Origin of the sequence: Algoriphagus locisalis (assembly GCF_900116615.1) — a bacterium.
Taxonomy (GTDB): Bacteria; Bacteroidota; Bacteroidia; order Cytophagales; family Cyclobacteriaceae; genus Algoriphagus; species Algoriphagus locisalis.
Map to the genome: position 1 here is coordinate 230686 of NZ_FPBF01000004.1, position 57671 is coordinate 288356.

The window sequence follows — 57671 nt, forward strand, 5'->3', positions numbered from 1 at the left end:
TGATCTGTCAAAATAAAAGTATAGCGTGTAAAGCTTTTACGTTTGGCCAATAAAAACACTCCCTCTACGTAAGCAGAGAACATTTGAGCTTCTGCATTCTATTCAGCGTTCTTCTGCGGGAACTTATTTAGTTTCATCATAAAAAATGCCCCCTCAAGCTCTAGACTTTTGGGGGCATTTACACTTTAACCAATTTACTATTTTTACCAAGTAGTCTGTCTCAAGGTAGGAAATGTACGAATCACGTCACTCAGGCTGATTTGCCCTAGTAGTCTGCCATCCTTCATGACAGGAAATCTGCGGTAGCCGTGCTCCAAAAATTTTGAAGCAGCATCAAAAATCGATAAGTCCGGAGAAAGTGTCAACACATTAACAGACATATGCTCACTTACTTTTGCCGGGAATTTAGGGGTGTTGGTGTATTTCCCTTTGATGATCTCCTTGAGGCAATCCACCTCCGAAATAATTCCGACTAAAGCGCCAGAAGCATCGATAACCGGCGCTCCTGAGATTTTTCGTTTGGTGAGTACTTCCATCACTTGATCAATCGTATCATCAGGTTTGAATGTGATCAAATTTGTACTCATGCACTCTTTGACGAGAATCTGTGGAATTGGGGACTTTTTGGGCTCTGCCACTCTAACCCCTTGATAACTTTTTACCATAGCTTAAAAATTAAGGATGAAAGAATAAATTACCGAATTAATACTACACTTAAAAATAATAATTTAAAAAAATAGATTAAAACAGTACTATATTTTTAAATACATTGCCCATCCCAAATCCAAACAACATCATAAATTAAAAAAAATCATTTTTGATTCCGTGACTCTTTCCTTACCAATTAAACTAATGTAGCCATCCAGCTTATTCCGATAGTACTTCCAAAAACTGATTGACTACGTCCCTATCAATTCTAAGATGATGCGTAAAAGACTTGGGATCTTCAGAAAATGACACATCGGGATTTACGAATTGATTCGAAGAAGGCACCCAAGTTTTACATGAAGCATGAATTTCTTTCAAGAAGCCTGTTTTCCCCAGCTCACTCACATGCTCCGGCTTAGTACCTCCACCTGGCATGATGCAGATGCTGTCTTGAGCTTTAAGGAGTAATTCCTTCAGCATATCCATTCCTTCAGTCACAGAGTTTTTTCCTCCAGAAGTCAAAATTCTATCGAACCCACAGGATATTATTTTCTCCAATGAATCAAAATAATCCGCTGAAGCATCAAATGCCCGGTGAAAGGTACAAGGCTTTCCCGAGGCGGCACGAAGCAGCGATTTACAAGAATCCATATCCACATAACCCTGGCTATCGAGCACTCCAAACACAAATCCATCCGCACCTAGATCTCCAAGCAATTCTATATCCCGCTTCATCACCATCAATTCCTTTTGGGAATAGGCAAAATCCCCACCTCTTGGACGAATCATCACGAATACAGGAATATCAATCTCTGTTTTCAGAAACTTGAGCATGCCTGCACTGGGAGTTTCTCCGCCTTCAGGAAAATTAGAGCAAAGCTCCAAACGATCTATTCCAAATTGTGCAGCATCCATGGCTGCCTCCACATTGAAAACCGGAGATTCTAAGATTACTTTACTCATCCTTATTTGAAGTGAGAACCCGAGTCTATCATCACATTATTTTGTAGGGTTGCTTGCGCAAAGTTGAAGCCTGGACGTACCGCAAATGCGCCAACTTCACCCTCTTTATTCATAGCAAGAAAACCCGCCTGAATGTCATTTATGTCTTTACTGTTTTTGGCAATCAATCGCTTCACAGCCTCTTCGCATGCTTCCTGAGGAGTTCTGCCCTGTCGCATCAATTCCACAATCAAGAAACTTCCACAGATCCGAATAATTGATTCCCCAAGTCCTGTCGCCGTAGCTGCTCCCACTTCATTATCTACAAACAATCCCGCTCCGATGATAGGACTGTCTCCTACTCTACCGTGCATTTTATAGGAGAGCCCGCTGGTCGTACAGCTTCCCGCCAGATTACCTTTCGCATCCATCCCGATCATCCCGATGGTATCGTGATTTTCAATATTGATTACCGGCTTGTATTGACTCGTAACTTTCCATTTTTCATAAGCTTCTTTAGCTTTTGGGCTGAGCTCCTCCTTTTCAATTGGAAAGCCTTCGGAAATTGCTAATTGCCTGGCTCCTTCGCCTACGATCATCACATGAGGCGTTTTTTCCATTACCACTCTAGCTAAAGAAATTGGATGCTTCACTTGCCTTACAAAAGCAACTGCTCCACAAGAACCGTCTCCAGACATGATGGAAGCATCAAGCGTAGTGATACCCTCCCTATCAGGAAGCCCTTGTAAACCCACAGAAAGGTTACTCAAATCAAGTTCTGTATCCTTAACACCGGTTTCCACTGCATCTATTATACTTCCTCCAGACTTCAGTTTTTCCACCGCAGCAGCATTTGCAGGCAAGCCATGATTCCAGGTAGAAAGAATCAGTGGTTTTTCTCTTTTGAAAAGAGCCGGTGCCTTGGATTCAGCTAGGGTAGATACTCCAGGTATAAATAAGGCAGACCCCATTAGGGATTGCTTGATAAATTTTCTTCTTTGTGACATTAGACTTAATTTAGAATCAGGTGTCAAATTATTAAAAATGGTGCTATTTCGGCCTACCATCCTTCATTTCCTTTTAAAAATCAATTTATGAAACCCTACATCCTCGCTGAATCCAACTGGAAAACGCTCAAAGATCATCGTTTTGAATTAGCAGTTTTGCCATGGGGGGCTACAGAGGCACACAACTATCATATGCCATATGGCACGGATGTCTATGAGGCGGATGCAGTTGCAAGCGAGGCCGGAAGAAAAGCTTGGGAAAAAGGAGCTAATGTGACTATCATGCCCACTATTCCATTCGGAGTAAATACAGGACAGTCAGACATTTATTTAGATATCAATTTGAATCCCAGTACACAGCTGATGATTCTAAAAGACATCCTAACTGTACTTGATCGCCAAGGCACCAAAAAACTTTTGATTGTTAATAGCCACGGCGGAAATGACTTCAAAACTATGCTTCGTGAGTTAGGATTGATGTTTCCAGAGTTGATGCTTTTCACCTGTAACTGGTTTCAGGCACTGGACAAAACCAAATACTTTGAGGAAGCCGGTGATCATGCAGATGAAATGGAAACTTCTATAATGATGCATCTACATCCAGAATTGGTTTTGCCACTGGAGGATGCTGGTGATGGTACTGAGAAAAAGTCAGTAATAAGAGGTATCCGGGAAAAATGGGCATGGGCTGAGCGAAAATGGTCGGAAGTATCAGCAGATACAGGGATCGGAAATCCAAATAAATCCTCCCCTGAAAAAGGGAAGAAATATTTTGAAGATGTGACTGATAAAGTAGCCCAGCTGATGGTAGATATTTGTGAAGTTAAGCAGGGATAAATGTATAAGTAATCAATCTAGTGAATCCATATCCACTTCCTTGACATTCCCTTTATAATCCTGCAATTGAATTCCCTTCACTCCTTTTGGCAGAAGAATTTCTCTTCCAGACTGTGACAAAAATCCAGAACCCAAGCTGGTTTCAATTCGCTGCTTTTTTCCATTATCCAGTTCTAAGATCATAGCCATTATTTCTTGGCCTGGGGTAATTGTTCGATTAGCGCGAGAGGCTTTTTGCTGGAAAGCAAGAAGCTTTCCACGGTTTTGAGAAGCTACTAGAAGTGGATCACCTTGCGCTGCCGCTATTTTTACTAAGGCTTTTCCATCTCCAGGCACTACAAAACCACTTTCCTGAGGACTCATCGGTTCAAAAGATCCCTTGCCATCTCCTAACAAAACCAATCCTAGATGTGCGTCAAGTCTTCCGATAAATATCTCATTGCCGTAATCATTCCCTATCATTACGATATCCAAGTACCCATCCCCATTGACATCCTCAGCTATAAGCCCATTTACCGGCGCAATCTGAGCTGAAGTTGGCAACCTGCTTACTTTGAATTTCCCATTACCTAGATTCTCGATGTAGGCAGTTTTATCATAATTCCCGGTAAGAATAAGTGCATCTTCCTTTTCTTTTTCTGTAAAAAGAGACTGCTCTGTGCTCAAGGCATAGAGTTTGTACCGCTCAAACTTCCTTCTGAACATCGGACTTTGTCCATACAAATCTCCCCAAAAATGGCTTGGGAATGAGTTGTAATTGCCTTCGCGGTCTTTATAATAAGCAAATGTAACTGGGTCAACACTGCCATTATTATCAAAATCCTTAGCATAAATTTTCACTGGTCTCTCCGCTGTTGGGTGGTGCGGATTATTCTCACCCAAATTCCCAACCACAAAATCAGAATCTCCATCCTGATCAAAATCACCAGAAGTGATGGAATTCCACCAACCTAAATAGTTTTCCAGACCCGTATCCTCAAGTTTCCTGAGTTTATTCCCGTCGTTTTTGAACACAGAAATCTCCATTAATTCACCAACTACGACCAGGTCAACCAACCCATCAGAATCCACATCTGACCAGATTGCATCAGTCACCATGCCGATAGTTCTCAAGCCAGGAGCCATTTCATCAGTGACATCCTGAAGCTGTCCATTGACGTTTTTCAAGAGAAAGCTATTTTCCGGAACCGGATATTGCGCAATTGGCGTTCGCCCGCCTACAAACAAATCAATAAATCCATCCCCATCAAAGTCAGCACCCCGAACAGCTGAGCCACTGGCTTTTACTGAAGAGAAATTTTTGTCGAGAGTGAAATTCCCTTGCCCATCGTTTAGAAACAATCGATCTAAATACTCTGTAGCTCCTGCTCCAAATTCATTGCTTCCACCAACCAGATACATATCCAGATCTGAGTCGTTATCAATATCAAAGAGCAAAATCCCCATTTCTTCAAAGAAATTTCCCTCTTCAGAGATCAAGTCTTTTTCGGTGAACATTCCATTCATATCCTGAACAAAAAGGCGGGGAGCAAAGCCAGATGCTGACCCAACCACCAAGTCTTCCAATCCGTCACCATTCACATCGCCTGCAGCCAAACTCGGCCCGTATTGACTCAATTTGTGAGGAATAATCCGCTGAATGTTGTAATCGACTTTATCTTCTTCCTCGTGCATGTATTCTAACCCCTTTGCTGACGATATTTCTTTGAAAAGTGCGTTTGGAGTTTCAAATGGAATAATTGCAAGCTTGTTTTTGCCTTGCTTCGCTTCTGAATAAGCAAGTTCAATCAATTGATTTGGCTTCACATTTGACTGATAGCTTTCTTTCCCATCTGGCCAAATCACTTCAATAGCGGAAATCTCGGATGCTGCTCCTATCCCAAAATGCATCACTTCATCGACCGATGACATATAGCCTCTCACAACTTGCTGTTCCTGGTAAAGTTGGCTTCCCTCAGAAAAAGTCAGCAGAACTTTAGCTCCCAAGCCTTGTGGATTAAGCTTTGGCCCCAAAAGCTTAATCCTAACATAATTATTCTTTAGCTCGGGATTTTTGAGTGTATTTTCAAAGACAAATGCATGGTCATTTATATTATTTACTACATAGTCCAAATCTCCATCTCCATCCAAATCCGCGAAAGCCGCTCCATTTGAGAAAGAAGGTTTATTTAACCCCCAAGCATTCCCTTCATCAGTGAAGGTCAAATCGCCCTTATTCTTGTAAGCGTAATTTGGGATTTTTACAATAGGAATGGAATCTAGCAACTGACGCTTGGTGGCAATATTTCCCACATCCGCCCTATAGTTTGCAAAATCCTTATCCGTAATATCCCTAGGAAACCCGTTGGTGATTAACAAATCCCGGTAACCGTCATTGTCCACATCACCAAATAAGGGAGCCCAACTCCAATCTGTCTGATAAATCCCTGACATCATTCCTATCTCGCTAAATGGAACGCCTTCGCCATTATTCACATGCAACATATTGCGGACATATTGGTATTCATACCCCCAGTGTTCGTTGCTTATATAGACTTGGTAGGAATTATTTCCGATGGTCGTTTTTTTGCGGTAATTATCTTCCCCCAGCATATCCAGCGTGATGATATCTGGCCTTGTGTCATTGTTAAAATCAGCAATATCAGCTCCCATAGAAAACTGACTCTGATGTCTGAGCAGCTCCTTTGATTGATTGGAAAATGTGCCGTCTTGATTATTGATATATACTATATCATTGGTCACATAATCATTACTGACATGAATATCAGGCCAGCCATCATTGTTCAAATCAGAAACCAACACGCCTAATCCATAGCCTTCTATCGTAATCCTTGCTTCTAGGGTCACATCAGTGAAAGTACCGTCTCCATTATTCCTATAAAAAGCATCGTTGTTAATGGCAGATCCGTCAGTGACTTTCAAACGGTAATTGCTTGGAACAATCTTGCTTTGCTGATTATTCAAGACATATAAATCCAAGTCCCCATCCAAATCATAGTCTATAAAGGAAGCCCACATGGTATTTCCAGGGTCAGCAATCCCGTATTCAGATGCCAATTCTTTAAATGAAATAGTACCGTTAGCGTCTTTTCCCTGGTTGACAAAAAGTAGATTATTCCGCTCTCCAAGGCCGGTCTTCATGGCAGTTGCCACATAGATATCCATCCAACCATCTCCATTGATATCCACAACAACTGCACCTGTACACCAATTATTTGGCGCTGCAATTCCCGCGGATTCGGTCACATCTGTGAATTTGAAATCCCCTGAATTCAGGTATAATTTATTTGAAACCTGATTACCCGTAAAAAACAAATCGGGTAACCCATTATTATCAAAATCTGCTACAGCTACTCCTCCTCCATTGAAAATATATTCGTCTGTTAGGATATTTAAGGTATCAGTCTCGACGATTAGATTATTAAAGTCAATTCCTGTCTTGCTAGCAGGAAGTAATTCGAATAAGGTCGATTCTTTTTGGCAAGCTGAAAAAACTAAAAGAACCAAAAAGAATGAAAAGTTACTGGAAAACTTCATAGTGAATTAATAGGTTAATAGGGCTTGGTCAAATTAGCATATTTAGGACACAAGGGAAATAATAACTGCAATTATTGTAGGATAAAAGACAATATGTACTCAAACTGATGCTATCTGGACTATTACCTATTCAAGTTTCTGCTAAATGCCTAAAAGTATCTCTAGCAGCGAGAAAGATAGAGTTACGCTATTCCAAACTAGCTATAGAGCTACAAAGGTGATGGCGTTTAGTACAAGCTTTTGTTTTGAAAAAACAAGATTTCGCTAATCCTTTGATGAACTCTCTGACGGCCTGAAAATCTGAAAAAACTCATCAGTAGAACGAATTTCTTCAAAAATCGGATCTACCAGTGCTTTCTGATAAAGTAGTTCGCTGGCGTGAATGGCACGATCTAATTGCAACAATGCGACTTCAGCTTGACCGCTTTCTGCAGCAATCATAGCCAAGCCATAAAACCCGTACCCATAATTCCTCCCTGCCATCACCGACTCTTCAAAAGATAAACTAGCATTGGCAAAGTCTTTTGAGAGGTAATATGCCAAGCCTTTATTGAAAAAATCCTTGGCCTCAGTATAATCGTAATCAAACCGCAAAGTAGCCAACTTGTAATCCCCCCTCATGATATCCAATGCTCCTCTTAGGCTTTCATTGTATTTTAGAAAATCCTCATTTCTTGTAAGCACAGAAGCATCAGATAGTTTTTTGTAGGCATCCCAAGTTTTGCCTTGCAGCACCATGATCTGTCCTTGATTATGGAGCACATAGGGATTAGTATCGATTTTAGCAGCTTGATAAAGTAAATTGTTTGCTTCTTTCCATAACAGCTCTTTTGTCTCTTGGTCAAGTGTACGCTGAGCCATTCTCATTTTTACCACTGCCAAATTATTGTAAGGAATCACGGAACGAAATAATTCAGTCATCTTGCTGTAGATCTTAGCCTTATCCTCCAATCTGGGAGTGGTTTCTCCGGCAATTGCCCAATCTGCCATATCCAGTTCAGAATTAGCAGAACTTTGCTCTAAAGCTTTCTGAAGAATTAATGATTGAGATTGATTGAGTCCGGGAAGTGGTTTGGCTACTACCTCTATTTTGGCGACTCTAAGACTTGGGAATAAATCACTTGCCACCTGATTGAAACCAGAAATCTTCCTTAACGCTAGCGTTTGTGACTGATAATCAGACTCATTTAGTAGGACAGCGTAGTATTGATCTTTTCGCTGGGTGGAAAGCTTCTCATATTCCCGCAGGAGCAAGCGGAAATCAAACCAATCATTCCATCTGGAATTTACTTCCAATAGGCTATCCCGCACCGAAATATTAGATTGCTTGAGCAGGTCTTTTACTGCCTCAGCTCTATCCATCCCAAGTTTGCTACTGCTTCCTTCTGCATTTTCGGGAGATTGAACTCCAGTGATCTTAAAGGATAAAACAGCCGAGTTCTCCGTAAGAAATGACTTCAGATCAGCAATGACCTGAGAATTCCCACTAGTCATTTTGATTGCGGAAGATCCCGCGTCAAATTTGATCAGGAACTCTCGCGAACGGGATAGATCAACATCTGTTGCTCCAGTTGGAATAAAAAGGCCTACTTGGGGAATTGGTTCGTCAGGATTGACCTTCCCCACTTTTGCTAGGAGTGGTGTGGTAATAATTCCCCGAGCTAAAATCTTCCTCTGGTAGGGTTCGACCTGAGCTTTTTTCCCCTGAAAAAACTGAACCTCCAAAAAAGCCCCTTCCATCCATGGCTCATAGGCTAATACAATAGATTCATTATACGAATAATCAGCGACATTTTTGGTCAGTTCAATGTCATCGAAAAACATGGAATTTTCAGATGATTTCAGCAAAATAGCTACCTTAGGATTTCTCGGACTGAGCGCAGATTCAATTGGAATAGTACCTGTCACCTCAAAGCGCACAGAATCCCTGACGAATTCAAGTTTACCCGGAGTCACTTTGGAATCCTTCAAAAAGTCAGTTTCAGGCACCATTATTGAGCCGCAAAGCAGCGGGAACAAAATAAATAGCAATAAAATAGGCTTCTTCTTAAACAATTGATCTATCATTCTTATTTATTAATTCACCAGACTTTTTTCTTAAATTTACCGCAACGAATCCACCAAATTACCATGGAAAAGCTGAAAATATTCTTCGAAGAAAGAGCATTTGGGGTTTGCTCACGCTTAGGTGAAAAACTCAATTTCCCGATTGACAGCATTCGTTTATTCTTCATTTACGCTTCATTTGTCACTATGGGCTCACCAGTGATACTATATGTGAGCATGGCAATGACAATGAAAATCAGAAAGTTTTTCCGCAAAAAGAACAACCCAGTTCTCTTCGATTAAAGCTGATCAAAGCGCTTTTTCCCTAATACTTTCCAGTTCCAAAAGACCAGTTCCACTTTCCCTTTTCTTGATATTTCTTCTCTTCCTTCCAATTGAGGACGAAATTTTTCTATAGTTTTCTTTTTTACTTTAAAGTCACGGTAAGCATCTAACACTGCATTGGAAAACTCCTTTTTGCCCTGTGTCACAAAGCTCATTGCCGCCAAGTGCTCTAACAAAGACTTTACCACAAAAATCCTGAAAAACCGGGAAGACGCCTCATTCTTGTAAATCATGCTGAGGCTATTTCGGATATTCAAATACATTTTCTTGGGGCTTGCTCTATCCAAGGTTGCTCCGCCTAAATGAAATACCTCCACCGAGCCAATGTACCCAATCTTCCAGCCAGATCTTCGCATTCTCCAGCAAAGATCAATCTCCTCCATGTGTGCAAAAAAATCTGGGTCAAAGCCGGACAATTGGTGGAATACTGACGCATTCACAACCATACAGGCTCCTGAAGCCCAATCGACGTCAATTGTATCGTCATATTTCCCGGAATCCTTTTCTATGGTATCCCATATTCTCCCTCTGCAATAAGGATAACCATAGGCATCCAAAAATCCGCCGCCTGCTCCAGCATAATCAAAAGTATCCTTTTCCTTCCATGATAAAATCTTCGGCTGAAGGGCAGCATAATCAGGATGAGTCTTCATCCAAGTGATCAGATTTAAATCCCAATCGGAAGTTACTTCTACGTCAGAATTCAATAGAATGTAATAGTCATATTGACCTTGGATCTCAGCCAACCCTGCATTATATCCACCAGCATACCCAAAATTCTCTTCCAGTTTGATTTGTTGAATCTGAGGATAGTTTGCATTCAAAAAATCTATTGAGCCATCAGTACTAGCATTGTCTATCACCCAAACGTCATACCTACTGTGCATACAAACTGAAGGAAGAAATGTCTTTAGCATTTCTTCCCCATTGTAATTCAGTATGACGATGGCGCAGCTGCTCATCCAAACATTCCGCCTAGATCCATTCCTGGGATATTAGGAATCATCCCCTCTGTGGCAGCTTTCATTTCTGCTTTGATTTTCACCTCGATTGCCGTCATCGCAATGTTAGTCGCCGCTACAATCAAATCGCTCAGCATCTCCTTGTCTTTTGGAGAGAGAAGGGAATCATCAAACTCGATGCTAACCACTTTTCTATCCCCATTGACGGTGACTTTCACCATACCGGCCCCAGACTCACCTGTTGAAGTAAGGTGAACAAGCTTTGCCTGTGTTTCTTTGATTTTTGCTTGGGCTTCTTTCACTTTGCCCATCATGCCCATTATATCAAACATATTTTCTTTATTAAGATCTTCTTAGAAATAGTTATTTCAATTTACTTCAATCGTGCGATTGCTTCCTCTAAACTTACGGATTCCTGCTCTCCGGTTTCCAGATTTTTCAAGGCGATTTCATTTGCTTCAATTTCTGAATCTCCGCAAATTCCTACGTATGGAATTGCTTTTTTATCAGCAAAATCCAGTTGCTTTTTCATTTTCGATATGTCAGGATAAAGCTCAGCTTTGATTCCTGCCTCTCTAAACTTCTTCAAAAGGCCCAAGGCATAAACAAAGGCTTTTTGGTCAAAGTGAGTAAGTAGAATCTTCGTACTCTGAACGCTGTCTTCTGGAAATAAATCCAACTCCTCAAGTACATCATATAGGCGATCTACTCCAAACGAAAATCCAACTCCAGACATTCCCGAAAGCCCAAAAACTCCCGTCAGGTTATCGTATCGACCACCACCACTGACAGATCCAATGGAAACATGGTTCACTTTTACTTCGAAAATCGCTCCCGTATAGTACGAAAGTCCACGGGCAAGCATGATATCCAGCTCCACGAAATCTAAGTTCTCACCCATACTTTCTAAGATCTGAAACACCTCTTCCAACTCACTTACACCTTGAAGTCCAATCTCGCTTGAACTCAGAAACTCTTTTAGGAATGCCAACTTACCAGGCTGATCCGCTTCCAACTTCACCAGCGGAGTCAGCTTCTCTATAGAATCAGCCGCAAAACCTCGCTCAATCAACTCTTCTTTGACTTTTTCCCAGCCGATTTTATCCAGTTTATCTATCGCTACGCAAAGTGGCCCTTCCTTTCCGGCTTCTCCGATTGCTTCAGAGATACCGGTAAGGATTTTTCTATTATTCAGCTTGATGCTGTAATCATTCAACTTCAATTTTTCAAATACAGAGCGGATCATCAGAATGATTTCTGCTTCGCAAAGCAAACTATCCGTACCCACCACATCTGCATCGCATTGATAAAACTCACGATACCTCCCTTTCTGTGGCCTATCTGCACGCCAGACCGGCTGAATCTGAAAGCGCTTGAAAGGAAAAGTCAGGTCATTTCTATTCATTACCACAAAGCGGGCAAAAGGAACAGTCAGATCATAGCGCAACCCTTTTTCAGATACCTTGGCCAGCGTTTGCTTATAGCCATTTTGCAAATCCTCAGCAGCCACATTTTTTAGGTAATCCCCACTATTCAAGATTTTGAACAGCAACTGATCTCCCTCATCTCCATATTTTCCAGTGAGTGTACTGAGATTTTCCATCGCTGGAGTCTCGATCTGATTGTAGCCAAAAAGTTGAAAAGTACCTTTGATTGTGTCTAGGATATAATTTCTTCTGGCCATCTGGATGGTTCCAAAATCCCGGGTTCCTTTTGGCAGACTTGGCTTTTGCATAGCTTGTTTTTTGGTGATTAGCTGCCAAATTTATTCAAAAAAAAGGAAACGCTCCCTGATATCGTGAAAGTCAAAGAATTAAATCCCAAATTAATTTAGGCTAGAAAGAAATCTTTATTTACTTTTGCGACTCGTTTCGAAACAATACTATTAAAAATATACGACCATGGCAGTTACTACACTGAAGAGAAAACTTAAAAGAAAAAGACAATCTCAGACCACACGTGTGATTAAGATCAAGCAATTGTCTGCTCAGCCTGTAATCAGAAACGTGGACGTTGAAGAGCTTAAGAAGTCTTTCGCGAAATAATATTTATTTCAGCAAAAAAATTTAAGGCGGTCATTAGATCGCCTTTTTTCGTTTATTTTCTTTTTACCGCGCAGGCCGCAGAGAATTTCGCAGAGGGCGCTGTTTGTTACTAGTAAAGTTATTTTTAAACTAGGGCAGTTCCCCCTTTTTTAAAGGGGGCAAGGGGGATTTTGGTTTTTTAGAAAAGGAAAAGTAATCAGTAAAACTGAAGTCTTTACAAAAAGAAATCCTTCTTGTTGTCCTGCTTCTCCAAAAGATGGACTTTAATTTATTCCTTGATCTGCCACTCTCCTACTTTTCACTTCTTACCACTTACAAACTTCACAAAACCTTCCCTCTTTTCCCCAGCTCCACTACTCGGAGATTTTTTACCTGCCCAGCTTCCAAATCAAACAATAACATCGTTCGCATCACATGAAATCCATGCTGCCCGATCGCTCCTGGATTCATATAAAGACAATTCACAGTCTTATCAAATTCCACTTTGCAGATATGCGAGTGCCCACAAATAAATAAATTGGGGGAAGACTCCTTAATTTTGGCTTTTATACCTTTTGCGTAGCGGGGCGGTTTGCCCCCGATATGTGTCATCAGCACCTTCACACCTTCTAGCGTGAATTCCTGCCACTCTGGATAAGCCCGCTGCATATCTTGATCATCTATATTCCCAAAAACCGCCCGCACAGGCTTCTCCTTGGGTAATTCATTCATCACACTAAAACTTCCGATATCTCCCGCATGCCAAATTTCATCCACCTCTTCCAGATAGGCGAGGGTTTTGTGATCAATGTAACTGTGTGAATCGGATATGAGGGCTATCTTGGTGGACATTTGGATTTAATCTTGCTAAATTTTCAATTCAATATTGAATCTCAATTTTTCACATCAAACTCAAAACCATGAAACTTCAAAAAATCCTCGTATTAGTAATTGCCTTTGCATTAGTCAACGTCAGCTTTGCACAAGCGCAATCCTCAAAAGTGAAGGCACTTAACCCTTCTGAATTTGAAGGACTAATGAAAAATAAAGGCGCAGTAAGAGTTTTAGATGTTCGCACAGCTGACGAGATGTCTGAAGGTTATTTGCCAGGAGCAATAAACATTGACTTTAAAAACGAGAATTTCAAAAGTGAGATTGCCAAATTGGACAAGAGAAGAACGTATTTGATCTACTGCAAAGTGGGAGGAAGGTCTGGTGAGGCTGCCAAGATGATGCGCGAAGCTGGATTTACACACCTTTATTCATTAGACGGCGGTATTGATGCTTGGCAAGAAGCCGGAAAACCCATAGAAAAATGACATTAATTAAATCTATCAATCCCTACACCGGGGAATTATTAGCAGAGTTTCATCCCTTATCAGAAAAAGAAATTGAAGAAAAGCTTAGTGCTGGATCAGTCGCATTTTCTACTTGGAAAGAGACTGGTTTTCTCAGAAGAGCTGAATTGATGAACAATGCAGCTAAAGTTTTGAAGGATAGACGGGAAAAATACGCGAAGATCATTTCCTTGGAAATGGGGAAAGTCATCAAAGAATCTTTGGCCGAAGTGGACAAATGTGCTCTAGTATGTGAATACTACGGTGAGAAGTCAGCTGAATTTCTCCAAGCTGAAGACATTAATTTACCAGAAGGTAAAAAAGCAAAAGTAATCCACCAGCCACTTGGAGCTATACTAGCTGTGATGCCCTGGAACTTTCCTTTTTGGCAAGTTTTCCGTTTTGCCGCCCCTACCTTGATGGCTGGCAATGTGGGCGTTTTGAAACACGCTTCAAATGTCCCTCAATGTTCTTTAGCCATACAGGAGGTTTTTACAGAAGCAGGCTTCCCAGCTGGAGTTTTCCAAAGTCTATTAATTGATTCGGAAGCAACGACAAAACTTATTGAAGATGACAGGATCAAAGCTGTTACGCTCACAGGAAGTGAAAAAGCTGGCGCTTCGGTTGCCTCCGCTGCTGGAAAGCAAATCAAAAAGTCGCTACTAGAACTTGGCGGAAGTGATCCTTTCATTGTGCTAAAAGATTCAGATCTAAAAAAAGCTGCGGAAACTGCCGTGAAAGCCAGAATGATCAATTTTGGCCAAAGCTGCATTGCTGCTAAGCGATTTATTATTGAAGAAGATATCTACGATGATTTCCTCACGATTTTCGTTGATCAGCTAAGCAAGTTAAAAGAAGGAGACCCAATGGATGAAAGTTCTGATTTTGCCTGCATGGCCAGACCTGATCTAGCTGAAGAGCTATATAGTCAGGTGGACAAATCCGTAAAAGCAGGCGCAACACTGCTGTTTGGAGGAGAGAAACCTGAAAAGGACTCAGCAAGATTTCAGCCCACTATATTAACAGACATCCCTACTGCAGCTCCAGCCTATTCTGAAGAACTATTTGGCCCCGTGGCCACAATCTTCAAAGTAAAAAATGAGGCAGATGCCATAGCGATGGCCAATGATTCTGAGTTTGGCTTGGGCGCTTCAATTTGGTCTGAAGACAAAGAAAAAGCGGAGCAATTAGCCTCAAAAATTGAAAGTGGAGCAGTCTTCATCAACTCCATGGTAGCGTCAAATCCACACTTGCCGTTTGGCGGGGTAAAAAAATCAGGTTACGGGCGAGAACTGAGTAGATATGGGATTTTAGAGTTCGTTAATTCGAAAACGGTGTATTTGGGCTAATCTATTAGGGATAAAGCAGGGTTTATTTTTGGTTTTGGCCAATTCCTTTCTATTTTTACGAGCCAAAATTTTGTCATAAACTAATGAGAGAAATACAGTTTCGAGAAGCCTTAAGAGAGGCAATGTCCGAAGAAATGAGACGTGATAAAGACGTTTTTCTGATGGGCGAAGAAGTTGCTGAATACAACGGAGCTTACAAGGTGTCCCAAGGAATGCTGGAAGAATTCGGCCCGGAACGTATCTATGATACGCCGATCGCCGAGCTTGGCTTTTCCGGACTCGCTGTAGGTGCTGCGATGAATGGTCTTAAACCAATCGTCGAGTTCATGACTTTCAACTTCTCTCTGGTTGCTATAGATCAGATTATCAATTCCGCTGCTAAAATGCTAGCCATGTCTGGTGGAGCATACAGTGTACCGGTTGTATTTAGAGGTCCTACCGGAAACGCTGGACAATTGGGTGCCACTCACTCTTCTAACTTTGAAAATTGGTTTGCCAATACTCCAGGTCTGAAAGTGATCGTTCCTTCTAATCCTTACGACGCTAAAGGCTTGATGAAAGCCGCCATCCGTGACCCAGATCCAGTGATCTTCATGGAGTCTGAAGTGATGTATTCGGACAAAGGTGAAGTACCTGAGGGAGAATACCTACTGCCTATCGGAGTAGCAGATGTGAAGAGAAAAGGTAAAGATGTCACCGTTATTTCCTTCGGGAAAATGATGAAAGTGGCATTGGAAGCAGCAGAAGAAATGGCCAAAGAAGGCATTGAAGCTGAGGTTATTGATCTTCGTACTGTGAGACCAATAGATTATGCTACCTGTATGGAGTCTGTGAAGAAAACCAACCGTGTAGTAATCGTAGAAGAAGCCAACCCTATCGCAGGTATTTCATCGGAATTGACTTATCACTTCCAGAGATACGCATTCGATTACCTGGATTCACCGGTTATTCGTGTGAACTCTATGGACATTCCATTGAGCTACTCTCCTACTTACATTGAAGCTACTTTGCCAAATGTGAAGAGAACTGTAGCTGCAATTAAGAAAGTTTGTTATAAAGACTAGTCCAACTAGCTCAACATATAAAAGCCCGACTTCATTAATTTGAAGTCGGGCTTTTTGATTATAAATCTGGTTGTTCTGTTTCACAAATAGAATGTCAGCTGCAGTAAGGAGACTGCATTGGATTAGGCCCAAGCCTTGAACCAAGTAAGCATTTGCGTTCTCTGCGTAGCCTCTGTGTCCTTAGTGGTTTAAAAATCACCAAGCATAAAAAAGCCCGTCCTCATCTGAGGACGGGTTTTTCTCTTGTAACCCAATCTACTATTTACGGTCTTTAATTACTTGTTTTGCTGCATCTCAGCTCCGCCGCCTTCACTTCCACCTTCTTTCAAGTCATCATTGGATATTGACTTCTTTCTTCTTGGCTTCTGATCCACGCTTAGCTTACCGATTCTGTAGCTGAAGTTGATCTTGAAGTTCATGTTACGCATGATGTTCGTACTGTTCTGAACGATTGTCGGAGTGATGATTTCATTTTCCATCTTAAACTCTCTGGTTAGGAAGTTATCTGCACCGAAGCCAATAGTACCTCTCTTCTCGTCAAACTGCTTATTAATCCCCATTCCATACATGTAAAATCCTCCAGAAGTACCTTGTAATTGAACCTGACGTCCTCTAGCAAAGGTGAATGCCTGGATCTGCCAATCGTTTGGAAGCGTATAGTTCCCAAAGAGTCTTCCGCTGATTACGAAGCCGCTATTTGTATCCGAGCTAAGTTCGTTTCCAAGATTAGCATAGTACGCATCCACACTACCATTTAATGAAAGCTTATTGCTAATACTGATATTCGTGAAAATGTTAGTTCCATAGGCTCTTTCATAACCTATATTATCATATCCTGTGTAGATAACGCCATCTTCAGCCACGGTTCTCACTGCCTGTATTGAGCCAGTAGTATTTCTAAAGAATCCTGAGAAACTAACCATTGTGCTCTTGAAGAAGGTACTATAACCTACTTCGTAATTGTCTGTGAATTCAGGGTCAAGTTCAGGGTTACCCTGAGAAATCTGTAACGGGTTTGAGGATTCTATATTAGGGTTCAAAAACCTTAGAGATGGACGAGAAATTCTTCTATTATAAGAAGCCTTGATCATGTTGCCATTCGCCAGATTCCTACTCAAGTTCAAACTTGGAACAAATGTACCGTAAGAAGGAATCTCAGTGGGAGTCGTTTCTGTTTTGAAATCTGCACTGATTGTAGTGTATTCATAGCGCAGGCCCGGCTTGATTGTGTAGTTCTTGAAGAGCGTAGTAGTGTAAGACACATATCCTGCAGTGACATTCTGATCGTAGTTGAATGCATTACTCAAGTTTGGATTTGGATCTTCTACATATGCCCCATCCGCTCCTTCAGCCTCAAAGTAAGCGAAATCAGAATATGCTTTTCTTAAGATGTTTTTAGCTCCGTATTCCAGAATTGATTTACCGTCTTTTCCAAGTGGCTCAACAAAGTCAAGCTGTACAGTAAACTCTTCATTTTTGCTTGGATTGTCATTTTTCAATCTAGAAATGATAGTCGCTAAGTCCTCTTCAAAAAGCGTATTTACAAAAGAATTTTCTCCATTATTTCGGCTATATAGCGTTAGCAAGGATATATCCTTTCCCTTTTTCTCAAAGGTTTTGGTATAGTTTAAACTCACATCAATAGAATTTGAGTTGTCTTTTGTCTCTGTCTCTCTTAGCGCATTTCTGACTAGATTGCCATCTAGGAAATTCTGAGTAAGGAAATCGTTTTGACTGGAGCTTCTATTTCTGATACCAAAATTCACAGCACCCGTCAGGAAGTTGTATTTATCAATCTCATAATCAACTCCGAAATTATATCTGCCAAAAAGGTTATTACTTTTAGTGTCAGCACTTTGGATAACAGAAGAGGTAGTCCCGTCTTCATTCATAGTCATCTGAGAATTTTCGAAGCTGCCATTGATATTGTAACCAGCCCTACCAAATCCACCTAGTGTAAATCCGAATTTCCCTTTTCTTGCACTTGCATTCAGTCCAAAATCAGAACCTCTCAAGCCTGTACCCGTACGGATATTCGCAGACATTCCCTGAAGGTTATTCTTTTTGGTAATGATGTTGATCACACCGGAAGTACCTTCCGCGTCGTATTTGGCAGAAGGTGAAGTAATCACTTCTACTTCTTTGATTTCGTCCGCTGGTATCTGCTTCAATGCATCTGTAATGCTACTTGCTGCAATGGCAGAAGGTCGGCCATCGATTAACACTGTGATATTGCTACTTCCTCTCATAGATACGTTACCATCCAGATCTACAGAAAGCATAGGCACTCGTCTTAGTACGTCTGTACCATCGCCACCTGCAGTGGTTTTATCATTTTCAGCTTTGTAGATCGTACGATCCACACGCTCTTCGATCAGATCCCGCTGACCTTGCACCGTCACTTCTTCCAGCGCTAAGCCTTCGTCACTGATTTCGATTTCACCGACATTGACATCTCCAGTCTTTGACAGTACTTGGATTCCGCTGACAGTTTTTGTTTCAAAACCCAAAAAACTGATTTTCAAATCGTATGTTCCAGGCTCCATGCCCGTAATGAAAAACTTCCCATCACCATCTGCTACAGCTCCTGCGACGTTTGTCTCACTACCAGCCGCATAAAGCGCAGCTGTAGCGTAGCCTACTGGCTCACCTGTACTTGCATCCTTGGCAACACCAATGATTTTGGCGGGAGTGTTGGATTTCTCCGATGCCTGATGAGCCATTACAGCACTGCTGGTCAGAAGAAAAAAAGCGATAATGTTAAATAAATTTTTCATTTGTAGTAGATAGTTGCTCTATAGTACCGGTGAGCTTTTAGTTGTATTCACAAAAGAGTCCATTCATGATCACCGGATATTCTCACTTCTTGGACCTCGTGCTTGTTGATACCTCAAAACAACAGGGTTTGTTTCGCAGTTTTTGGGCAAATAGACGGCTAGTGCAGTTTCATCGACAGACACCCACTTTCATCAGACAAAACCCTTAAAACAATCTGCGAGTCAGTTTATCTATTCGAATGGACTGTTGGCAGTCTTAATCAGCTTATTCGTAGATTAGATTTTATATAAAGGTGTCCTTTCTGTTAGTTTGGATACTGAAAATCAGATTTATGATCAACCTAAGTCCTAAAAGACGAGTTTCGATTCTAGTACATATTCTGGGCTGGTCCATGCTCAGCACAGTGCTTCTCTTACTGTCTCCGCTTTCTTGGCGGGTGGATATTCCCGTGGAGTTTTGGGTACGTCAAGTATTCATGGCACTGCTTCTAATGGGCATATTCTACATTAATATGCTTTGGTTTGTGCCAAGAGTATTGTTACAAGGAAAACAACTCGTTTTTCTCTTGACCACTATTCTTGGTTCCATCCTTTTTCTGGGCTTATTGATCTATGCAGATAGTTTTCTACATCTGCCAGAACTGATGCACAAAGCCTTCAATCCGGATGAACCCTATGTCCAAAAATCAAGGAGGATTTCAGGTGATATTTTCAATATCATGCTTTATCTATTGACCATCGGAATCAGCACTTCGGTAGCCTCAGTACAGAAATGGCAAAAAGATGAGTCGCTCAGAAGAGAGTTGGATCAGCAAAGAATCAACACGGAACTTTCGTACCTGAAAGCCCAAATCAATCCGCACTTCTTTTTCAATACACTGAATAATATTTACGCACTCACCAATCTGGATGTAAAAAAGGCACAAGAGGCACTTTTGAAACTCTCCCGGATGATGCGCTATGTATTGTACGAAAATCAGAAAAATGAAACCCTGCTGAGCAGAGAAGTAAGCTTTATCAATGACTACATAGAGCTGATGAAAATGAGACTCACCGAAAAGGTGACGCTCAATATTTCCATTGATGAACCCAAGGACGATTTAGTGATCGCTCCAATGCTATTACTTCCATTTATGGAAAACACCTTCAAACATGGAGTAAGCAGTCAGCAGCCAAGTGAGATCATGATCAAGCTGGAAATCATGGGAACTACGGTGTTTTTCGAGACGAAAAACCACATTTTCCCTGTCCACGCGGATAGTCCAGAAGCAAAGGAAAATGGCATAGGCATGGTAAATACCCAGCGAAGATTGAGTTTACTCTATCCAGATAAACACCGCCTGAAATTTGGTAAAGACGAGGCGAACCAAGAGTATTGGGTAAATTTAACGATCAATCTAGCATGAAGTTAAACTGCGTAGCCATAGATGACGAGCCCCTTGCACTGGAATTGCTTAGCAAGTTCATTGAGCAAACTTCTTTTTTGAACTTAATCGGTAAGTTTTCCAATGCGATAGAAGCTTTGGGATTTATCAATCAGAACGAAGTGCAATTGGCATTTATGGATATTCAGATGCCGGATTTGTCTGGCATGGAACTGGCCAGAGTGTTGGATGGGAAAAAGAATTCGGATAAGACCCGGATCATTTTTGCTACAGCATATCATCAGTTTGCCATCGAAGGGTATAAAGTAGAGGCGCTGGATTATTTGCTGAAACCCTACAGCTACGAGGACTTTTTGAATGCTGCTACGAAAGCATTTTCCTACTTCGAAAGACAGGCATCTTCTAAACCAGAATCCGGAACTATTGAGGCCTCTACACCCGAATACATTTTTCTCAAAGTAGAATATCAGCTAGTCAAAGTAATGCTGAAAGACATTGGATATGTAGAAGCATACAAGGACTATGTGAAAGTGCATTTGTTATCCAAGCCGAACCCCTTGCTTTCGTTGACCAGTCTGAAAAGCATGGAAGAATTGTTACCTGCTGACAAGTTTATGCGTGTTCACAGATCCTATATCGTAGCCTTGGACCACATAGACTCAGTTTCCAAAAATGTGATCCAAATCGGCAAAAACCACATCAGTGTCAGCGATAATTACAAGGAGGCTTTTTTGGAGTTTATGAGTAGATGGATGAATTGATGTGGAATTTGATCAAAAAAAGCTGTTTTCTAAATGAAAGCAGCTTTTTTTATACATAGACTCTTTTCATTCTACCCTCACATAAGATGAAGTGCCATTGCAGATTGAATAGATTGAACAAATGGTAACAAGTTCTGAATAGTCCTCCTCAATACCATATTCTGAAGTGAAATCTGTTGGTTCAGAAAGTACCAAATCCTCTTTGGGTAAATAATTAACATCCTCAATCCCAAGATGAAACAATTCTCCATAAGAGACAATGACCTTGCCTTCCTTGATAGAATAACTGCCTGAAAAATAGCCGCGATATCCCAAGATCTCATCAGAATTGAGCTCGGTAGTGTAGCTCTCTCCTGTCACTGTGCCATTTGAATTAAATTTCATCAAGTCTACAAAATTGAATTTTTTATTTATCCATGCGTTATTTCCTTCATAACTTGACAGGAATACACCCTCTATTTGGGAGTTTGGAGATGGTTCCTCTACATCTTTACAGCTAAATATGATTAGAGCTAAAGCGATTAATGGTAACAGTTTTATTTTCATAGTGGCATGTAATTTAAATAAAGATAAAATTTGCTTAGGATAAGTAAAAACGAAATTTTAACCTTTACGAAGAACCGTTTATAAACGCTACAGCTTAGTACCCAGCTTCTGGAGAAGCAGGATAACTCCGGAAGCTCAACTCCAGCGCTCTCCGCGTTTCCCTCCGCGCACACCGCGGTAAATAAAAACAAAAACCCGATCTCTCGACCGGGTTTCAAATTATTACCTTCTTCCAGCTTTGCCTGGGGGAAGCATCTTGCTCATAGCAGCCTTGGCACCGCCCATTTTGTTCATTTGCTTCATCATCTTCCGCATATCGGAGAACTGCTTCATGAGGTTATTTACCTCCACGATCGTTCTACCAGAACCCGCAGCAAGTCTTTTTCTCCTACTTCCATCAATCAGATCAGGATGCTCCCGCTCGGCTGGAGTCATTGATCGGATGATCGCTTCTATAGGCTTGAACGAATCATCATCGATATCCAGTCCTTTGATTGCCTTGCCCATGCCGGGAATCATGCCGAGCAAATCCTTTATATTACCCATTTTCTTCACCTGCTCCAGCTGAGAAAGGAAATCATCAAAGTTGAAATTATTAGATCGGATCTTGGAATTGATACGCTTGGCTTCATCTTCGTCAAAGGACTGCTGCGCTCTTTCCACCAAGGAAATCACATCACCCATACCCAGGATTCTTTGCGCCATACGATCTGGGTGGAATACATCCAGATCTTCCATTTTCTCACCTGTAGAGATAAATTTAATCGGCTTATTTACTACGTGACGAATGGAAATCGCAGCTCCACCTCGGGTATCTCCATCGAGTTTGGTCAGAACTACTCCGTCAAAATTCAAGCGCTCGTCAAAAGTCTTGGCCGTATTGACCGCATCCTGACCAGTCATGGAATCGACTACAAAAAGTGTCTCAGAAGGATTCAAAGCTTTTTTCAGCGCTTCAATCTCATTCATCATCATCTCATCCACTGCAAGACGACCCGCTGTATCGACTACCACCGTTTTCTTACCTGTCTTCTTAGCGTAAGCGATCGCATTGTTGGCTATTTCAAGGGCATTCTTATTCTCAGGCTCAGCATAAACCTCCACGCCGATCTGCTCGCCCAATACTTTCAATTGGTCAATCGCCGCAGGACGATAGATATCACACGCCACTAGCAATACCTGGCGTCCTTGCTTCTTCAAATGAGCACCAAGCTTTCCTGTGAACGTGGTTTTACCAGAACCCTGAAGACCTGAAATCAAGATAATAGATGGGTCTCCGGAGATTTTGATATCCTCCTTCTTTCCGCCCATGAGCTTGGTCAGCTCTTCCTGAGTGATTTTGATCAATAATTGACCTGGAGAAACAGCGATCAACACATCGCGACCCAGTGCCTCGGTCTTGATGGTATCTGTTACTTCTTTGGCTACTTTATAGTTGACATCGGCATCGATCAAAGCTCTTCTGATCTCTTTGACGGTCGTTGCGACGTTTATTTCGGTGATTGTCCCGGTTCCTTTCAGCGTTTTGAAAGCCCGGTCTAATTTTAAACTTAAATTATCAAACATTCCTTATCTGGCTATTTGCTGCAAAAGTAATGATTTTCATCAGTGATAGAAAGGAGTCTTGCATCTATTCCAGCCCAAGACTACCTATTTTTGTAAAGCAGTTTGCCTATAAATCCCTAATTTGCGCCAGCATCCATTTTCTAAAGAAAAACTCTTTTCATGCAGTTAAATTTCAAAAAAGACATACTTCCCCATTTGGTGGGAATCGCCATTTTCTATGCTATTGTAGTCGTTTATTTCGCTCCTGTAGTACTTCAGGATCAGGTGATCATGCAAGGGGATATTTTAAAATGGGAGGGTTCTGCCACAGAAGCCTTGGATTATAGAGAAGCCACAGGAGAAGAAGCGCTTTGGACAAATAGCGTATTCGGCGGAATGCCGGCATATTTTGTCAGTCTGGAATTTGCGGGTGACATCACTACCTCGCTCCTTTCTATCATTACTCTTGGACTTCCCCATCCTGTAAACAGCCTCTTTCTCGGCATGGTTGCCATGTATGTGCTAATGCTGACTTTCAGAGTCAGGCCGGCCTTTGCGATCATTGCCAGCGTAGCTTTTTCCATGAGCTCCTACAATCTTCTGAGTTTGGCGGCGGGCCACAATGCCAAAATATGGGCAGTGAATCTTATCCCGGTGATAATGCTGGGGATTCATCTGGCTTTCCAGAAGAAGCGATTGCTCGGTGTAGCTATTTTAGCACTTGGACTTCTTTTACAATTGAAGTTCAACCATGTCCAGATTACATACTATACGCTGATAATTTCTGTGATCTATGTGATCGTGAGAATTGTTTTTGACTGGAAAAAAGATGGGGTTGCTCAACTGTCCAAAACTATCGGATTCTTGGTTTTAGGTGCATTGTTGGCCGTAGGAGGAAATATAGGCAGACTCACAACTGCAATGGAATATGCTCCCTACTCTACCCGAGGCAAAGCTACTTTGGAATCTGCCTCAGCAGGATTGGATAAAGACTATGCATTTTCCTGGTCAAATGGCAAATTGGAGACGCTCACTTTTTTGGTTCCCAACTTCTACGGAGGAGGAAGCAGCACGCCACTAGGCGAAGGCACCGCATCCGAAAAAGCTTTGCGAAGCAATGGCCTTGATCCCTCACAAATCAACGGATTTCTCCAAGGTGCTCCGACTTATTGGGGAGATCAGCCTTTCACAGGCGGACCGATTTACGGAGGGGTTATTTTGGTTTTCTTAGCCTTTATAGGGATTTGGGCTGCGCCAAAAGAGAGTCTTTACACATTTGGAGCAGTCATCATCTTATCTCTAATGCTTTCTTGGGGAAAAAACCTGAGTTGGTTCAACTACCTACTTTTCGACATCCTTCCTGGCTACAATAAATTCAGAGCCGTCTCAATGGCTTTGGGAATGACGCTTTTTGCAATACCGGCCTTAGCTGCTATTTCCCTAGAAAGACTATACAGAAGCAAAGACTTCAAACCTCTTTACATAGCCGGAGCGGCAGTGGGAGGACTTTTACTTTTGCTTGCTATAGGCGCGGGCATATTCAGATTCGAAGGGGCTGCTGATGCAGGCCTGCCAGATTGGTTAGTCAACTCCCTACGACAAGATCGAAAAGCCATGCTTTCTGCAAGCGCATGGAGAAGTTTGGCTCTGGTAGCCGCTGCATTTGGCTTGATCTACTTTGCCATAAAGGGAAAAATATCTGATCTGGTCATGGGACTTGGGATTTTTGCCTTGGTGACTATAGATCTTTGGACAGTAAATAAGCATTACTTGAATGACAGTTCTTTTCAGGAAAGTCCGACCAAAGCCTATTTTGCTGAAACTCCTGCTGATAAAACTATCGCGGCGGACGATTCCTATTTCAGAGTATTGGACCTAACTGAAGGGCTAACCGCCACCGGAAAATCACCTTATAGATTCCATAGTCTTGGAGGATATCATGGCGCCAAAATGCGCAGGTATCAGGATTTGTTGGACAATCGACTGAACTTTGAATTGAATGACTTTGTAAAAAAAGCCCAAGAAGGGAACTTCGACTTCGAAGGAATTCAGACGATCAACATGATGAATACTAAGTATATCATCGCTGGAACAGCAGCAAATGCTGTTTTTGAAAATCCGGAAGCCAACGGACCGGCTTGGGTTCCCTCGCAAATCGTCTCCGTCCAGACCAACCAAGAAGAAATGGATGAGCTGGGCAGAATAGACACCAAAGCACAGGCAACAGTGAATACATCTGAATTTGGAGAGATCAATGCCGGATCAGGACAGATCACGCATATTTCTTACGCTCCGAATGAATTGAAATATCAAGCAGAAATGAGCAAGGAAGGCTTGGTCGTTTTCTCTGAAATCTACTATCCAGTGGGCTGGAAGGCAACAATCGACGGAGCTGAAACTGAGATTTTGCGAACCGATTACCTTCTTCGTGGATTGATCGTCCCTGCAGGAACTCATGAGATCGTTTTCAAGTTTAGCCCGACAAGCTACACTGCCACCAAGACGCCAATGATCATTTTTCAGTACTTGATCATTTTGTCACTGATAGCCGGAGTATTTTTCACAGTTAAAGAAAAAAACCAAGAGAGCACTAACAATTAAGCTTTCCTCTCAAAACATTACATAAAATCAGAAAAATGAAAATAGCAGAGAACACAGTCGTCGGACTCACCTACGAACTCAAAGTGAGTAAAGAAGCTGATGAGATAGAATCGGCACCTTTCAGTGTGGAAATCCGTGATACAGAAGATCCATTTTACTTCCTTTTTGGGGCAAGTGATCTGCCTGAAAAATTCGAAGCGTTACTTCTGGGGAAAGTGCAAGGAGAGGATTTTTCTTTTGTGATTCCGGTTGCGGAAGCTTACGGAGAAATCGACGAAGACTTAATTGTCAATTTACCTAAGTCGCAGTTTTCTGGAGAAAATGGCTTCAATCCTGAAATGCTTGAGGAAGGAAATTTCCTTCCATTGATGGACGAAGATGGCTATCCTATGCAGGCTAAGATACTGAAAGATCTGGGTGAAGAAATCCTGCTCGATTTCAATCATCCATTGGTAGGTTTTGACTTGCATTTTGATGGGAATATCCAAGAGGTTCGCGAAGCGACAAAAGACGAGCTTGCCCACGGGCATGTTCATGGAGCGCATGGAGCTCATGAGGAGGAATAGGGAATTGTAAACGGAAAATATTGTAAAAAGTAAGAAGAGGTAAGAAGTTTGGACTTTTTACCTCTTTTTTATGGGGAAAGTACCCATTTATTCCTCATCATTTTCAACTTCATCTTTCACTTTTTCCTGAGCTATATCGTCCATATCCTCTTCCAATATCCATCCTTTCGAAAGTGCAAACTGAGAGGCTTCAAGGGTGTTTTTCACAAGCATCATCTCTACTCCCAACTCTTTTAACTCCTCACTTATTTTCTTCACCGAATCATACTGTGAAGAATGAACATCCCGGATAAAGATCATCATTATTCTTCCCGGAAACTCCCGTACTATCTGTAGATAAATAGCCGGATCTTCCTGCCCGCTATCTCCTATGAGTATAAATGGAAGCTGAGAGTAAGTGGAAAGAATGTGCCGAATCTGCTCCAGCTTATGCTCAGAATGGCTTCCTGCGATCAACTGCGTCCTGGACAAACCAATATCCCGAAGCATCAATGGGCCTTTTGGAATGTGATGGATCTGAAGGAGCTCATGGAGGAAATCATACAGATTCCATGGACTGCTGGAAACGTAAAAAAATGGATTGCTCTCTATTCCGTCAAGACCTTTTTGAAGCGCCTTATAGAATGCTGAAACGCCCGGAAAGGGTACTCGGGTATGTGCATTTTTAACAAAAGTGGTCTTTAACATTTCCATCAAGCGCATGGCTCCGGTAGGAATAATCGTGTCATCCACGTCTGAAATTATACCATAATCTATATTTCCCACAGGCAGAAAAACATCTCCGCAAGCCTTTACTTCTCCTTGGTTTCTGATCACCTGATCTATTAATGTCAGCTCAATCTGCTGCCACCGGGAAGAGATTTGAATATCCTTTTTAGGATGAATTTTAAACTCAAAATATCCTTCTTCGTCTGTCTTTGCGAAGAATTCCTCGTCTTGAAACTCGGCTTTGACCTCCACTCGCGGAATTACCACACTCATGAACCTCCTACGCATCTTACCAATATTCAGCCAAACGCTATCATCGGGACTTGACACTCCCACTCGATTGTCGCGGATAACTCTACCGACCAAGAGAATTTCTTTTTCATTACCAAAACCCTCATAGGGAACAATGAGCAGTGATTTCACCAAACCCAGCTTGATCCAAATCCACAAAATCACCTGACTTACGGCAAGTTTGAATTCATATAGAATCGTGAGTAGAATATTTCTTTTTGTCAAGCTCAAAGACTCATCACTTTCATATCATCCCAGCTCAAATAAACCCGTTCGCCCACTGCATATTTTCGCTGAGAGTCATCCACTTCCCAAGTAAGTCCACTCTCTTTGAGCTTTACCTGTAGAGAATTATAATGAACCAAAAAGCGCGAATCAGTGACATGTCCCAACAGTCCTCCTTTGGTTCTTACCTTCACATCAGCTGGTCTGACAAAGCTGCTTTTTGTTTCTGGGATTTTATTTATTGGGCTAAAAAGCTGCGCAACATACTTGGTCTTAGGTTTTTCACACAGTTGCTGAGATGTGCCTTTTTGAGCGACTTTCCCTTTTTGCAAAATGATCAGATTATCAGTCAATCGCAGTGCATCATCAAGGTCGTGTGTTACAAAAATTACCGTAGTCCCGAAATCTCTAAAAATTTCCTTCAATTCCGCGATCAAATGGTGTGTCTGAATGGTATCCAAAGAGGAAAAAGGTTCATCTAGCAACAGAATATCCGGCTCCACAGCCATGGCTTTACCAATTGCAACTTTTTGCTTTTGTCCACCGGAAAGCTGACGTGGAAACCTGTCCTTAAAAGCAGTCAAACCTAGCAGTTGAAGAAGGTCATCTACCCGGCTTTTCGCATAGATTTTCTCATAATGCAGCAATTGCCTGGAGATATTTTCCTCCACCGTGGAATTGGGATAGAGATGGAAATTCTGGTGAATTAACCGGATCTCGTCGTAGCCAGAAACAATCTTCTGATTAGGATTTAAAATTGGCTGGCCTTCCAAGAAAACTTCCCCTTCATCCTGAACTTCCAGCCCTGCCATAATTTTTAGCAAAGTACTTTTGCCAGAGCCACTTTCACCCACTATAGCGAGGAATTGACCTTTTTCTAATTCAAGTGAAAAGGGCTGAAGCGCCAGTTGGGAATCGTAAGATTTTGAAATGTTGGAAATAGAAAAATAACTCATGGACGGATTTCAGCTTGTAGTTTTTTGGTCAAGCTGCCAAAGATAAGCTCGTAAGAATGATCCGCCAATTCCAAAATCAGGCGATCTGGCACATTTCCTATCGTGCTCACCGAATTCCACTGTTGCTTGTTCATATGATATCCCGGGGTAATTCCCTCAAATTGCTCGCGCAACTCAACCGCACGCTCAAGGTCACACTTCAGGTTGATGTATTGAAATTCTGAAATAGAGCAGATCGAAAAGATCTTATTCCCAACACGAAAGCATAGTGCATCCTTATCAAATGGCGTGTCTTCTGTCACTCCGGGCTTAGCGAGACAATAATCCCGAAAATATTCTAAGGTCATGGCAATTCTTATTTAAGCAAGGAAATTAAGGAAAAGACCTTGGAGAAAAAATGTTGTTGGTTTTTGCCAAGCCCCACAATTCACCTATTTTCCAACTTGAAACACCCTCACGCCTTTTCTAGCTCTTTATGAAAATAAATTTTCGCGCTTTTGCCTTGCTGCTAATACTTGCAAGTTGCCAATCATTAAACAAATCTAAAGTCACTAAAAGTGACCTTAAAAAAGACATAGCGCTAGTTACGACCGAAGGCACAATTGTGCTTCGCTTATACGATGACACTCCTTTAAGTCGCACTAATTTCCTCAGCTTGGTCAAAGAAGGGATGTACGACAGTATTCTCTTTCATCGAGTTATAGAAAAATTTATGATCCAGGCTGGAGAGAGGATTCATGAGGAAGCATTCCAGAAAAAGAAGAATGAACTGCAAATCCCTGAGACTATTCCCGCAGAAATTACTACTACCCACTTTCATAAAAGAGGGGCACTTGGAGCTGCCCGTGAAGGTGATGATGTGAATCCTGAGCAAAAAGGCAGCTTCATTCAATTCTACATAGTACAAGGCAGAACTTACACCGACAGCACACTAGACATAGCAGAAAATCGAATCAATAAAGGGCTTGCATATAATCAGGTCATCAATGATCCAGCAAACAGTGAAACCTTCACTAAGTATCAGGAATTGCTTAGAAATAGAGATTCCAGCCGTGGAGAGGAAGCTAAACAGTTAAAAGCTAAGCTTGATTCCTTGGCTGAAATCGAGCAAAAAAGAATGACTTCCTATCAGTATCCAGAGGCACACAGGGAAGTCTATAAAACGATAGGAGGAGCAGCTCATTTGGATCAGAACTACACAGTTTTTGGAGAAGTAGTATCTGGAATGGATGTCGTGGACAAGATCGCCGCGTCTGAAACAACTAATAGAGATAGACCTACCAGCGATATCTTGATTCTATCTACAAACTTGATCAAACGACAGAAGTAGCTATGCTTTCTCCTTCAAAACAGCTATCCGAGTTAATATTTTCGAGGTAATCGCCTACTCATAAAAGAGCAGAGAAGATGCGAACCAGAATACAGTGGATGAAGTTTCTAAAACAGTCCACAACATCGATTCAGTCTATGTAAAAAATTTCAAGTCCCTCGTAAAAGAAGATAAAGTCACTACCTTCGGCAGCGTATGTAAAGTTTCATTTCGAAAAGACCAATCCAAAAACGTCTAACATTTTAAGAGCGACAGTGCGCAGCTGACCGCTCTTTTTTTTTGGATTTAAAATTGGTTAGCTCCTGGAAGCAAGTTATGATTGGAAAATTTATCCAGATAAAAAAACTAACCTACGGAGAAATCATTTATCAAGAGACTTACTAAAATCTTGACTTACTTCCTTAGCGTAATCTTCAAAATAATCCCATTTGTTATCTGGATTTTCAGCCTTGTACTTCAAGAAGAATTTTTTCTCTTTAGCGCTCATCAGGAGCATCCTTCTATCTTCCTCGGATTTGTCTTTCAGATGTGACGAAGCTTCCTGAGACCTCTTATCCCAGACAGAAGCTTCCAATTCATCAACAATATTTTTCAACTCATCAATCACCACATTTGATCCAGTCATGTTCAGCACTTTGACCCTATTCTTATCTAAGGACTGAATGAAGGTTCTTATGGTTTCTAAATTCATGGTTGTTTGCGATTCTTTCAAGCTCATCTCTGTCGATTTTAATGGGAACAAACTCTACCTGCTTTCCTTCAAAGTTGGTGTGTTCAAAATTCCGGAAGCTGACTCTACTCTGAAATTTATCAGCCAACAATTTTTGTCTTCTATTTAACGTAGCCGCAACTTTTTCATAATGCGAAATTGGAACATATCGTTTCATGTCATCACCTCTTTCCAAGTTCCGTTCAAAAGCCACACTAGGCTCTACACTATAGACGAAAACCTCAACTTTATACCCTAAGGTTAATGCTTTTTCTATGTAATCTATAAATTTATCATCGTCATTTAAAGTTCCATCATAGACTAATTCATCTTTCATCATTTGAGCCAGATGAGTGGACTTTCCCGAACCAGGTAAACCTGCGGCAAATATTAATTTCTTGGATAACTTATTCCTAATTAACGCTTCAAAATAAATATCCTCTGTCAACAATTTGCAGATTTCCTGATATTCTGACACATTACTTCTGTCATACCCACTAGGAATAAATAAGTCCCTAACTGCATCCGGGTCCACTCTTTTCGGAAAATCCGCTAAATATTCATTGATTAATATCGAGCGGTTCTCATGATAGTAAGCAAATTGTTCTGGCGTTATAGTTGACATATCAAAAATCGAACAAATTAAATTAGCCAATTACAAGAACTTAGTCAACAAGACACCTGCAACTTATCATTAAATTAGCCACCCATCCTTTAATGTGTGCTTAAAATCACATTTGACATAGTTTAAAATCCCCATCTTTGATACATGGAAAAATACATCAAAGCGATTTTTGACGGCTATTATGGCTATTGGAATTACTTTATTGGAGAGATCCTGAATCCCAGTTGGCATAACTACTTCTACTGGCTAGTGGGTGCATCTTTGGTTATATATGGCTTGGAAATTCTTTTTCCATGGAGAAAAAATCAGCCGTTGATCCGTGAGCATTTCTGGTTGGATATCTTTTATCTTTTTTGGAATTACTTCCTCTTTGCCCTAGTCGCGTACAATGCCTTATCGATGGTTGCGGTAGAGGCTTTCAATGACTTTCTAGGCTTATTCGGCATCACCAATACCGTAGCAATCAAAGTGGATCAGCTGCCGGGGTGGCTGCAATTGGTGCTAATTTTCATCCTTCGCGATTTCATGCAGTGGGCGATTCACCGCATGTATCATCACGTCGGCTGGATGTGGGAGTTTCACAAAGTCCACCACAGCACGCGGGAAATGGGCTTTGCGGCTTTGCTTCGCTACCACTGGATGGAAAACATCCTTTATCGAACGCTGGAATACATTCCACTGGCCATGATAGGCTTTGGCATCACAGATTTCTTTATCGTCCACATCTTCACATTAGTGCTCGGTCAGCTTGGACATGCGAATCTGAACATTCCTCTTGGACCATTCCGATATATAATCAACGGACCGCAGATGCACCTTTGGCACCATGCGAAAGATCTCCCAGAAAGCCATCCAAATGGTTTCAATTATGGGATTTCGCTGAGCTTGTGGGATTTTCTTTTCCGCACAAATTATTGGCCTTCAGATGATGAAAACCTACCGGTAGGACTTCCTGATGAAGAGAAATTTCCAGAGGATTTTATAGGTCAAACTGTTGAGCCTTTCAAGCGGATTTTCAGAAAAAAGACATAAAAAAACCAGTGAGATCACTCCCACTGGCTAAAAACATCAAAATATCAAATCAATTAACTTCTACAAGTTTGGTGTGAACCGTCTCGTTGATAAAATAGACTTTTTTCCCGCCAAAGGTTTTTTCTTCAGTGTTATAGCTCGCTACCTGCACCAACCCAGTGGATGTGGCTCTCATGCCGCTTAGATCTGACGCAGAGAAGGTTACTGAAGTGGTTTTTGATTCTTTAGTGACAGTCGTACTGCCATCAGAAACCACCCAAAGGATGTTGTCTGTATTGGAAGTCACGGACTCGATGGTCAAGGTCAAATCTGAACCTTTGGAAAAACTATCTCCTACAGACGCGGTAAATTTTACCTGGGAAGGCATTCTCTTGGTAGTGGTATGTGAAAAAGCATCAAAGCCACTTCCTCCACTCACCTGCCAAGAATTGGACTGCCCGGCAGCAAGAGAATAGGACAACTCCATTGGATTGTTGATGTAGGCATTTCCTCTTGGAATTTGCAGCGCTTTTGAATTAAGCATCACATCTCCCACATTTACCAGAGCACTTCCAACTCCCCCGTTAAAAAAAGAGCCTGAAGCCACATCTATCGCAATCCCACCCACACCCGGAACACTCGGCACATTGCTGGGCAGGTCTGAGTAAGACATGATCGCCGCAAGAACAGCATTTGCATCATCAGGGGCAGTAGGAGTCGGATTGGTTTGCGTTGTGGTCTGAGGATTGATATCATCATCTGAGCTACATGCTGAAAAAGTAAGCACGGCTCCTAAAAGTAAAGTCCAAAGTGTAGCGTTATAAGTTTTCATAGTTTATAGATTTAAAATACATCTCAAATTTAAAACCACGCTTTCCTACACACCATACGGCAAATAGCGTATATTCTAGCAGCGCTCAGAAATCGGTATTGCTGCCCTTGTTTGCATTCAGAAAGAAGATTTTGATACCTTCGCCAATTCTAGCTCAAAAGAATATCAACGTCTATTTATGGATCACTACCTGGGTTTTACCTTATCTGTATTTACTGGTTTTTTCGCAATCATGAACCCGATTGCAAACGTGCCGATTTTCGCCTCGCTGACGGATGATTTGGATAAAGCCACCAAGCGAAGCGTCAGCAAAAGAGCAACGTTAACTGCTTTCGTGATTGTAGTAGTCTTTGTGGTGCTGGGGAAATTTATTTTCGAAATCTTCGGGATCACCATTCCTGCCTTCAAAATCACAGGCGGTATCCTGATTTTCTTTGTGGGTTTTGAAATGCTGCAGTCTAAAAAGTCCAGTGTAAAACACATCAAAGATCCGGTCACTGAAGAAAATATTGCGATTTCTCCATTAGCTATTCCTATCCTAGCAGGCCCAGGAACCATAGTAACTGCCATGAACTTTGCGTCACAAGGTAATTACGTTAATATTCTAATTGTAATTGGGGTATTTGCTGTGTTGTGCCTAATGACACATATTGCTTTTGAATTGGGGGATCAGATCGTAAAACGGTTGGGAAAAAACCTGATCGTGGTGATCGGCAAAATCATGGGTTTGATCATCGCCATTATCGGAACGAACATGATTATCTCAGGAATTAAGGCTGCTTTTTTTGAGTAAAAGCTAAAGTCCTACTTTTTCCCCAACACATAAAACAAATCTAACCCTACTGCTGGATCTTCCACTATCAGATAATCTTCATGGGAAATGTCCACCACGCTTTTTCCCTGCTGTTGGTGCAATTTGTTTCTGTTTCTACGATTTAGAATCTCATAAGGCATTCTCAGAATGGATGCTGGGAGCTTATGCTGCAGATCAAAAATATCAAAGCGCATGATTTTCTGCACTGACTTGCGATTGGCTTCATGATAATTCCAAACTTTTTCATTCCCTCCTACTCCTTTGGCCTCCACAGAATCAAAAATAGATGAGCACAAATCAATCAATTGCTGTGGGGTGTATTCCCGCTCATGCCAAGGATTGCGAGAAAGGGTATGGTTGATATTTGGGGTAGAAATCACCGCTTTGCCTCCAGGCTTCAACACGCGATAGATTTCTTCCAGAAACAATCGGTCATTGGGAATATGCTCAATCACCTGAAAACTCACCACCGTATCGAAGGAATTATCGGCGATTCCTGCAAAAGGAGGAATCACCGCTTGTTGAAACTCAATTTTCGGGAATTTAACTTTCAGCTCGTCGATCACTTCCTGAATTTTATCCAAACCCAGGTAGCTCTCTGCATAGGGCAAAAGGGTTTCCACTCCACGGCCTTCTCCACAGCCTACTTCCAGCAATTTGCCAGAAATCCACGGCTGAGCAGCAATGTATGCTTTCAGTAAGCGTTGATGAATAGGATTGTCACTGACCAACTTGTCAGAGGCGATTTCCGTTGTATAGGTAGCCATACAAAAATTTACTATTTTGGCAAAAGTAAGGTTAATTTCCCAAAACCGAGATCAACACCCGATGAACTGTAAAACAAGCCGACTCCTGATTTTTTTGATCCTCTTTGCAGGAAGTACATTTCCCACATTTGCACAAAAGACTTTAAGCAGTCTGAATCAGACACTTCGCTACTCCAGGTACTCAAGGTTGTCTTTAAAAGTCATTCCTATTAAGGTATCCGAGACGAGTTATAAACTTCAGTTGCAGGTAGAAAAAATCGAAGAAAACCCTGTCTTCAATACTTTTAGTTTCACCTATTCCATTCTGGATAGCTATGAAGAGGAGATTCTTTCTGACAACACAATTATTTTAACTTCAGATGACCTCAAGTATGATACGGACAGGCATTGGGTTTTTGAAAAGACAATAGATATACCTGAAACCACGGAAACTTCCATTGCGCTTTTCACGGCGCTGGACACCAGACAGGGTGATGAATATTATTATTCTACAGATATCAAAAGTAGTTTCGTCTTCGATACACCGAGTTTTGGAGCCTATTATGCGAATTATGTGGGTTTTGATCAAAACTACCTGAACGCAGGCGAGTCCTTGCTTTTCCAATCCAACGATGGACCAACGCTGCACGGCTTTTACTACCCGATCAACCTTGAGGTTCCTTACCCGCCGATGGAGACCAAGCCCGCAGCAGTTCCAAGAGAATTAGAAGTGATAGATGAGGGTGATTTCTTGGAAAATGTCCCAAAATCATTTGATAAAATCGGATATTATTTCATCCAAAGTGATACTTCAGCCAGCACAGGTTTGGTATTGAAAACTACCCATGAAGCTTTCCCAAAAGTGAAAGACTGGGACGAGATGGTGGATATGGTCACTTATATTTCCACCCGAAAAGAACACGAAGACTTGAAATCCGCCGAGGACAAAAAGAAGGCTCTAGATATGTACTGGCTCAGTTTGACCAAAAATGCAGACACTGCCAAAGAGCTGATCCGGGAGTATTTCCGGCAGGTGGAATTCGCCAATTTATTGTTCACTGACTTCAAAGAAGGCTGGAAAACGGATAAAGGAATGGTCTATATCGTGATGGGGCCACCAGAGGAAGTGAACTTTTATTTGGACAGGGAAGTGTGGAGTTATGGAGGAACTAACGAGAGTTCAAGAATTCGCTTTACCTTTGCGCGGGTTAAAAACATACTTAGCCCTCACTATTACACCTTGAATCGCTCACGAGCTTATCAGCCGGTTTGGTTCAAAAACATATCCATATGGAGAAGCGGAAAGATGGCTTTTTGATTGAAAAAGGCGAACACGAAAAAGACTTTATTTTTGGTACCCGAGCAGTGATGGAGTCCATCCACGCAGGAAAAGACATCGACAAAGTCTTGGTGCAAAAGGAGATCAACAACGACCTGATCAAGGAATTGCTGAAGCTTTGCAAAACAGAGAAAATCCCTGTTGTACGTGTACCAGAGGCAAAACTGAATAGAATCACGCGGAAAAACCATCAAGGTGTGGTAGCTCAGATGTCGTCCATAGAATACGCTTCGTTGGATCACGTGATCGAGAGTTGCTTCAATGTGGGAAAAGCTCCATTGATCTTGGTTTTGGATAGAATCACTGATGTAAGAAACTTTGGAGCCATCGCCAGAACGGCTGAATGTGCAGGGGTGGATGCCATCGTCATTCCTGAAAAAGGCAGTGCCCAAATCAACTCAGATGCGATCAAAACTTCTGTGGGAGCGTTAAATTTCCTTCCTGTAGTGCGGTCAAGAAATCTATTTTATACCTGTCGGGACCTTCAGAAATCCGGTTTGGTATTGGTAGCTATCACCGAAAAAACTGATAAAACCATGTATGACACCGATTTTTCTGTTCCTGTTGCGATGGTTATGGGTTCGGAAGAAGATGGAATTTCTACAGAATTGATGGGAATAGTGGATGAAAAAGTGAAAATCCCTATGGCTGGTAGAATCGAAAGTTTGAATGTATCCGTATCTGCAGGAGTTGCTATTTACGAGGCTATCAGGCAGCGGAATTGAGAATATAAAAAAGTGCAAAAGGGGAAGGGTTATATAAACTCTTCCCCTTTCTTTTTTGCATTGGACACAAATTCGCGGAATTTCTTCTCCGCATCGAGTTTGCAGATCAATAGGACGTTATCTGTTTCATTCACCAGGTAGTTTTCCAAACCTTGAACGACAACAAGCTTATCACCTTTTACCTTGATGTAACTGTTTTTAGTTTCGTACAAAACAGCATTTGCTTCTACCACATTGTTTTCCTTATCCTTGTCCTTTAAGTCATAAAGACTGCTCCAAGACCCCAAATCTGACCAACCAAAATCTCCCAGAATAACATAAACCTGACTCGATTTTTCCATGATTCCATAGTCAATGGAAATACTTTTCATTTGGGTATAGGCAGCGGACACAAACTCGGCTTCTCCGGCTTTACCATAGAATTCTTTTCCTTCTTCAAACACCTCAGCCAAATCCGGCATGTGCTCTTCGAATGCCTCAATCAAACTCTTTGCTTTCCAGATAAACATCCCCGAATTCCATACAAAATCCCCACTTTCAATTAAGGTCTTTACTAATTTGGAATTTGGCTTTTCGATGAAAGTCTTCACCCTGTACACATGTGTATTTGGCTTTTCGATGTATTGGATGTATCCATACGCTATTTCGGGTCTGTTCGGCTTGATGCCAAGTGTGATTAATTTCCCGTCATTTGCCGCTTCTACCGCCTTCTGTAGGGTACGTTCAAACTTCTTTTCATGCAAAACCAAATGATCTGCAGGAGTTACAATGATAGTAGCGTCTGGGTCTTTGGAATAAATGCTATAGGTAGCATAGGCTATACAGGTTGCCGTGTTTTTACGCAAAGGCTCAGTCAATATCTGATGATCCTTAAGCTCTGGCAGCTGCTCTTTCACAATGGAAAGGTATTTTCTGTAAGTTATGACCACAAACTGATCCGGTTCAGCTAGTTCAGCAAACCGATCAAAGGTCATTTGCAATAAGGTGCGCCCTGTCCCCAGTATATCCAAAAACTGCTTTGGTCGCTTTCTGCGGCTATAAGGCCAAAATCGCGACCCAATGCCGCCTGCCATAATTAAGATATAGGGTTTATTGTGCATGCTAAAAGTTAAACAATTCCTTCTTTCATCAATTCATGAATATGGACAAAACCTGCGATTTTCTCTCCATTCATAGCTACGAGTTGTGTGATATTATGATTTTTCATCATGTTCAACGCTCTGATAGCATATTCTTGTGTGGAAATGGATTTAGGATTTACCGTCATAATATCCGAGGCTTTAAGCGACTGGATATCAAGAGATTTCTGAAGCATTCTCCGCAAATCTCCGTCAGTAATAATCCCTTTCAAGTTGCCATCTTTATCTACTACTGAAGTAGCACCTAGTCTTTTCCCGGAAATCTCCATAATCACCTCCGCCAATCCGGCAGTCTCTGTGACTACAGGAATCTCATTGCTACCCAGTACATCTCCTACCCTAAGATACAGCTGCTTGCCCAAAGATCCTCCTGGATGATATCTCGCAAAGTCGTCGGAAGTAAAGCCTCTGGCTTCCAATAGACATACTGCCAAGGCATCTCCCAAAGCTAAATGTGCTGTGGTGCTGGTAGTCGGAGCCAGATTATGTGGACAGGCTTCCTCTCCAATGGTAGCATTCAAAATATAATCTGCCTGCTCGGCTAAAAAACTTTTGGTGTTGCTCACGAGAGCCACTAGTTTGGACCCCAACTTTTTCATCATGGGAACCAGCACTTTGATCTCAGGAGTATTACCACTTTTGGAGATACAAATGATGATATCATCTTCCTGAATCATTCCCAAGTCACCATGAATAGCATCAGCTGCATGCATGAAAATGGCAGGAGTGCCTGTAGAATTTAGGGTAGCCACTATCTTATTGGCAATAAGCGCACTTTTACCCACTCCGGTGATTACCACTCTACCTTTTGAGACCAAAATATACTCCACACAGGCTTCAAAATCGCCATCTAAAAAATCAACAAGATTTAACACGGCCTGAGCCTCGTTTTGCAACACCCTCGTGGCTGTATTTCTAATATTTTTAGCTAAATTCAATTTTACCTGCGTTTATAACTAATTTTGAACCTGGGTATAAATGTAATAAATCATTCCTGTTTACAGGCTTTAGTTACCCTTTTAGCCCCTCAACAAGTGGAAGAAAAAGTAAAAGCAGATCTTAAAAAAATCTTTGGATTCAGTCAATTCCGTGGAAATCAGGAATTGATCGTGGATAACTTGCTTAATAAGCGGAATACTTTCGTCATCATGCCTACGGGCGCTGGCAAATCTTTGTGCTACCAATTGCCCGCCGTTATCAAGGACGGGACAGCTATAGTCATTTCTCCTTTGATTGCTTTGATGAAAAATCAAGTCGATCAACTGCAAGCGCTAGGAATAAATGCCCATTTCCTTAATTCTACGCTGAATAAATCTGAGGCAACACGAGTCAAAAGTGAGGTTCGAAGTAAAAAGACCAAACTGCTCTATGTCGCTCCAGAATCGCTGACAAAGGAGGAAAATGTCGAGTTCCTCAAATCTGTGGAACTTAGTTTTGTAGCCATAGATGAAGCGCATTGTATCTCAGAATGGGGTCATGACTTCCGGCCTGAGTACCGGAGGATCAAGTCCATTATCGCGCAAATCGCTCCTGATTTACCAATAATCGCACTGACTGCCACTGCTACGCCAAAGGTGCAGCAGGACATCCAGCGTAACCTTCAGATGGAAGAGGCCGATTTATTCAAATCTTCATTCAACAGAACCAACCTTTTCTATGAGGTTCGTCCCAAGGTTAAGAATGATTCGAAGAGGGATCTGATCAAATTCATCAAAGGACACAAAGGAAAGTCAGGAATTATCTATTGCCTCAGCCGAAAGAAAGTTGAAGAAATAGCACAACTACTCCAGGTCAATCAAGTCAATGCAGCGCCCTATCACGCAGGGCTGGATTCCTCCGTTCGGATCAAAACCCAGGACGATTTCCTCAATGAAGAACTGGATGTAATCGTAGCAACTATTGCCTTTGGGATGGGAATCGACAAACCCGATGTGCGCTATGTTATCCACTATGATGTGCCCAAATCGCTAGAGGGATATTATCAGGAAACCGGCAGAGCTGGTCGCGACGGACTAGAAGGTCATTGCCTCATGTTCTACCGATACGAGGACATCATCAAGCTGGACAAATTCAATAAGGACAAACCGGTCACAGAGCGGGAAAACGCCAAACTTCTGTTGCAAGAAATGGCAGCTTACTCTGAGACGGGCGTATGTAGAAGAAAATTCATCCTTAATTACTTCGGAGAAACGATGGACGATGATTGTGGCTTTTGCGACAATTGTAAGCGCCATCGAGAGACATTCGAAGGAATGGATATGGTCACCACTGTACTGGAAGCGGCACAGCAAACGAATGAGCGCTTTGGCTTGGATCATTTGGTAAAAGTGATTGTGGGAGAATCGACAGATTACGTGTTAAGCTATTCGCACGACAAATTGCCTGTCTTCGCTAAAGGAAAGGAATCCTCGGAAAAAACCTGGATTGGAGTGATTCGTCAGGTGATGATTCTAAATATGCTTGAAAAAGATATCGAGAATTATGGTATCCTCAAATTAACGCCAAAAGGCAAAGATTTTCTCGATGCTCCCTTTGAACTAGAACTGCACCATGACCACGACTTCGCTGCAGAAGTAGAAACCGGGCAGGCAGAAATCGACATTAATATGGGGATTTCTTATGACGAAAAGTTATTTGAACTGTTAAAAGCAGAACGGAAAAAAGTCGCCCGTACCAAAGGACTTCCACCATATGTGATCTTTCAGGACCCTTCTTTGGAAGAAATGGCTACAGTCTATCCTACCACACGCGAGGAGCTTGCGCAAATCATTGGCGTAGGTATGGGAAAAGTCGTTAAATTCGGGTCTTCGTTCCTGAAACTCATAGCGAGCTATGTGGAGGAAAATGAGATTGAGACCGCATCAGATGTGGTAGTAAAATCATCCGGAACCAGATCCAAAGTAAAGATTTCAATTATCCAGCAGATCGACCGCAAGGTAGGCTTGGACGAGGTAGCAGAAAACCTCAACATGAGTATGAGTGACTTGCTCCATGAAATAGAGCAGATCATTTATAGCGGAACTAAACTAAATATAGATTACTACATAGAGGCCATCATGGACGAAGACCGGGAGGATATGCTCCACGATTACTTCATGAATGCCAGCAGTGATCAGATCAAAGCAGCCTTAGAGGAACTTGAAGATGAGGACTTTGCAGAAGATGAACTGCGGGTTTATCGTATCAAATTCATCTCAGAGCATGCGAATTAACTTGAATTGAGTCAATGAATATACTCTTATTAGGGAGCGGGGGCAGAGAACATGCTTTCGCCTGGAAGATCGTACAAAGCACCAACTGTACCCAATTATACGTAGCTCCGGGAAATGCCGGCACAGAAAGCATAGCTACTAACGTCGCGATCAGCATCACTGATTTTGACGCGATCCGGGATTTTATCACCTCTAAAGATATCGCACTTGTAGTTGTAGGCCCGGAAGAGCCTTTGGTGAAAGGCATTGTAGATTTCCTACAAAATCAACCTGAAACCGCAGCTATTCCGGTGGTAGGGCCTTCTCAACTTGGTGCTACGCTGGAAGGAAGCAAGGACTTCTCCAAGAGATTTATGCAGCGAAACAATGTGCCTACAGCTGCCTATGAAACCTTCACCGCAGATCAATTGGAGGCAGGACTAGCTTATTTGGATAGTCAAAATCTACCAATCGTATTGAAGGCAGACGGACTTGCTGCCGGCAAAGGTGTACTGATTTGCTTGACGCTCGAAGAAGCTAAAGCCTCTTTGAAAGAAATGTTATTGGATCAGAAGTTCGGTGAAGCTTCTTCCAAAGTTGTGATTGAAGAATTTTTGACAGGAATCGAATTGTCTGTTTTTGTGGCAACTGATGGCAAAAACTATAAGATTTTGCCGGAGGCGAAAGACTATAAGCGCATCGGAGAAGGAGATACAGGATTGAATACAGGAGGAATGGGAGCTGTCAGCCCGGTTATTTTCGCAGACGAGGCCTTTATGGCCAAAGTAGAAGAGAAAGTAGTTAAACCAACAGTAGATGGGTTGGCAAAAGAAAACATTCCCTACAAAGGATTCTTATTCATTGGGCTGATGAATAAAGACGGCGAGCCACACGTTATCGAATACAATGTGCGTATGGGCGACCCAGAGACAGAAGCAGTCCTTCCTAGAATTGAAAGTGACTTTTTGGCTTTGCTTCATGGCATCGGCACTGGAACACTGGATAGTTATGAATTAAAAATCTCTCCAGATTACGCTACTACAGTAGTAATGGTAAGTGGAGGATATCCTGGTTCATATGAAAAAGGGAAAGTTATTTCTCTGCCTGATACGGTGCAGGGAGCGGAGATTTTCCATGCAGGTACAGGAAGAAATGAATCAGGAGAATTAGTCAACCAAGGTGGTCGGGTAATCGCTGTAACAGGTAAAGGGGAATCATTGCAAGAAGCCTTGAGCAATGCCTTTGCAACGGTAAAAGGTATCAATTGGGATCAAGCCTACTACCGAAAGGATATCGGAATGGATATCCTGAACTTAATGTAATTAAACCCAAAACTAACCAGGGCTTTGCCCCTGTCTATATATTATGTCTGGATGTAGCACATGCTCAACCTCCTCCGGAGGAACCGGAGGTTGCCAAAGTAACGGCAGCTGCGGGACGAGTGATTGTAATAAAATGAATGTCTTCGATTGGCTATCTCACATGGGAATTCCCGAGGTGGACAACTTTGACATTGTAGAAGTAAAATTCAAAGGCGGAAGAAAAGAATACTACCGAAATGTAGATTTCCTCGCTTTAAACACCGGTGATCCTGTCGTTGTGGACGTTCCAAGCGGACATCACATTGGCTATGTATCCCTTCAGGGCGAACTTGTTCGTCTGCAAATGCAAAAAAGAAAAATCAGGAATGACGATGAAATCCTGAGAATATACCGTGTCGCCAATCAAAAGGACATGGAAAAGTGGGGAGAAGCCCAAAATCGGGAAATTCCAACTCTTTATCGTTGCCGTCAGATTGTAGAGGAATTTGGGCTAAAGATGAAAATGTCCGATATAGAATATCAGGCAGATAATTCTAAAGCTACTTTCTATTACTCTGCAGATGACCGGGTTGATTTCCGTGAACTCATCAAAGCTCTTGCTGGAGAATTCAGAATCCGCATTGAGATGCGTCAAATCAGCCTAAGGCAAGAAGCAGGAAGACTCGGTGGAATCGGAGTCTGCGGTAGAGAGCTGTGCTGTTCTACCTGGCTGGTTGACTTCAAAAATGTAAGTACTTCAGCTGCACGATACCAAAACCTATCTCTGAACCCTGGGAAACTAAGCGGACAGTGCGGCAGACTGAAATGCTGTCTAAACTATGAGTTAGATACATACATGGATGCGATCAAAGACATTCCATCTATAGATCGTCCTCTTCAGACAGAATCAGGCCCAGCCAAACTTCAGAAAACGGATATTTTCCGCAAGCTGATGTGGTTTAGCTATAACAATGATAACGACTGGCATAGCATCACTTGTGAGCGGGTAAAAGAGATCCTTGCAATCAATGAGAAAGGCAAAAAAGTTTTTACTCTTCAGTATAATGAAGCTTCTGAAATTGAAGATTTAGCAGCTAAATCAACACGGGAACTGGAACTTTTGGATAAAAAGTTTGCCTCCACTAGCCCTAAACGCAAGAAGAAGCCTCGCCCACAAAATAGAAATTCGGGTGGAAATAGGAATCAACAAGCTTCGAATAAGCCTGATTCCAAACCAAACAAACCTGAAGCTCAGCAGAATGCTAATCAAGGTTCAAGACCAGCGGGTGATCAACCTAAAAAGCGTAGAAATAAAAACAGGAATAAGCCTAGAAACCCTGATGCTAATGCTGGGCAAGCTACAGCACCTCAACCTCAGCAGCCAAAAGCACCAAATGGCCCTCCAAAAAGGCAAAATGTGCAAAAGCCAAAAGCTAATGACGGAAACCAGGGGAATGCTGCAAATGCAAATACCGGAGATGCTAAGCCAAAACCGCAGGGAAAAAAGAAATTCCCTCCACGAAAGAATCAAGGACCAAATCCAAATAAACCAGGGAATGAATAAGGTAAAGCATTGCCTATTTATAGTACTAATTCTCGTAAGTGCTGCCTGTACAGACGGGCGTATTTACGAGGATTTCCAAAGCCTCCCAAACCAAAATTGGGGCATCAGAGATAGCCTGTTTTTCGACCTTAAGGATGTAGAGCTGATGGATACCCCTGACTTAGTTGCAGTGAAGTTTAACGAGGAATATGCATTTTCGAACTGCTATTTAAGAATCATCTCCAAGGATTCAGCGGGAGTGATTCTTGACAATAAGCTTGTGAATCTGATTTTATTCGATCCAAAGTCTGGCGAACCACTGGGCGAAGGATTTGGCAATTCTTATACGCGCTATGACACTCTCCCTTTCTTATTTGATCAAAACACTAAAAGTCTTACCGTTTTGCAGTACATGAGGCAGGATCAATTACCGGGTGTTGAAGCTGTGGGGATTAAGATTTTGAAGTAAAGCACTGATAGAAAAAAAATCCCGCTGATTACCGCTGATTTTGATTTCGATTATTCATTGCAATTCGCATTTTTTTTGGATTTGTGAAGATCTGCGAAAGTTATCTGCGCCGATCTGCGGGAAAAAGAACTTCCTACTTTTGCGGGCAATTCCTCATTTCAACACTTTTCGAAAACAAACGCTATTCTCAATCCCAATGTATTGCGCATAATTGGGAATGATAGAATAGCCTTTCTTTTTATATAAGGCTACAGCCTCTAACTGTCTTTTTCCAGTTTCGAGCACACAATCTTTATAGCCCAGTTCTGCGGCCCATTGCTCCAATTCCGACAATACTCGAGAAGCCAAACCTTTGCCGCGAGAATCAAGCTTGGTGAACATTCGCTTCACTTCCATACTATCCTGATCAAATTCCTTGATAGCTCCGCAGGCTAGAGGAACTCCATTTTCCGAGCAAACCACCACGTTATTTAACTTTACAATGGTATTGAATTGATTGTAAAAGTCATGCTCTCTCCCATCCTTCTCTGCTAAATAGTCATCCAGCAACTTTACCAAGGCTACAAAATCAGGATTTGAGGAATCTGTGCGGGTGAGTGTGATCATGGTATGAAGATAAATTAAAATAGGTAGTAACCCATTTCTGAAATAAAAGTTATGATTAAACCTATTGGATTAAGCTCTTTAGTAACAATCCCAAATAATTTGAATTTGTGAAAAAGGTGAATTCCATGGAATGCTTATCTTGAACCAATAATCCAAAGAAAACCAAAATGATCTACAAACGCCTCTTAGCATCAGTTTTAACAACTCTACTTTTCATATGCACTGTTTCAATCAGCTTCGGGCAGTCAACATCCCAGCCTTTCGTATACGGAGACCTCTTGCCTGACGCTCCAGAATTGGCAGCGCGAGGTGAGTATGCCGTAGGAGTACAGACCTTAGATTTAATAAATCCGAATCAGCTCGACATTCTAAATTATGGTAAGGGAGGAGATTCCCTTTACAATAGACCTTTGAAGGTGGAAATCTGGTATCCCGCAACTGCGAATTCAAATGAATTAATTTCTTATGATGAAGTAATGGGACAGAATGGCTCGCCAACTCGACCTCTTATTCCCTTCACTTTTCTAGGTAGAGCGACACGAAATGCAAAACCTGTCTATACTGAAGCTACTTTTCCTCTGGTGATCGTATCTCACGGATACACAGGTTCAAGGTATTTAATGACCTATCTCACAGAGAATCTTGCTTCCAAAGGATACGTAGTAGTGGCTATAGATCATACCGAAGCAACTTTCAGAGATGCCGGTGGCTTCCAAAGCACGCTCCTAAATAGGTCTCTAGACGACCTTTTTGTATTAAATGAAATGGCAAGATTGGGTCAGGATGAGAACTCTTTTCTGAAAGGCTTGGTGAATTCTGAAAACACTGCATTAATTGGTTACTCTATGGGTGGATATGGTGCAGTCAATGTAGCAGGTGCCGGATACAGTCCTCAAGCCTCTCAACTTTTTGGAGCAATGTCAGGTGGAAGCAAAGCTCTATTAAAAAGAAGTGCAGGCAACCCGGAATTTAAGGCTTCCATAGATCCAAGAATCAAAGTGATTGTTGCTTTTGCTCCATGGGGCATGCAGCGTGGAATTTGGAATGCAGAAGGATTGGCTGGCATCAAAATCCCTTCTCTGTTTGTGTCAGGCAGCAAAGACGATATTTCTGGATATGAAGACGGAACCAAAGCCATCTATGAAGGAGCAGTAAACTCTGAGAGATATTTGCTCACTTATATAGACGCACGTCATAATACTGCTCCAAATCCTGCACCAGCTGAAGCCTATGCTGCGGGTTTAAGTATTGATGAATATCTGAGATATGCTGATTCTGTGTGGGATATGCGTAGAATCAATAATATCAACCAACACTTTGTTACTGCATTTCTTGGCTTTTATCTAAAAGGTAATGAAGACTATAAATCCTATATGGATGTGAATGCAAATCCTGAAGCTAAGGAATGGCCTGGATTTAAGCCTCGAACTACCGTGGGATTAGAATTGGATCATAAATCGGCCAACCCTTAAAAGTAACTAGCCCACGATTGATAAAGTGGGCTAGTTTATTGCTACAATCCATACTTCTCTCCCATTCCTCTAATCAACTCGTATCCTTTTTCTGCCATTTCCCAAGGTTCGGAAAAATCCCTCCATACCCCTATAGAATTTGCAAAAGCAGGATCGTTTCTGGTAAAGCCTTCGATAGTCAGCCAGCCTTTGTACTGAATTTCCGCAAGCGCTTTGAAGGTCTCATCGAAGTTCACATGCCCTGACCCTGGAGTACCTCTGTCATTTTCAGAAATATGAAAGTGCCCTAATTGTGGAGCAATGAACTTGATTGCATCTCCGAGCTTTTTCTCCTCGATATTCGCATGATGTGTATCAAACATTGCTTGTACATTCGGGTGATCGACTTTCTTCAATAAATAAGAAAGCTGCTCCATGGTATTGCAGAGGTAGCACTCGAAGCGGTTTAAAGCTTCAGGAGTCAATAAAACACCAGCATCTTTGCCGTAATCAGCAACTCCATGAAGTACTTCAGATGACCAATTGTATTCATCTTCTATGGGCTCCCGGGAAGCAAACACGGTAAAGCCAGAATGATACGGCCCGCAAAGTACCTGAGCATGTAGATCATGAGCTCTGTCTATCACCCATTTAAGCTGTTCTGAGGCAGCATTTCTAACTTTAGGATCAGGAGAAATGGGATTTTGCTCCGGCCCCATCACTGTCACAGCTGTCACTTCCAGTCCTATGTCAGCGCAATGCTTGCCGACCAGCTTAAAGGATTCTTCAGGTGATCCACCAATGAAAAACTCAGCGCCATCATACCCAATCAGTTTCAATCGATCTAAAACTGGCAATAGCGCCTCTGACATCTCTGCCGACCAGGCCAGCACATTAAATCCTATTTTGTTCATGTATTTCTCACTCAGTTGTTTTATTTATTTCATTTAAAACTTCATTATTCAACATTTGATATTCATCATTCATTATTAAAATGTCGATCGGAGAATGTCAAATGAAAAATAATGAAGAAAATCCCTCAACTATTTAAAATCTGATACTTTCATTCCCTTCCGGAAACTATCAAAACCAAACATTGTCGGCTCGTAGCTCCCTACTATTTCCACAGGTAGCTCAGCCGTAATCACTTCTGGCATATCCAGTAACCAAAAGGAAGCATTTACGATCAAGCGACGCATATCCTCCACCTGAAAATCAATAGAAGAACCCAACGTACTGCCGAAAACCATACCAGTTTTACCACCATCAAGCGAATACTCCTTTGTCCAGGCAATGGGCATAATTGATTTGTCCCACATCAATGGGGCTTCGGGAGTCATTCCAGCTGTAGATTGACCGAACAGAAGTACATTGGCAGAAGATGGTAAATTCTTTATGGAGTAAACATCCGTCGGAGCCCAGATATCGTCAATTCCTCTCAATATCGGGTGATCAGCATCGCGGTCAACTCCATCGATCAAGGCTCTTGTACCCTCAGACTTGTGAATTCCATGATGTGCTACCCAAGTTTCCCCAATGATCTGCTGTCCGAAGCCACCTTCCCATCCTGCCACTTTGCTGTTCCATGTCCATTTAGCAAAAGGAGAGTTTTGGTCCTTAATTGCAAATGGATGAGTGGATGTTCTAAGTGCAATAAATGGTTTTCCGGATTTGAAATAGTTCTCCAAATGCTTCATCTGATCCACTGGCAGATCCCGGAAACGAATCAGCATGATGACCAAATCAGCATTATTAAGCTGCTCCAGACCGGGAATATTGTTTTGGTAGCTTGGAACTATGTTTCCTGTCTCAGGTTCGATAGGAAAAAGTACAGTTGTATTAAAACCATAATGTGTGGAGAGGATTTTTGCCATCATCGGCATGGATTCCTCTGATCTATATTCATCGTCCCCAGAAATCAAGACTATGTTTTTTCCATTTCCAGCGCCTTTTTTTCCTTCAAACTGTAAGTAGGTTTTCCCGTTTTGAGCTGATGCACAGGAAATTGAAAAGGCTGCAAATAAAATCAACAAAAATGCAGACTTTTTGAGAGGTGATTTTTTCATGGTTTATTAAGGGATTGAATTCGGAAAATAGCAAAAGTTTCAAGGGTTTTCGTCCTGTTCCCAAAATTCTCTTTCGGTATCGATTCCGTTAATTCTTTAGCCTTTCAACATAAAAATGGAGAAACTAGCAGTAAAAAATCCCTACTTTCTCACTTGAAAATCAATTTGCACTACCCAAACTCCCTTAAAATATGAAAACGGACAGAAGAAATTTTCTCAAGACTGGCTCACTAGCCGCCTTAGGACTTAGTGGGATTTCTATAGTTCCATCCACCGTACTAGGCAAATCCATGGGACACATTGCCCCTAGCGACAAAGTCAACCTTGCTTGCTGTGGAATTGGAAACCGTGGTGCTCAGATTATGAATGCGTTATACGATACAGGTTTATGTAATATCGTCGCGCTTTGTGACGTAGATATGGGTGCTCCTCATACTACAGCAATGATGGAAAAATTCCCTAACGCGAAACGCTTCCAGGATTTCAGAAAGATGTTTGATGAATTTGGAAATGGATTTGAGGCGATCACTGTAGGAACTCCAGATTTCTCGCATTTCCCTATTACCATGCTGGCAATGTCCGAAGGCAAGCATGTCTATACTGAAAAACCTATGGCGCGTACATTCAATGAGATTACACTCATGATGGACTCTGCCAAAAGACATAATGTAGTGACTCAAATGGGAAACCAAGGTCACTCGGAAGGTAATTACTTCCAGTTTAAAGCATGGAAAGAAGCTGGAATCATCAAAGATGTAACGGCAGTGACCGCTCATATGAACAGCCCAAGGAGATGGCATGGCTGGGATGTAAATATGCAAAGCTTCCCAAAAGCAGAGCCTATTCCTTCTACCCTTGATTGGGACACTTGGCTGGCAGCCAGAAGTGAGCATAAGTATAATAAAGACTTTATCAATGGCCAGTGGAGATGCTGGTATGACTTCGGAATGGGCGCTTTGGGAGACTGGGGAGCGCATACCATGGATACTGTGCATGAATTCCTAGACTTAGGATTACCATACGAAGTCGATCCCGTAATGCTAAAAGGCCACAACCCATTCTTCTTCCCTATGTCTTCTACTCTGGCTTTCAAATTCCCTGAGCGTGGAGATATGCCTCCATTGACCCTAACCTGGTACGATGGCGTGGACAATATCCCCCCAGTTCCGGCAGATTATGGAACTTCGGAATTGAATGCAGATATCCCTGCAGCCAGCAATGGGCAAATCCAACCAGCAAAACTAAACCCTGGCAAGATCATTTATGGCAAAGACCTGACGTTCAAAGGTGGTTCTCATGGCAGTACCCTTTCTATCATTGGAGAGGAAAAAGCAAAAGCCATGGAAAGTAAACTTCCTGAAGTACCTGAAAGTCCTTCAAACCACTTTGCTAACTTCCTGAAAGCCTGTAAAGGTGAAGAACAAACGCGATCACGATTTGAGATTGCTGGGCCCTTGAGTCAGGTATTCTGTCTAGGAGTGTTGGCGCAGCAGCTAAATACAACGTTGAAATTTGACAGAGAGACTCAGCGCATCACAAACAACCCACTGGCAAATCAACTACTTGCCGGAGAAGCTCCTAGAAAAGGCTGGGAAGAGTTCTATACACTGTAATTACAATTTGCTTAACGCTAAAGGCTGGAATGAGAAATCGTTTCAGCTTTTTTATGAGAAAATATTTCTCGCGACGGCGCTGCAAAGATAACTCCCGCAAAGGCGCTGAGGCGCAGTTTTTACTTTACCTGAGCGACAATTAGCGTTTTTACTGTGTTCGTTTTTTCGGGCCTTGATGAATCATTTAACCCTAAGCACACCTAATCTGAAAATTCTATTTTGATTTCTATGACTTAAAAATTGCGCCATTGCGCCTTCGCGGGATACTCTGTTAGAACTTAGGACAAGGAAGCAAGGTATCTCGTCTTCTAGGCTGGCCTTGATTGTTATTAGGCAAGGTCCAGGACAAGCTCAACTCATGTGCTCCACCAGACTGAATTCCCAACTGGGAAACGGTGTAATCAAAGCTGTACCCTACATTCAGACCAGAAAGTAGATTCAACCCAACCATCATCACAATGGCATCCCGGTTGCTTTGCTCCTCCACTTTTTTGTAAGGAAGCCCTCTATACCAAAGTCCAAAAACTATTGGCTCCACATAAAAATAGGCTCCCACATCCAACTGCTCGAAGGGTCCTTGCTTCTTATAGTTAATTGTCGGAGTCAAGTATCGCTGCTTTCTCATGTGCGTAAAATCGCCCCGCATCCTTCCTTCTCCTAAGGGAATTCTATAGCCTGCATGCGCTGAAAACTTAACAGGTAATGGGCTGTCACCGTCAATAAATGACTGATTTGGCTGATTCACATGATGAGCCGAGCCACCTATCCAAAAATCCTCAGTGAAAAACAACCCGCCAAAGGAAAGAGAAAGCATATTTACAGGATCTCCTAAACCATCGATTTCAGATCCAGGAAAGATTGGCCCAAAGGGATCGTTTGGATTGATTTGGTTGGCAAAAATCAGATTTTCATAAAATCCGATTTCTCTTCGGATATAACTTGCCTGAAATCCTGGACGAAAAAAAGTTTTTTCTCCCAACTTTAATTCGTAAGAATAAATGGCCGAAATCGTGGTTGATCGCAATTTGGAAGCCCCCTCTGTATCTTGCATAACCATTACCCCAATCCCTGAGTTGTAGTCATTCAGGTAGGTATCGTAGTAAGCAGAAAATGTGGTGAATTGGGCATCTATACTAGGCCATTGGTTTCTATAATTGAAGCCTACACGCCCCGTCAACTCAGATCCTGCAAAAGCCGGATTTAAGTAAAGAGGTGCCGCATAATATTGGCTATATTGCGGATCCTGTGCATAGGCATTGGTTCCTACAAATAGTCCAACCACGCAAAGAAAAACAACGTAAACCAGAGACCGTAACAAGTATTTGTTCGTTAATTTGAATATTCAGTAGGCTTCTTCAACGTTACAGAACGTATGTTGTTTTAGAAGCAGTTCGAAAATTATGAAAAGCAGCCCTAATTCCATAAGGTTACCCTACATTTTTACGATTACCCTCCTATTTACAACTTTTGTATTTAATACAGCCGTGTATTCACAAGGTTTTAATGACAATGAGTGGATTTTCGGCTATTGTAGTGGATCTACGGAAAACAACTATTTGTCCTTTGGAAAAGGAAATACCCCAACCGTTCAATCTATTCCTGGATCAATTGTCTTCACCGATAGAAATTCTGCACTAGCGATAGATCCTATTACAGGGCAACCCCTATTCCTAACAAATGGTGAGTTGGTTTATGATTTCAGCCAGAATCCGATCCAGGGCGTAGGATCTGGTCTCAATGGAAATATAGATGGAACCCAGCAAGTGGCGACTGGTTTTCTGGAGTACGATCCTGAAGGAAACAAGCTTTTTTACATCTTCTATACTTCGCTGGGCGGAGATCTACAATATGCCGTAGTGGATATGAATGCCCCAGGCCAAGCCACCGGTAACGAACGGCCTTTAGGCGAAATCACTTCCAGCGACAATAAAATCGGAAATGCCTCCGGAGCTCTTTTAGTGGTGAAGACACCTGCCTCTCCATCCTATCTCATCAGCTTTGATAATGGGAATCTGATTTCGCGAAGCATTAATTCTGGAGTGGGCAACTTCAGTACCACGGACAGTCAAGGCATTTCTTCCACTCCAAAACAAATTGTCTTCAATGACGAAACAAGCCAATTAATCTTAATCCCCGAGTCTGACACCGACCCTATTTTAGTGGTGGATTTTGATACGAGTAGCGGAACTTTCGGATCTCCTACTCCTATTGCCCAATCATCCGGAAATGGCACTTATGGGGGCGCAGAGTTTTCTCCTGATGGTAATTACATCTACTATTCGGCTGGAAATACATTATACAGAGTGCCCACTACAGATCTTTCTGCCACACCTGAAGAAATGCCAATTGAATCACCTGGCACTCCTCCGGTGGATCTTTTCGCTATCTATGACATCAAAGCTGGACCCGACGGAAGTATCTATTACATCTACGAAGAAGTAGATGGTGGTCCTCAACTCTTAGGAAAAGTCACTAATCCAAATGAAGCAGATCTGGCGCTGGTGGAAGTGGAAGAAGATCCATTTACAGGTACAGACTTTTGCGGAACCGTTTTTCCCACTTTTGCACCCAATGCAGATGTTACCCCTACTGTTGATTTCACCTGGGATCCAGAAATGCCCTGTGCAAATAATCCAATCCAACTTACCTCAGAATTAACTCCAGAGAACTACAGGCCTGTAAGTTTCGCTTGGAATTTTGACCCTCCGCTAACTGACTCCACCGGAAATGCCCTTCCGGCGGATTATGCGCAAGAGCATTTTTTAATCCCTGCAGACGCAGCATCAGGTCAAAGCCTGAATGTAACACTGGAAGTGACCTTCGCTGATAGCACGACTCAAACAGTGAACCATACAATTACCCTGACGGAAAACAATCTGGAAGCTAATTTTTCTCCTTCAGACACCACTTTGTGTGAGACATGCCTGGATTTAGATCCCCTGTTAATGGCCCAAAACCAAGGAGGGGATGGAGAAGGTGGAGCACCAGGAATGGGAGGTGGTCAAGGTGGTGGAGCCGGCGGTGGTGGTGAAGAATATGAATATTTCTGGTCAAACAAACGGGATCAGGGATGGATTGGTAAGGAAGCCAATGAAGTATGTTCTCCAGGATTGTACTGGGTTTTAGTGCGCGAGCCTGGTTCCTCATGCTATGCATATGCTGAGATTCGGGTCAAAATGTGGGATGTTCAGGATCAAACAAACAATATCTGGTATTTTGGAGATGGAGCCGGACTAGACTTCAATCCTGACCCGGATGACCCGGATGCGCCAACGCCACGACCTATTGCTTCACCACATCCTCAAAGTATCCCAGCAGGAACTACCACCATTTCTAGTCAGGATGGAGAAGTTTTATTCTACACTGACGGACAATCTGTTTGGGATCTCAATGGAGATCTAATGGAAAACGGGGATGATATTGGAGGAGACAACGCAAGCAGCCAAGGTGTGCTGGCTGTGCCGGTTCCTGGAGAAGAAACGCTTTTCTATCTCTTCACGAATCAACTTTCAGCGAATGGATCCAATGAAGCAAAGTATTCCCTAGTGGATATCAAATCGGAGAATCCAACCGGAGTCGGTAATGTAGTCACCAAGGACAATTTCCTTTTCAGCCCATCAACAGAACATACCGCCGCTCTGGATGCGGGCGACACGACTTGGGTGATGTATCATGAACTTGGCAACAATACGTTCCGGGCATATCCCGTTTCATCACAAGGTATAGGCCAACCCGTTTTCAGTTCTGTAGGGTCTAATCATGGATTTAATTCCGGAGTCGGCGCTATGAAATTCAACGCTGACGGAGATCAAATCGCAGTGACCATATCTGAAGGAGGTTGTAATAAGCTGGAGATTTTTGATTTCGATAGTGATACTGGAGAAATTACCGAATATGCTAGAATCGATTTAGGTTGTGACGGCGATGTATATGGAATGGAGTTCTCAGAAGACGGAGAGCGAATCTTAGTATCGTATAGAAATGGCGGTTCAGGCATCGAGGAATTTGTGATTAAAGCAAACGAAAATGATGACCCTGCTGCTGCCGTTTGCCCTACTTGTTTTGAAGGAGCTGGGACTCGGGCAGAAATTGAAGCTTGTATCATCAGCACCAAAAATCAAATCAGCGATACTGCAGGACTCGATCTTGGCGCATTGCAAATCGGCCCAAATGGTCAAATCTATGTAGCCGTAGTCGGGGATAATAGAATCGGGCAAATAAATGTAGGATCTGGATGTAATTCTGAAAGTACATTTACCCAAGACGGAGTAGAGCCTATGCCAGGCTCATCGAACCTCGGACTTCCTTCCTTTGTCCAGAACTCTGGAAGCTCTATCCCTGAACCAGGACTCGCAGCACCTGCCAGGCTTTGTCTTGACCCAGAACTTGGAGCTGGAGCACTTCTTGAAGGAGGCGGAGAGCCTGATATTGACAGTTACTTCTGGACTATTACCAATAATGATGATGGGACAGTTGTCAGAGATAATTATGGTGGCCCGGGAGATGAATTCCAGAACTTGGACCAGATATTCAATAATCCTGGAACCTATACCATAGAACTGAGAGTGGATAGATGCGGTGACCCTGAGTATTTCAGAGCTAGCACTGAGATTTTGGTAGAGGCTCCACCGGAATTGACTTTGGCGGATGATGCCACGCTTTGCGCTGGAAATCCAGTTACACTCACTGCTATAAATGGATACGACCCTGCAGAAGGTCTGTATGATTTCCAGTGGACAAATGCTGCCGGAGAGGTTTTCGGAGACGAAAACTCCAATGAAATCACTGTGGATGAGGAAAGTATTTACACCGTCAATGTGAGCTACAGATTGCCTGATGGGCTTTCCGATGATGAAGCTATGCTTTTCGAAACTTGTCCTGCCACGGCTGAAATTTTTGTTGGCCCTGCATTCGAGTTTGATTTGACACAAACAGCTACAGAAGTATGTTATGAAGAAACTTCTGTGACTTTTGCGCCAAATACACCGATTTCTGGGGAATGGTTTTACACCTTAGCTGGTGACCCAAATCGCGTTGCTTTAGGAGAGTTCTTTGAACTTGAGCTTTTCATCAATACACTTCCAAGTCCTGGTCAGTACGAAATCATTTTTGTGACACAAGATCCGATTTTGGAAGGCTGTACGGTTGAGAAAACATTAAATCTATTGGTGAATGAACTTCCAATTTTCACAGCAACGCAGACAACACCAGCCACAGATTGCAATACGCCTGATGGCTCTTTTGAGATCACCATGCAAACTGATGCTGCAACGGTAAATGTTTTGGAAACCGGAGATACATTTTCAACTATTACTGCCGGAAGTTCAGTTCAAGTAACAGGAGTTCTTCCGGGAGTTTACACCATAGAAGCCGAGAATAGTTTTGGTTGTAGTTACACTCGAAGCATTACGGTAGAAAACAGTAACCCTCCGGTTGGCTTTGAATATACGGTAACACCGACAGATGAAATATGTGGTCCCAATGGCGTTCAAAATGGCCTGTTAACAATCAACTTTACTACTTCTCCACAATCAGGATCTTATACTGTCACTCGACAAGGTGATGGTCAGACTTTCCAAGGCACATTTACTTCGACTGATCAATTTGATATAACTATACCCTATGGTGAATATGCTGTCGAAATCCAAGATCCAAGTGGTTGTGCTATTCCAGACCCTACTATTTATACTATCTCCCAAAAATTTGAGGTTCTATTTTCTGTCCCAGCGAATTTGACAGCTTGTGAAAGCTTCACCTTCACGCCTACTTCGCCAGATACCTTGACTTATACGGTAACAAACTCTGGAGGAACTGTCATTTTCCCTGATACAAATGGAGAGTTCACCATTACGCAGTCTGACACTTATACGGTCAGAGGCGAAGATCCCACAGGAGTCAATTGCCCAAGAGAGGAAACAATAGTGGCTAATATCACCCAGCCGATAGATTTTGATGTTTCTCCGCCAATCGTGGATTGTCAAGTGGGAATTCAATACGAAGCCGTCCTTATTAATGCCGATCCTGCGGATGTAATATTCCTTTGGAAAGACGCACAAGGGGTGATCGTGGGAAGAAGACAGACATTCGTACCAAGTAGATCGGGTGATTATACCCTGGAGGTGCAGCCTGTGGCAGGAGGTTTATGCCCAACTGAGGAGATACCTTTCACAGCTGAGGTGATCTCTCAGCGAGTGGATGTGGCTTTGGATATTGTGCCGTTTTGCGTGGATCAAACAAGTACTACGATTACCATAGATGCTGATATGTCCAATGTGGCAGATATAGAATGGTATTCCGTAGTAGGTGGTACCCGCACTCGAATTCCGTCTTTTGATGGCCTGCCAATTATCGAGGTTTCTGAGGAAGGAACCTATGAAGCTTTGCTAAGAAGCAGTGTAGGATGTGAACTTGGCCGTGCAAATGGTGTCGTTTCCAAATCAACTATCACAGCGCCAGTCGTACCAGCCGGCTTTACCATTTGTGCGATTGAAGGCGTTACCCAGAGCATTGATCCTGGCACTTATGACAATTATTCCTGGAAGTTAGATGGTGAAGAAGTTTCTCAAGACCCTGTATTCACCCCTACTGAAGGCGGCATCTATGAACTCACCGTGTCTGACAATCTGGGTTGTGAATACATCACTACTATTGATGTGGTAGAAGACTGTTCCTTAAAAATTGTTTTCCCAAATGGTGTAGTTCTAAATGATCCAAACAGAAACTTTATCCTCTATGCAAATGAATACATAGATGATGTCGAAGTCTATATTTACAACCGGTGGGGAGAATTAATCTTCTATTGTGAGCATGAAAATATCGAGCCTAGCCAATCTTTCTGCCCTTGGGATGGTCAGGTGAGCGGAGAATTTGTACCAAATGGAACATATGCCGTGGTTGTGAAGTTTACCAGTGAAGACCAGAACATCACACAAAAATTAACCAAAGCGATAACAGTAATTCAATAGTATGCTTATCCTTATTTCCCCGGCAAAGACGCTGGACTACAGTACCCCAAATTTCACAGAATCCACCCAGCCTGATTTCCAAACAGACACTCAGTCATTGGTAAGAATAATGAAAAAGAAGTCGGCCAAAGAAATCGGAGAACTCATGCATATCTCTGATAATTTGGCAGAACTGAATGAGGAACGATTTAAGACTTTTCAGAAGGAATTTACCGAAGAAAATTCCAAGCAAGCACTATTGGCTTTCAAAGGCGATGTATATACCAAAATCGACGTAGATGAGTATTCAAAAGAAGATTTTGATTTTGCCCAATCGCATCTTCGGATTCTTTCTGGGCTTTACGGACTGCTTAAACCTTTGGATCTGATCCAGCCCTACCGCTTGGAAATGGGGATTAAACTGGAAAATAAAAAAGGAAAAAACCTGTATGAGTTTTGGGATAAGAAAATCGCCAAAGCTATCAATGAAGCTGCAATGGGCCAGCCGATCATCAATTTAGCTTCTCAGGAATATTTTAAAGCAGTTCATTTGAAATCCTTGAAAAGCCCACTGATTAATATAGAATTCAAGGAATTTAAAGATGACAGCTATAAAATCATCGGCTTTTTTGCGAAGCAAGCCCGTGGAATGATGAGTAACTTTGCCATCAAAAATAGAATCACTGATCCTGAGCAGCTTAAGACCTTCAATGAAGGTGGATACGAGTATTCTGATAAACTGAGTGAGGACAACACTT

The 57671-nt window shown here is 42.1% G+C and carries 49 protein-coding genes and 1 pseudogene (2 of these 50 only partly in view); 25 read left to right on the forward strand and 25 right to left on the reverse strand.

Annotated elements, in window-relative coordinates; genetic code table 11:
• Positions 1–16, forward strand: the 3' portion of a protein-coding gene (locus BM386_RS13245) for a trans-sulfuration enzyme family protein (RefSeq protein WP_091695046.1). The gene continues 1157 nt to the left of window position 1, outside the view; only the last 16 of its 1173 coding nucleotides appear in the window; its start codon lies off the left edge, out of view; it ends in the stop codon at positions 14–16.
• A gap of 187 nt (positions 17–203) precedes the next feature.
• Here BM386_RS13245 and BM386_RS13250 read toward each other — a convergent pair whose 3' ends face one another.
• From BM386_RS13250 to BM386_RS13260, 3 genes are all read right to left on the reverse strand, one after another.
• The gene (locus tag BM386_RS13250; protein ID WP_091695048.1) at positions 204–665 is read right to left on the reverse strand and encodes a CBS domain-containing protein; all 462 of its coding nucleotides are present in this window, start codon (positions 663–665) and stop codon (positions 204–206) included.
• Positions 666–867: 202 nt separating this feature from the next.
• The gene (locus BM386_RS13255; RefSeq protein WP_091695051.1) at positions 868–1611 is read right to left on the reverse strand and encodes a copper homeostasis protein CutC; all 744 of its coding nucleotides are present in this window, start codon (positions 1609–1611) and stop codon (positions 868–870) included.
• A gap of 2 nt (positions 1612–1613) precedes the next feature.
• Positions 1614–2597: a glycosylasparaginase gene (locus tag BM386_RS13260; RefSeq protein WP_091695053.1), complete on the reverse strand. Its 984-nt coding sequence runs from the start codon at positions 2595–2597 to the stop codon at positions 1614–1616.
• Positions 2598–2684: 87 nt separating this feature from the next.
• Here BM386_RS13260 and BM386_RS13265 point away from each other — a divergent pair, with 87 nt between their 5' ends.
• Complete coding sequence (locus tag BM386_RS13265) at positions 2685–3434, forward strand: creatininase family protein (RefSeq protein WP_091695056.1); 750 nt, start codon at positions 2685–2687, stop codon at positions 3432–3434.
• Positions 3435–3446: 12 nt separating this feature from the next.
• On the opposite strand, the gene BM386_RS13270 is transcribed toward BM386_RS13265, so the two are convergent.
• Both BM386_RS13270 and BM386_RS13275 read right to left on the reverse strand, forming a co-directional pair.
• Entirely contained in the window at positions 3447–6971 is a 3525-nt protein-coding gene (locus tag BM386_RS13270; protein WP_091695059.1) for a VCBS repeat-containing protein, read from the reverse strand.
• 264 nt (positions 6972–7235) lie between these two features.
• Positions 7236–9038: a tetratricopeptide repeat protein gene (locus BM386_RS13275; RefSeq protein ID WP_139235913.1), complete on the reverse strand. Its 1803-nt coding sequence runs from the start codon at positions 9036–9038 to the stop codon at positions 7236–7238.
• A gap of 63 nt (positions 9039–9101) precedes the next feature.
• Here BM386_RS13275 and BM386_RS13280 point away from each other — a divergent pair, with 63 nt between their 5' ends.
• Positions 9102–9320, forward strand: a complete 219-nt coding sequence (locus BM386_RS13280) for a PspC domain-containing protein (RefSeq protein ID WP_091695064.1) — start codon at positions 9102–9104, stop codon at positions 9318–9320.
• Here BM386_RS13280 and BM386_RS13285 read toward each other — a convergent pair.
• Genes BM386_RS13285 through hisS form a run of 3 tightly spaced genes read right to left on the reverse strand, consistent with a single transcriptional unit; the run spans position 9317 to position 12059 of the window.
• A complete protein-coding gene (locus BM386_RS13285) occupies positions 9317–10324 on the reverse strand; it encodes a glycosyltransferase family 2 protein (protein ID WP_091695067.1) in 1008 nt (335 codons plus the stop codon). The two genes, BM386_RS13280 and BM386_RS13285, sit on opposite strands and share 4 nt — an antisense overlap.
• Positions 10321–10656 (reverse strand): YbaB/EbfC family nucleoid-associated protein, encoded by a 336-nt coding sequence (locus tag BM386_RS13290; protein WP_091695070.1) that lies wholly within the window; start codon positions 10654–10656, stop codon positions 10321–10323. The genes BM386_RS13285 and BM386_RS13290 overlap by 4 nt, the downstream gene beginning before the upstream one ends.
• Positions 10657–10697: 41 nt before the next feature.
• Positions 10698–12059, reverse strand: coding sequence for a histidine--tRNA ligase (gene hisS, locus BM386_RS13295; protein WP_091695073.1), 1362 nt, complete (start codon positions 12057–12059; stop codon positions 10698–10700).
• A gap of 166 nt (positions 12060–12225) precedes the next feature.
• Between hisS and BM386_RS23670 the strand changes: the two genes are divergently transcribed.
• Positions 12226–12369 (forward strand): hypothetical protein, encoded by a 144-nt coding sequence (locus tag BM386_RS23670; RefSeq protein ID WP_170857096.1) that lies wholly within the window; start codon positions 12226–12228, stop codon positions 12367–12369.
• A 321-nt stretch (positions 12370–12690) separates the two neighbouring features.
• Here BM386_RS23670 and BM386_RS13300 read toward each other — a convergent pair whose 3' ends face one another.
• The gene (locus BM386_RS13300) at positions 12691–13200 is read right to left on the reverse strand and encodes a metallophosphoesterase family protein (protein ID WP_091695076.1); all 510 of its coding nucleotides are present in this window, start codon (positions 13198–13200) and stop codon (positions 12691–12693) included.
• A gap of 68 nt (positions 13201–13268) precedes the next feature.
• On the opposite strand from BM386_RS13300, the gene BM386_RS13305 reads away from it, so the two are divergent.
• The 3 genes from BM386_RS13305 (at position 13269) to BM386_RS13315 (ending at position 16098) form a co-directional block, all read left to right on the forward strand.
• Positions 13269–13667 carry a rhodanese-like domain-containing protein gene (locus BM386_RS13305; RefSeq protein ID WP_091695079.1) on the forward strand — a complete coding sequence of 133 codons (399 nt, stop codon included), beginning with the start codon at positions 13269–13271 and terminating at the stop codon, positions 13665–13667.
• Complete coding sequence (locus BM386_RS13310; RefSeq protein WP_091695082.1) at positions 13664–15034, forward strand: NAD-dependent succinate-semialdehyde dehydrogenase; 1371 nt, start codon at positions 13664–13666, stop codon at positions 15032–15034. Before BM386_RS13305 ends, BM386_RS13310 begins: the two co-directional genes overlap by 4 nt.
• Positions 15035–15117: 83 nt before the next feature.
• Entirely contained in the window at positions 15118–16098 is a 981-nt protein-coding gene (locus tag BM386_RS13315; RefSeq protein ID WP_091695086.1) for a pyruvate dehydrogenase complex E1 component subunit beta, read from the forward strand.
• A 275-nt stretch (positions 16099–16373) separates the two neighbouring features.
• On the opposite strand, the gene BM386_RS13320 is transcribed toward BM386_RS13315, so the two are convergent.
• Positions 16374–18875, reverse strand: coding sequence for a TonB-dependent receptor domain-containing protein (locus tag BM386_RS13320; protein ID WP_091695088.1), 2502 nt, complete (start codon positions 18873–18875; stop codon positions 16374–16376).
• Between the two features lie 332 nt (positions 18876–19207).
• Here BM386_RS13320 and BM386_RS13325 point away from each other — a divergent pair, with 332 nt between their 5' ends.
• Entirely contained in the window at positions 19208–20281 is a 1074-nt protein-coding gene (locus BM386_RS13325) for a sensor histidine kinase (RefSeq protein ID WP_244545525.1), read from the forward strand.
• Positions 20278–21021 (forward strand): LytR/AlgR family response regulator transcription factor, encoded by a 744-nt coding sequence (locus BM386_RS13330; protein ID WP_091695093.1) that lies wholly within the window; start codon positions 20278–20280, stop codon positions 21019–21021. The genes BM386_RS13325 and BM386_RS13330 overlap by 4 nt, the downstream gene beginning before the upstream one ends.
• A 66-nt stretch (positions 21022–21087) precedes the next feature.
• Here the strand turns inward: BM386_RS13330 and BM386_RS13335 are convergent, their stop codons facing one another.
• Both BM386_RS13335 and ffh read right to left on the reverse strand, forming a co-directional pair.
• A complete protein-coding gene (locus tag BM386_RS13335) occupies positions 21088–21567 on the reverse strand; it encodes a hypothetical protein (RefSeq protein WP_091695096.1) in 480 nt (159 codons plus the stop codon).
• A gap of 222 nt (positions 21568–21789) precedes the next feature.
• The gene (gene ffh, locus BM386_RS13340; protein ID WP_091695099.1) at positions 21790–23133 is read right to left on the reverse strand and encodes a signal recognition particle protein; all 1344 of its coding nucleotides are present in this window, start codon (positions 23131–23133) and stop codon (positions 21790–21792) included.
• Between the two features lie 159 nt (positions 23134–23292).
• Here ffh and BM386_RS13345 point away from each other — a divergent pair, with 159 nt between their 5' ends.
• Together BM386_RS13345 and BM386_RS13350 are read left to right on the forward strand one after the other, a co-directional pair.
• On the forward strand, positions 23293–25713 hold the full coding sequence (locus BM386_RS13345) for a glycosyltransferase family protein (RefSeq protein ID WP_091695101.1): 2421 nt from the start codon (positions 23293–23295) through the stop codon (positions 25711–25713).
• A 35-nt stretch (positions 25714–25748) separates the two neighbouring features.
• On the forward strand, positions 25749–26279 hold the full coding sequence (locus BM386_RS13350) for an FKBP-type peptidyl-prolyl cis-trans isomerase (RefSeq protein WP_091695104.1): 531 nt from the start codon (positions 25749–25751) through the stop codon (positions 26277–26279).
• Positions 26280–26366: 87 nt separating this feature from the next.
• Here BM386_RS13350 and BM386_RS13355 read toward each other — a convergent pair whose 3' ends face one another.
• Genes BM386_RS13355 through BM386_RS13365 form a run of 3 tightly spaced genes read right to left on the reverse strand, consistent with a single transcriptional unit; the run spans position 26367 to position 28806 of the window.
• Positions 26367–27509: an App1 family protein gene (locus BM386_RS13355; RefSeq protein WP_091695107.1), complete on the reverse strand. Its 1143-nt coding sequence runs from the start codon at positions 27507–27509 to the stop codon at positions 26367–26369.
• On the reverse strand, positions 27506–28459 hold the full coding sequence (locus tag BM386_RS13360; protein ID WP_091695110.1) for an ABC transporter ATP-binding protein: 954 nt from the start codon (positions 28457–28459) through the stop codon (positions 27506–27508). The genes BM386_RS13355 and BM386_RS13360 overlap by 4 nt, the downstream gene beginning before the upstream one ends.
• Positions 28456–28806, reverse strand: coding sequence for an MmcQ/YjbR family DNA-binding protein (locus tag BM386_RS13365; protein ID WP_091695112.1), 351 nt, complete (start codon positions 28804–28806; stop codon positions 28456–28458). Before BM386_RS13365 ends, BM386_RS13360 begins: the two co-directional genes overlap by 4 nt.
• A 128-nt stretch (positions 28807–28934) precedes the next feature.
• On the opposite strand from BM386_RS13365, the gene BM386_RS13370 reads away from it, so the two are divergent.
• The gene (locus tag BM386_RS13370) at positions 28935–29789 is read left to right on the forward strand and encodes a peptidylprolyl isomerase (RefSeq protein WP_091695115.1); all 855 of its coding nucleotides are present in this window, start codon (positions 28935–28937) and stop codon (positions 29787–29789) included.
• A 76-nt stretch (positions 29790–29865) separates the two neighbouring features.
• Positions 29866–30027 (forward strand): annotated as a pseudogene (locus BM386_RS13375) (dodecin domain-containing protein); the annotation flags it as partial.
• 123 nt (positions 30028–30150) lie between these two features.
• Here BM386_RS13375 and BM386_RS13380 read toward each other — a convergent pair.
• Together BM386_RS13380 and BM386_RS13385 are read right to left on the reverse strand one after the other, a co-directional pair.
• Positions 30151–30414, reverse strand: coding sequence for a hypothetical protein (locus tag BM386_RS13380; protein WP_170857097.1), 264 nt, complete (start codon positions 30412–30414; stop codon positions 30151–30153).
• A gap of 22 nt (positions 30415–30436) precedes the next feature.
• Positions 30437–31123 carry a zeta toxin family protein gene (locus tag BM386_RS13385; protein ID WP_091695121.1) on the reverse strand — a complete coding sequence of 229 codons (687 nt, stop codon included), beginning with the start codon at positions 31121–31123 and terminating at the stop codon, positions 30437–30439.
• Between the two features lie 144 nt (positions 31124–31267).
• On the opposite strand from BM386_RS13385, the gene BM386_RS13390 reads away from it, so the two are divergent.
• Entirely contained in the window at positions 31268–32155 is an 888-nt protein-coding gene (locus BM386_RS13390; protein ID WP_091695123.1) for a sterol desaturase family protein, read from the forward strand.
• Positions 32156–32204: 49 nt separating this feature from the next.
• On the opposite strand, the gene BM386_RS13395 is transcribed toward BM386_RS13390, so the two are convergent.
• Positions 32205–32966, reverse strand: a complete 762-nt coding sequence (locus BM386_RS13395; RefSeq protein WP_091695126.1) for a hypothetical protein — start codon at positions 32964–32966, stop codon at positions 32205–32207.
• Between the two features lie 178 nt (positions 32967–33144).
• Between BM386_RS13395 and BM386_RS13400 the strand changes: the two genes are divergently transcribed.
• Entirely contained in the window at positions 33145–33759 is a 615-nt protein-coding gene (locus BM386_RS13400) for a MarC family protein (protein WP_091695129.1), read from the forward strand.
• Positions 33760–33770: 11 nt separating this feature from the next.
• Here BM386_RS13400 and BM386_RS13405 read toward each other — a convergent pair whose 3' ends face one another.
• A complete protein-coding gene (locus BM386_RS13405; protein WP_091695132.1) occupies positions 33771–34547 on the reverse strand; it encodes a class I SAM-dependent methyltransferase in 777 nt (258 codons plus the stop codon).
• A gap of 61 nt (positions 34548–34608) precedes the next feature.
• On the opposite strand from BM386_RS13405, the gene BM386_RS13410 reads away from it, so the two are divergent.
• Both BM386_RS13410 and rlmB read left to right on the forward strand, forming a co-directional pair.
• Positions 34609–35844, forward strand: coding sequence for a GWxTD domain-containing protein (locus BM386_RS13410; protein WP_091695135.1), 1236 nt, complete (start codon positions 34609–34611; stop codon positions 35842–35844).
• Positions 35817–36590, forward strand: coding sequence for a 23S rRNA (guanosine(2251)-2'-O)-methyltransferase RlmB (rlmB, locus tag BM386_RS13415; protein WP_091695137.1), 774 nt, complete (start codon positions 35817–35819; stop codon positions 36588–36590). Before BM386_RS13410 ends, rlmB begins: the two co-directional genes overlap by 28 nt.
• Before the next feature lie 29 nt (positions 36591–36619).
• Here rlmB and BM386_RS13420 read toward each other — a convergent pair whose 3' ends face one another.
• Both BM386_RS13420 and BM386_RS13425 read right to left on the reverse strand, forming a co-directional pair.
• On the reverse strand, positions 36620–37690 hold the full coding sequence (locus BM386_RS13420) for a mannose-1-phosphate guanylyltransferase (protein ID WP_091695140.1): 1071 nt from the start codon (positions 37688–37690) through the stop codon (positions 36620–36622).
• Positions 37691–37698: 8 nt separating this feature from the next.
• On the reverse strand, positions 37699–38667 hold the full coding sequence (locus BM386_RS13425; RefSeq protein WP_091695143.1) for a KpsF/GutQ family sugar-phosphate isomerase: 969 nt from the start codon (positions 38665–38667) through the stop codon (positions 37699–37701).
• Between the two features lie 96 nt (positions 38668–38763).
• Here BM386_RS13425 and recQ point away from each other — a divergent pair, with 96 nt between their 5' ends.
• From recQ to BM386_RS13445, 4 genes are all read left to right on the forward strand, one after another.
• Positions 38764–40941 (forward strand): DNA helicase RecQ, encoded by a 2178-nt coding sequence (gene recQ / locus BM386_RS13430; protein WP_091695488.1) that lies wholly within the window; start codon positions 38764–38766, stop codon positions 40939–40941.
• Positions 40942–40955: 14 nt separating this feature from the next.
• Positions 40956–42242, forward strand: a complete 1287-nt coding sequence (purD, locus tag BM386_RS13435; protein ID WP_091695145.1) for a phosphoribosylamine--glycine ligase — start codon at positions 40956–40958, stop codon at positions 42240–42242.
• Between the two features lie 133 nt (positions 42243–42375).
• Positions 42376–43785 carry a regulatory iron-sulfur-containing complex subunit RicT gene (gene ricT / locus BM386_RS13440; RefSeq protein WP_091695148.1) on the forward strand — a complete coding sequence of 470 codons (1410 nt, stop codon included), beginning with the start codon at positions 42376–42378 and terminating at the stop codon, positions 43783–43785.
• Positions 43778–44233 carry a gliding motility lipoprotein GldH gene (locus BM386_RS13445; protein WP_170857098.1) on the forward strand — a complete coding sequence of 152 codons (456 nt, stop codon included), beginning with the start codon at positions 43778–43780 and terminating at the stop codon, positions 44231–44233. The genes ricT and BM386_RS13445 overlap by 8 nt, the downstream gene beginning before the upstream one ends.
• A 153-nt stretch (positions 44234–44386) precedes the next feature.
• Here the strand turns inward: BM386_RS13445 and BM386_RS13450 are convergent, their stop codons facing one another.
• Entirely contained in the window at positions 44387–44839 is a 453-nt protein-coding gene (locus tag BM386_RS13450) for a GNAT family N-acetyltransferase (protein ID WP_091695153.1), read from the reverse strand.
• A 167-nt stretch (positions 44840–45006) separates the two neighbouring features.
• On the opposite strand from BM386_RS13450, the gene BM386_RS13455 reads away from it, so the two are divergent.
• Positions 45007–46311, forward strand: a complete 1305-nt coding sequence (locus BM386_RS13455) for an alpha/beta hydrolase family protein (RefSeq protein WP_091695156.1) — start codon at positions 45007–45009, stop codon at positions 46309–46311.
• Positions 46312–46352: 41 nt separating this feature from the next.
• Here the strand turns inward: BM386_RS13455 and BM386_RS13460 are convergent, their stop codons facing one another.
• Positions 46353–47204, reverse strand: coding sequence for a sugar phosphate isomerase/epimerase family protein (locus tag BM386_RS13460; protein ID WP_091695159.1), 852 nt, complete (start codon positions 47202–47204; stop codon positions 46353–46355).
• Between the two features lie 129 nt (positions 47205–47333).
• The gene (locus BM386_RS13465) at positions 47334–48356 is read right to left on the reverse strand and encodes a ThuA domain-containing protein (RefSeq protein WP_091695164.1); all 1023 of its coding nucleotides are present in this window, start codon (positions 48354–48356) and stop codon (positions 47334–47336) included.
• A gap of 191 nt (positions 48357–48547) precedes the next feature.
• Here BM386_RS13465 and BM386_RS13470 point away from each other — a divergent pair, with 191 nt between their 5' ends.
• Positions 48548–49969 carry a Gfo/Idh/MocA family oxidoreductase gene (locus tag BM386_RS13470; protein ID WP_091695167.1) on the forward strand — a complete coding sequence of 474 codons (1422 nt, stop codon included), beginning with the start codon at positions 48548–48550 and terminating at the stop codon, positions 49967–49969.
• A gap of 271 nt (positions 49970–50240) precedes the next feature.
• On the opposite strand, the gene BM386_RS13475 is transcribed toward BM386_RS13470, so the two are convergent.
• Positions 50241–51287 (reverse strand): PorP/SprF family type IX secretion system membrane protein, encoded by a 1047-nt coding sequence (locus BM386_RS13475; RefSeq protein WP_091695170.1) that lies wholly within the window; start codon positions 51285–51287, stop codon positions 50241–50243.
• 82 nt (positions 51288–51369) lie between these two features.
• On the opposite strand from BM386_RS13475, the gene BM386_RS13480 reads away from it, so the two are divergent.
• Entirely contained in the window at positions 51370–56934 is a 5565-nt protein-coding gene (locus BM386_RS13480) for a T9SS type B sorting domain-containing protein (RefSeq protein WP_091695173.1), read from the forward strand.
• A gap of 1 nt (position 56935) precedes the next feature.
• Positions 56936–57671: the 5' portion of a peroxide stress protein YaaA gene (gene yaaA / locus BM386_RS13485; protein WP_091695175.1), read on the forward strand. The gene runs 17 nt beyond the window's last position; the window shows 736 of its 753 coding nt (coding positions 1–736); it begins with the start codon at positions 56936–56938; the stop codon falls past the right edge of the window.

Bases quoted from the DNA above. Each gene is read 5' to 3' on its own strand.
- BM386_RS13480 (WP_091695173.1), top strand. From the start codon at position 51,370: ATGAAAAGCAGCCCTAATTCCATAAGGTTACCCTACATTTTTACGATT.
- BM386_RS13365 (WP_091695112.1), bottom strand. From the start codon at position 28,806: ATGACCTTAGAATATTTTCGGGATTATTGTCTCGCTAAGCCCGGAGTG.
- BM386_RS13280 (WP_091695064.1), top strand. From the start codon at position 9,102: ATGGAAAAGCTGAAAATATTCTTCGAAGAAAGAGCATTTGGGGTTTGC.
- BM386_RS13265 (WP_091695056.1), top strand. From the start codon at position 2,685: ATGAAACCCTACATCCTCGCTGAATCCAACTGGAAAACGCTCAAAGAT.
- BM386_RS13405 (WP_091695132.1), bottom strand. From the start codon at position 34,547: ATGGCTACCTATACAACGGAAATCGCCTCTGACAAGTTGGTCAGTGAC.
- BM386_RS13420 (WP_091695140.1), bottom strand. From the start codon at position 37,690: ATGCACAATAAACCCTATATCTTAATTATGGCAGGCGGCATTGGGTCG.
- BM386_RS13255 (WP_091695051.1), bottom strand. From the start codon at position 1,611: ATGAGTAAAGTAATCTTAGAATCTCCGGTTTTCAATGTGGAGGCAGCC.
- BM386_RS13250 (WP_091695048.1), bottom strand. From the start codon at position 665: ATGGTAAAAAGTTATCAAGGGGTTAGAGTGGCAGAGCCCAAAAAGTCC.
- rlmB (WP_091695137.1), top strand. From the start codon at position 35,817: ATGGAGAAGCGGAAAGATGGCTTTTTGATTGAAAAAGGCGAACACGAA.
- BM386_RS13380 (WP_170857097.1), bottom strand. From the start codon at position 30,414: ATGACTGGATCAAATGTGGTGATTGATGAGTTGAAAAATATTGTTGAT.
- BM386_RS13305 (WP_091695079.1), top strand. From the start codon at position 13,269: ATGAAACTTCAAAAAATCCTCGTATTAGTAATTGCCTTTGCATTAGTC.
- hisS (WP_091695073.1), bottom strand. From the start codon at position 12,059: ATGCAAAAGCCAAGTCTGCCAAAAGGAACCCGGGATTTTGGAACCATC.
- BM386_RS13410 (WP_091695135.1), top strand. From the start codon at position 34,609: ATGAACTGTAAAACAAGCCGACTCCTGATTTTTTTGATCCTCTTTGCA.
- BM386_RS13330 (WP_091695093.1), top strand. From the start codon at position 20,278: ATGAAGTTAAACTGCGTAGCCATAGATGACGAGCCCCTTGCACTGGAA.
- ffh (WP_091695099.1), bottom strand. From the start codon at position 23,133: ATGTTTGATAATTTAAGTTTAAAATTAGACCGGGCTTTCAAAACGCTG.
- BM386_RS13400 (WP_091695129.1), top strand. From the start codon at position 33,145: ATGGATCACTACCTGGGTTTTACCTTATCTGTATTTACTGGTTTTTTC.
- BM386_RS13345 (WP_091695101.1), top strand. From the start codon at position 23,293: ATGCAGTTAAATTTCAAAAAAGACATACTTCCCCATTTGGTGGGAATC.
- BM386_RS13445 (WP_170857098.1), top strand. From the start codon at position 43,778: ATGAATAAGGTAAAGCATTGCCTATTTATAGTACTAATTCTCGTAAGT.
- BM386_RS13335 (WP_091695096.1), bottom strand. From the start codon at position 21,567: ATGAAAATAAAACTGTTACCATTAATCGCTTTAGCTCTAATCATATTT.
- BM386_RS13385 (WP_091695121.1), bottom strand. From the start codon at position 31,123: ATGTCAACTATAACGCCAGAACAATTTGCTTACTATCATGAGAACCGC.
- purD (WP_091695145.1), top strand. From the start codon at position 40,956: ATGAATATACTCTTATTAGGGAGCGGGGGCAGAGAACATGCTTTCGCC.
- BM386_RS13290 (WP_091695070.1), bottom strand. From the start codon at position 10,656: ATGTTTGATATAATGGGCATGATGGGCAAAGTGAAAGAAGCCCAAGCA.
- ricT (WP_091695148.1), top strand. From the start codon at position 42,376: ATGAATGTCTTCGATTGGCTATCTCACATGGGAATTCCCGAGGTGGAC.
- BM386_RS13370 (WP_091695115.1), top strand. From the start codon at position 28,935: ATGAAAATAAATTTTCGCGCTTTTGCCTTGCTGCTAATACTTGCAAGT.
- BM386_RS13460 (WP_091695159.1), bottom strand. From the start codon at position 47,204: ATGAACAAAATAGGATTTAATGTGCTGGCCTGGTCGGCAGAGATGTCA.
- BM386_RS13450 (WP_091695153.1), bottom strand. From the start codon at position 44,839: ATGATCACACTCACCCGCACAGATTCCTCAAATCCTGATTTTGTAGCC.
- BM386_RS13395 (WP_091695126.1), bottom strand. From the start codon at position 32,966: ATGAAAACTTATAACGCTACACTTTGGACTTTACTTTTAGGAGCCGTG.
- BM386_RS13390 (WP_091695123.1), top strand. From the start codon at position 31,268: ATGGAAAAATACATCAAAGCGATTTTTGACGGCTATTATGGCTATTGG.
- BM386_RS13360 (WP_091695110.1), bottom strand. From the start codon at position 28,459: ATGAGTTATTTTTCTATTTCCAACATTTCAAAATCTTACGATTCCCAA.
- BM386_RS13470 (WP_091695167.1), top strand. From the start codon at position 48,548: ATGAAAACGGACAGAAGAAATTTTCTCAAGACTGGCTCACTAGCCGCC.
- BM386_RS13300 (WP_091695076.1), bottom strand. From the start codon at position 13,200: ATGTCCACCAAGATAGCCCTCATATCCGATTCACACAGTTACATTGAT.
- BM386_RS13455 (WP_091695156.1), top strand. From the start codon at position 45,007: ATGATCTACAAACGCCTCTTAGCATCAGTTTTAACAACTCTACTTTTC.
- BM386_RS13285 (WP_091695067.1), bottom strand. From the start codon at position 10,324: ATGAGCAGCTGCGCCATCGTCATACTGAATTACAATGGGGAAGAAATG.
- BM386_RS23670 (WP_170857096.1), top strand. From the start codon at position 12,226: ATGGCAGTTACTACACTGAAGAGAAAACTTAAAAGAAAAAGACAATCT.
- BM386_RS13350 (WP_091695104.1), top strand. From the start codon at position 25,749: ATGAAAATAGCAGAGAACACAGTCGTCGGACTCACCTACGAACTCAAA.
- BM386_RS13260 (WP_091695053.1), bottom strand. From the start codon at position 2,597: ATGTCACAAAGAAGAAAATTTATCAAGCAATCCCTAATGGGGTCTGCC.
- BM386_RS13270 (WP_091695059.1), bottom strand. From the start codon at position 6,971: ATGAAGTTTTCCAGTAACTTTTCATTCTTTTTGGTTCTTTTAGTTTTT.
- BM386_RS13310 (WP_091695082.1), top strand. From the start codon at position 13,664: ATGACATTAATTAAATCTATCAATCCCTACACCGGGGAATTATTAGCA.
- BM386_RS13465 (WP_091695164.1), bottom strand. From the start codon at position 48,356: ATGAAAAAATCACCTCTCAAAAAGTCTGCATTTTTGTTGATTTTATTT.
- BM386_RS13320 (WP_091695088.1), bottom strand. From the start codon at position 18,875: ATGAAAAATTTATTTAACATTATCGCTTTTTTTCTTCTGACCAGCAGT.
- BM386_RS13325 (WP_244545525.1), top strand. From the start codon at position 19,208: ATGATCAACCTAAGTCCTAAAAGACGAGTTTCGATTCTAGTACATATT.
- BM386_RS13315 (WP_091695086.1), top strand. From the start codon at position 15,118: ATGAGAGAAATACAGTTTCGAGAAGCCTTAAGAGAGGCAATGTCCGAA.
- BM386_RS13275 (WP_139235913.1), bottom strand. From the start codon at position 9,038: ATGATAGATCAATTGTTTAAGAAGAAGCCTATTTTATTGCTATTTATT.